A 51,913-nucleotide genomic window follows, 5' to 3' on the forward strand; every position below is an offset into this window, starting at 1 on the left:
GGGCGGCGGGGCGGCGGGGCGGCGGGGCGGCGGGGCGGCGGGGCGGCGGGGCCGAGCCTCGCCCACGGCGACGGGCAGGGGCACTCCGGCACGTCGGATCGTGGTCACGCTGTCATGGATCCCGCCGCCCGGTTCCCGCCCAGGGGACGTGCCGGTCAGGAGCGGTCAAAGGCGTCCACGACGATGTCGGCGAGCAGCGCTCCGGCGGTGCCGTCGGGGTCGAGATCGGGGTCGTAGATGGTGACGTTGAAGCCGGCGCAGAGCGGGGAGGCGAGCAACGGGCGCAGCAGGGCGACCAGTTCGTCCGGGAGCAGTCCGTCGGCGTCGGGGCTGTCGACGGCGGGCATCACGTCCGGGTCCAGGACGTCGGCGTCCAGGTGGACCCAGAACCCGGCCAGGCCGGGGACCTCGAAGGCCTGTGCGGTGGCGCGGGCGAGGGCGTCCGCGCCCCACTCCCGCAGGTCGCCGACGGTCACCACGGGGATCTTCAGCGCGGCGAGTTCGCGGCAGTCCTCGTCGTCGCGGAACGCGTCGCGGATGCCGAAGAACCGTACGTCCTCGTCGCGCAGGTAGGGCTTCAGGCCCTCCAGGTCGGTGAGGTCCTCCTGGCCGCGTCCGGTGGCCAGCGCGACCTCCTCGCCGCCGGCCGCGCCGATCGGGGCGGAGTGGCCGGGGTGGCGGAAGTCGGGCGAGGCGTCGACCGCGACCAGCCCGTACCGGCCCAGGCGGCGCAGTGCGAGGGAGGCGCCGAGCTGGATGGAGCAGTCGCCGCCGAGCACGACGGGGAAGTCCCCGGCGCGGACGTGGTGCTCGATCCGGTGGGCCAGTTTGCGGGTGTACGCGGCGAGGGCGGCGGCGTTGAACACGCCGTCGCCCTCCTGCCAGTCGCCGCGGTCGTAGCGCGGCGGCACCACCACCCCGCCCTCCAGGGCGCCGAGCCGCTGGACGATCCGCTGTTCGCGCAAGGCGCCGGCGAGCTTGTAGCAGCCGGGCACGGTGCCGGGGGCGGGTGGGCGCAGGCCCAGGTTGGAGGGGGCGTCGACCACCACGATGTTCCGCATACGGTCCATCGTCGGTGACGCGGGGCGGGCCCTACAACCGCATTGCCCGAACAGCGCGGGGCGGGAGGAGGGGGCGGTGGCGGACGGTCAGCCGGCGGCCCGCATCTCCACGGTGAGGGCCCAGCGTTCGTGATCGCGCCAGGCGCCGTCGATGAAGAGCATGTCCGGCGAGTAGCCCTCCCGCCGGAAGCCGAGGGCCTTCGCCAACTTGATGGAGGCGGTGTTGCCCGGCTGGACGTTGATCTCCAGCCGGTGCAGCCGCATCGGCCCGAAGGCGTGGCCGACCACCAGGTCCAGGCCCTCCCGCATCAGGCCGCGTCCGGCGGAGTGCGCGAACGCGCCGTAGCCGAGGGCGCCGCACTGGAAGGCGCCGCCGACGATGTTGTTGATGTTGATGAACCCGGCGATCGCCCCCGGCCCGGCCGGTCCGTCCTTCTCGCAGACGAGGAATCCGGCCTTCGCCGGGTCGTCGATCAGCCGGCCCGCGTAGGCGGAGTACGCCTCGATGCTGTCCGGCGGGAAGAGCCACGGGTGGTGCAGGTCCTTGCTCTCCCGGACGCGCGCGACGAACTCGGCGCCGTCCCGGTGCGTGAAGTGACGTATCCCCACTCGGGGGCCTTCGGCGAGGTAGCGGGAGGTTGCGTGCGGCATCGGACCAGCCTACGACGGACCGGCCGGGGCGGTGGGTCAGCCGCCGGTCACCGGCAGGTGCGGCGCCCCGGTGTCGTGCGGCACGCTCACCACGGTCACGGGCTTGACGCCCCGGTTGCCGAAGTACGCGCCGTCGCTCGCCGCGATCACGAACCGCAGCCGGTGCCCCGGCTCCACGCGAGTCGGCCGGCCGAACAGGGCGGGCGCACGTCGGGGCACATGGACCCCCACACTGAGGACAACCCGATACCGACCAGTAGATACTGGCCGGTAGTCATGCCGTGACATGTGTCAGGCGCGGTCAATCACCGCGACGCAGGTTGCGCCGCACGGAGGTTGAGGAACCATCAGCTCAGCGGATCGGTGGCGGTCAGAGCAGCGCGGGTTCGTCCAGCGTCAGCGTCCCGGCGTCCGCGTCGAGTTCCGCGGCCACGCCGAAGGGGATGGTCAACGCCCCCGCGCAGTGCCCGAACCCGAACTCCTCCACCACCGGCACCCCGAGCGGCCCGAGCCGTTCGGCGAACAGGGCACGCACCCGCTCGTAAGGGCCGCACTCCTCCCACGAGCCGAGCAGCGCCCCGCGCACCCCGTCGAGCAGGCCGGACCGCAGCAGCTGGGTGAGGCAGCGGTCCAGGCGGTACGGCTCCTCGCCCACGTCCTCCAGGCACAGCAGTCCGCCGCGCGCGGAGGGCCGGGCGTGCGGCGTGCCGAGTTCGGCGGCGAGCAGGCTCAGACAGCCGCCGAAGACCGTCCCGCGGGCCCGGCCCGGGATCAGGGCGCGGCCCGGGGAGACGATGGTGCGGACCGTCTCCGGCGCGAACAGAGTGGCCTTCAGGTGCTCCTGGGCGCGGGCGTTCTTCAGGAAGTCGATCCCGGCGGCCATCGGCCCGTGCAGCGTGACCAGGCCCAGCCGGACGGCGAACGCCTCGTGCAGGGCGGTGACGTCGCTGAAGCCGACCAGCACCTTGGGCCCGGCGGCGCGCAGCGCCTCCCAGTCGAGCAGGTCGGCCGTCCGCTGGGCGCCGTAGCCGCCGCGGGCGCACAGCACCGCGTCCACGGACGGGTCGCACCAGGCGGCCTGGAAGTCGGCGGCGCGGTCGGCGTCGGTGCCGGCGAGGTAGCGGAACTCGGCGTGCCGGTCGAGGACGTGCGGGGCCACGACCGGGTCGAGGTCCCAGCCGCGCAGCACGTCGAGCCCGGCCTGGAGGCGTTCCTCGGGCACCGGCCCGCTGGGGGCGACGACGGCGACCCGGGCGCCGGGCGCGAGCCGGGCGGGCCGCAGCAGCTCCTTCACTCGGTCAGCTCCAGCCGGGGGACGCCGGGCACCCGCAACCCGAACACCTGGGCGTACAGGGACAGTTCGGCTTCCAGGGCGCGCACCATGGTCTCCGCGCGGCGGAATCCGTGCCCCTCCCCCTCGAAGGTGAGGTACGCGTGCGGCACGCGCCGCCCGTTCAGCCGGGCCAGGAACCGCTCGCACTGCGCGGGCGGGCACACCACGTCGTCCAGCCCCTGCAGCAGCAGGAAGGGCACGGCGATGTCGTCGGCCCGGGTGACCGGGGAGCGCTCGGCGTACCGTGCGGGCACCTCGTCGGCCGGCCCGACCAGGCTGTCCAGATAGCGCGACTCGAAGTCGTGGGTGCCGCCGGAGGCCCAGTCGGTGAGGTCGAGTACGGGATAGATGATGGTGCCGCAGGCGTAGACGTCGGTGGCGGCGAGGGAGGCCGCGGCGGTCCAGCCGCCGGCGCTGCCGCCCCGGATGGCGAGCCGCGCCGGGTCCGCGGTGCCCTCCTCGGCGAGGGCGCGGGCGACGGCCGCGCAGTCCTCGACGTCCACCACGCCCCACTGCTCGCGCAGCCGCTCCCGGTAGGCCCGGCCGTAGCCGCTGGAGCCGCCGTAGTCGACCTCGGCGACCCCGATGCCGCGCGAGGTGAAGTAGGCGATGTCCAGGTCGAGGACGATCGGGGCACGGCTGGTGGGCCCGCCGTGCGCCCACACGACGTACGGCGGCAGTGCGCTGGCGGGGGCGGTGCAGGCCGGGTGGTGCGGCGGGTACACGCGGGCGTGGATCTCGCGGCCGTCGGGGCCGGTGAAGGTGCGGATCTGCGGTTCGGGGTAGTAGGCGGGGTCGACGGCGTCGTCGTGCGCGGCGCCCACGACCCGGGCCCGGCCGGTGCGGGTGTCCAGCTCGACGACCTCGTGGGCGGTGCGCGGGCTGGCGCCGACGGCGACGACCCGCTCGCCGTCGACGGCGAGGGTCGCGGTGAACTCGGTCCACGGGCCGGCCACGTCGACGAGTTCGCCGGACTCGGGATCCAGCACTCCGAGGACGGCGGAGCCCCGGCCGTGCACGACGGCGATCAGCCCGCTGTCCAGCGGCGCGAACCACCGGCGCCCGACCTCCCACAGCGGTCCGCCGAACTCCTCCTCGCGCGGGCACACCGCCTGCCCGTCGCGGTAGAGGTTCCACCAGCCCGTACGGTCACTGGCGTACAGCAGCCGGCCGTCCGCCGACCAGTCGGCCTGGGCGATCGACTCGTCCGGCCCGCCGGCCACCGTCCGCGCTCCCCGCAGGGTGCCGTCCTCCGCGGCCTCGGCGACGACCAGCTCGGTCCCCTCCCACGGCATCCGCGGATGGTCCCAGGCCAGCCAGGCCACCCGCCGCCCGTCGGGCGAGAGCCGCGGCCCGGTGACGAACCGGTGCGCGCCGTCGCTCAGTTCACGCACCGCCGCGCGGTCCTCTGCGGCCGAGCCGTCCAGCGGTACGGCGGCCAGGACCCGGCGGACGTCAGCGGGTCCGTCGCCGGTGAACTCCTCCAGCACGCACCACACTTCGCCGCGCTCCACCCGCAGCAGCGGATCGGCCCAGCGCAGCCCGCCGCCCACCGCGGACAGCGGCGTCAGCGGACGGGGCGCGCCGCGCCCCGGCTCGTACCGGTACAGCCGCTGATCGGCGCCGTGCGCGAACACCACCAGCGGACGGCCGTCCACGACGGCGCCGGTCCAGGGCCGGCCGCCGTACTCGCAGACGCGGCTGCGCACGTTCCACGGCGCGGGCAGCACCTGTTCCTCGGTGCCGTCCGCCCGCCGCCGCACCAGGGCGCGTCTGCCGCCCTCGGCGGGCCGCGGTTCGGTCCACCACACCTCGTCGCCGACGAAGCCGACCCAGTCGGGGCGCCCGTCGTGCGCGGCGGCGAGGGCCGCGTCGATCGGTGACGGCCAGGAGCCGTAGGGCAGGGTGTGCACCTCGTCTCCCATCCGCCTAGGCCGTCCGCAGGAAGCGGTCGAGGACGCGGACGCCGAAGTGCAGCGCCTCGACGGGCACCCGCTCGTCCACGCCGTGGAACATGGCCTGGTAGTCGTAGCCTTCGGGCAGCCTCAGCGGGGTGAAGCCGTAGCCGGTGATGCCGAGCCGGGAGAACTGCTTGGCGTCGGTGCCGCCGGACATGCAGTAGGGCACGACGTGTCCCTCGGGCGCGAACTCCGTGACGGCGGCTCTCAGTTTGCCGTACGTCGGGGAGTCCACGGGTGCCTGGAGGGCGACCTCGCGGTGGTGGAACTCCCAGTCGACGTCGGGTCCGGTGAGCCGGTCGAGGGTGGCGCGGAACTCGTCCTCGCCGCCGGGCAGATACCGCCCGTCGACGTACGCGACGGCCTCGCCCGGGATGACGTTGATCTTGTAACCGGCGTCCAGCATGGTCGGGTTGGCGCTGTTGCGGACGGTCGCCTCGACCAGTTGCGCGGCCGGGCCCAGCTTCTCCAGCAGCCGGTCGACGTCGCGCAGGTCGGTGTCGATGCCGTAGAGCGCGGCGAGTTCGGTGAGCGCGGCCCGCACGGTCGGGGTGAGCCGCAGCGGCCACTCGTGGGCGCCGATGCGGGTGACGGCGGCGGCGAGCCGGGTGACCGCGTTGTCCCGGTTCACCTTGGAGCCGTGCCCGGCGCGGCCGCGCGCGGTGAGCTTCAGCCAGGCGGTGCCGCGTTCCCCGGCGGCGATGGGGTAGATCTGCCGCCCGGCGCCGTCGTGGAAGGTGAACGCCCCGGACTCGCTGATGCCCTCGGTGCAGCCCTCGAACAGGTCCCGGTGGGTGTCGGCGAGGAACCCGGAGCCGTCCTCGGCGCTAGCCTCCTCGTCGGCGGTGAACGCGATCACGATGTCCCGGCGCGGCCGGAAGCCCTCCCTGGCCCAGGACCGGACGACGGCGAGGATCATCGCGTCCATGTTCTTCATGTCGACCGCGCCGCGCCCCCAGACGACCCCGTCGCGCACCTCGCCGGAGAACGGGTGCACGCTCCACTCGGCGGCCTCGGCGGGCACGACGTCCAGATGGCCGTGGAGCAGCAGCGCGCCGGCGGACGGGTCGGTGCCCTCGACGCGGGCGACGACGTTGGTGCGGCCCGGGGTGCGCTCCAGCAGCGTGGGCTCGACGCCCGCCTCGGCCAGCCGTTCCGCCGCGTACTCGGCGGCGGGCCGCTCCCGGCAGTCGCCGCCGCCCCGGTTGCTGGTGTCGACACGGATCAGGCCGGAGGTGAACTCCACGACCTCGTCCAGCGCGCGCCCGTCAGCCATACTGCTCCTCCACCGCGGCCGAGACGATCGTGGTGACCGCCTTGAAGGTGCGGATCCCCTCGTACATGGTCGGACCGGTGTACGCCACCTTGCGTTCCCCGATCCGGTCGACACCCGGCACGACGGTGGCCGCCATCGCCAGGTGCTCGGCGTCGAACTCCACGGCGACCGTGTACGGTCCGCCGGTGACCGGCTCCCGCCGCCCGGCGAGCGTCATCGCCTCCTTCGCCGCCGCCCGGATGTCGGCGGCGGTCCTGGCCGGCGTACGGCACACCGCCGCGTACCGCGACACATGGTCCTTCACGGCGACCTTCGGCGCCTCGGGCGCGTAGCCGAGGGCGTCCTCGCAGGCCACGTCGTCGCCGGTGACCAGGATGACGGGGACGCCGTACTCGGCGACGACGTGGGCGTTGAGCAGGCCCTCGCTGGCGCGGACGTCGTTCAGCCAGACGCCGGTGATCTGGTTGGCGAGGTAGGTGTGGGCGAGGACGCCCTCCATGCCGGCGCCCGCGTGGTAGCCGACGAACGCGATGCCGTCGACGTCGCCGTGCTGCACGCCCTCCACCATGGACAGCGCCTTGTGCCGCCCGGTCAGCATCTCGACCCGGTCGTCGAGCCGCTCCAGGAGCAGGTTGCGCATCGTCCAGTGCGCCTCGTTCACCAGGACCCGGTCGGCGCCGCCGTCGAGGAAGCCGAGGGCGGCGGCCTGCACGTCCGAGGTGAACATCGAGCGGCACCGCTCCCACTGCGGTGTCCCCGGCAGGACGTCGGCCGGCCAGGTGACACCGGTGGCGCCCTCCATGTCGGCGCTGATGAGGATCTTCACCATGCTCCCCACTCCGCTGCCGCGGACCCGCGGATCTTGTCGCCCTCACGTTACGCGTGGCCCGGACGGCAGACCAGAACACGCGCACGGACGCCTCGGTCGTGGCGGGCGCACGCCCGGCGGGTGGGGTGACCCGGCGGTGGCGGGCGGCGGTTCACGGGGAACCGTGCGACACCCCCTGGTCCTCGTGGCCGAGCAGGAGGTCGCGCTCGGTGCGGCCGCCGCCCGCCACCTGGAGCACGGTGGCCACGGGCGGGTAGCCGGCGGCGATGACGGTGTACTCGCCGGAGGACAGGTCGACGAACCGGAAGGTGCCGTCGGGGCCGGTGGTGAGGGTGTCGACGACGTTGCCGGCCGCGTCGAGCAGGGTGACGCGGGCGTCCTCGACCGGCCGTCCGCCGCCCGCCCGGACGGTGCCGCGCAGCACGGCGCCGCCCGCGAGTTCGATGTCCTGGCGGGTCTCGCGGGCGGCCTGGACGGTGACGGGGAGCGCGGCGGGGCGGAACACGGGCGCGCTGGCGGCGAGGGTGTACTCACCGGCGACGAGGTCGGTGATGAGGTAGCCGCCCTCGCGCCCGCTGCGGGTGGCGGCGACGACCTCGCCGTGCACGTTGGTGAGGGTGACGGTGGCGTCGCGGACGGGGGTGCCGTCGGCGGTGACCACGGTGCCGGCGAGGCGCCCCGCGCCGCCGAGGACGACGTCCAGCTCGACGGGGCGCTCACCGACGGTCACGGAGACCGCCTGCGGCTGGTGTCCGCCCGCGGCGGCGATCAGCACGTACGCCCCGGAGCCCGGGGTGGCCAGCGCGTACCGCCCGTCCTCGCCGCTGGCGCCGCGGCCGATCTGCTGTCCGGCCACGTCGATGAGGGTGAGGGCCGCGCGGGGCACGACGGTCCCGTCGGGGTGCTGCACCGTGCCGCAGACCGGGATGCCGCCCGCGTACGCCGGGCGGGCGCGCGGGAACGGCGCGGGCCCCGGGGCGGGCACCGGCGGGGTCTCCGGGGCGGTGGCGGGGGCGTTGTGGGACACCAGTGGTCTCTCCTTGAGGAAGAAGGCGATGAGCAGACCGAGGACGAGCACCGGCACGAGGAGGAGGAAGATCCTCGGCAGGGCGTCGGCGTAGGCCTGGATGTAGCCGTCGCGCAGCGCGGGGGGCAGCGCGTGGACCAGCTCGGGGGTCAGGGACCGCGGGTCCGGCAGCCGGGCGCCGTCCCGCGCGGGGAGGTGGTCGCCGAGGGCGCCGGTGAGCCGGTCGGCGAGGAGGGTGCCGACGACGGCGGCGCCGACGCAGCCGCCGATCTGCCGGAAGTAGTTGCCGGCGCTGGTGGCGGTGCCGAGGTCGGCGGGGCGCACCGCGTTCTGCACGGCGAGGATCAGCACCGGCATGACCAGACCGATCCCGGCGCCGAGTACGGCCATCCAGAGGCCGGCGTGCAGCCGGGGCGTGTCGGTCTCCAGCCGGGACAGCAGCCACATGCCGGTGGCGGCGAGCGCGCTGCCGAGGACGGGGTAGACCTTGTAGCGGCCGGTGTGGCTGATGAGCCGGCCGGCCAGGAGGGAGGCGCCGACGATGCCGCCCGTCAGGGGCAGCATCAGCAGTCCGGACTCGGTGGCGCTCGCCCCGTCCACCATCTGCAGGTAGGCCGGCAGATAGCCGGCCGCGCCGAACAGGGCGACGCCGGTCACCAGGCCGATCAGAGCGGTGACGTTGAAGACGGAGTCCTTGAACAGCCGCAGCGGGATGAGGGGTTCGGCGGCGAAGCGCTCGACGACGAGGAAGAGGACGGTGGCGGCGAGGGCGCCCGCGCCGAGGCCGAGAACGACCCGCGAGTCCCAGGCGTGTGCGGTGCCGCCCCAGCCGGCCAGCAGGACCAGGCAGGTGGAGGCGGCGGCCAGCAGCAGCGCGCCGAGGACGTCGAAGCGGGCTTTCGCGACGGGCTCGGGCAGCTTCAGGGCGACGGCGACGACGGCCATGGTGACCAGGCCGAAGGGCACGTTGACGTAGAAGCACCAGCGCCAGGAGAGGTGGTCGGTGAGGTAGCCGCCGAGCAGCGGTCCGGCCACCGAGGCGAGTCCGAAGGCGGCGCCCATCAGGCCCGTGTACCGGCCGCGCCGCCTCGGCGGCACGATGTCCGCGATGATCGCCTGGACGCCGGTCATGAGGCCGCCCGCGCCGACGCCCTGCACCGCGCGGAAGGCGATCAGCTGGTCCATGGTCTGCGCGCGTCCCGCGAGCGCGGAGCCGGCGACGAAGACGGCGAGCGCGAACTGGAAGACGCCCTTGCGGCCGAGGAGATCGCCGAGCTTGCCGTAGACCGGCAGTCCGACGGTGGCGGTGAGGAGGTAGGCGGTGATCGCCCAGGACATCCTGTCCAGGCCGTGCAGTTCACCGACGATCCTCGGCAGCGCCGTGGCGACGGTCATCTGCTCCAGGGCGGCGAGGAGCAGGGCGAGCACGAGGGCGGAGAAGACCAGCCGGACCCGGCGCGGGCCGAGTCCGGCGTCCTCGCCGTCGGGTGGGGCGGGGTGCCGCGGAGGCGTCGCCGCGGCCGGTTCTTCCTGCACCGGAGTGATCCCGCCCACGTACCGCTCCCCTCGCCGCGCCGCTGCACGTTGCGCACAGAAGTCCTGCGCGAAGCGACAACTACGGGCAAGCGCGACGAGTCACGGCGTGAAGCCGGTCGATACGGAGAACCACTCGATCCGGTGAGAGCGCCAACGCCCCGTAAACGATTGGTTCTTGACTACTTCTCGACTTCGGCGGCGAGCTTGGCGAGGACCGCGTCGTAGATCCGGGCGAGGCCCTTGGGGGCGAAGGTCCTCTCGAAGAAGCCGCCGATGCCGCCGGCGCCGTTCCAGACCGTGGTCACGACGACGCGGGACGCGCCCTCGCCGGCCGGGGTGACCCGCCAGGTGGTGACCATGGACGAGTTGCGGTCCTTCTCGACCAGCTCGCCGTCCGAGGGCTCGGTGACCTCCAGCAGGCAGTCGCGGACGCGCTTGCTGGTGGCCTGGAGCTTCCAGTGGACGAGGGTGCCCTCGCCGTCGCCGCCCTCGCGCACCTCGTACTCGCTGAAGTGCTCCGGCAGCAGCTTCGCGCGCGTGCCGCTGTAGTCGGCGAGGGTGTCGAACACCGTCTCCGGGTCCGCCGCGACGACCCGCTCGGTAGTGGCCTCGACCTGCGCCATTGCGTTCCTCCAGCACCTGGGTTCTCGGGACTGCGACAAAGCCAACCACCCCGGCGCCCGGCCGCCCAAATCGGGGCCCCCCGTCGCCCGCGCGGCTCTTTCGTGAACGCCGGCAGAGCCGCCCGTGCAGCCGCCCGCACAGCCGCCCGCACAGCCGCCCGGACACGGCCCGCACAACGGTTCACACGATCACGGGAACACATGTTCTATTCTGTGGCCGAGCACTACCGAGGAGGCGTCATGCGCTGGGAGAACCTCTCCGTCGAGTCCGACGACCACGCCCGGGCCGACGCCGCGCTGTTCGGCGCGGACGCGGTGACCACCCGCACCTTCGACACCCCGGAGTTGCCACCGAACACACATCACGCGCGGACATGAAGAAGCCCCGCCCACCTCCCAGGGGAGAAGATGAGCGGGGCCGGGGCCTCGTCGGCTTGTGATGAGCGGGGGGCGTGCCGACGAGGCGTCTGGGGCTGTCAGCCGTCGGTGCGCTTGGGCGGCGCCTCGACACCCTCCAGCGGGCACACGTCTGTCATGCCAATCGGGATCATCTGCTGCGTCGGATGCTGAGGGCAGAACCTGCGGCCACGGCGGGTGTCTGCTCCCCAGTCGTCCTCAGCCATGTCCTTCCGAGTGCGGATGCGGTACCGGTTGCGGCGGTCCATGTTGACGCTCAGGAAGTGTGGACGCCGGCCGCTGACTGGCGGGCCGCGCTACGGACGCTGGCGGGGGCGTTACGGCACCTGGCCGACCTCACCGGGGGTGCCTAGCCCCCGCCGCGCCCTCCGCGAGCCGGCGCACGGGCACCGGACCGCGGGTCTATGGGAGCCGCGGAGCGCCGTTAGACGGTGCTCTCGGCGGGCTCTGCGGTGGCCCGCGATTCCGACGCGGGGAGGCTGAACATCGTCACGCGCTCCGTCCGGTAGCGCTTATGGCCGGGCTTGTTCTGCTCGTGACCTTTCGCCCAGCGAAGGGGGTCACCACCTTCGCGAAGTGGCGCGTACTCCAGGCAGTCCGCGCACTCAACAAAGGAGTGGACGGGCAGGGTCTCCGCTTCCTCCGGAGTGCTGACGGTCGGGTATGGCGGACGGCTCATCGCGGCAGCCCCTTCCGGCCGGATTCCAGAAGCCACGGGCGCCGTGACTTGAGGACGACATCCCGTCGGTCCTCCTCCGTCGCCGGGCGGACCCATTTCGGGTCGACGGTCCACTCCCGACCACCCCCCAGAGGGCGCAGACAGTAGCTCTTCCCGTCGACGCCGCGGAATTCGCCGATCAGAGTTCGGGCCGTGTCGACGAAGACGTCCCCCACGGCCGGCAGTTTCCCTGCTTCAGGGCGCGGCATAGCCCCTCCTAATCCCTGCATGCGATCACCCACTGTGCGCGGAATGGCACTGCCAGTGTGACGAAAGCTGGGCCAGTAATGCAACCCGGCTGACCAACTCTGCAAAATTGCATTTCGATCAGAGCGCTGGGGCGTCGGCTATGGGAAGCTATGGCCCCGCAGGTACACGCGGCGGGATGATGGACGAGGAGAGGGGACCGGTGGGCGAGCCAACAGTACGATCGAGGCAGCTCGGCGGAGAGCTTCAACGAGCGCGTGAAGCAGCCGGGCTGAAGGTGGACGACGTCGCGTCACGTCTCGGGTGGCCCGCGTCGAAGGTGAGCCGGATCGAGAAGGGCCGCTTGGGCGTCAAGCCGGCGGACCTCGACGCGCTCTTCGACGTGTGCGGCATCGAGGACCCTGAGAAGCGGGACGTCCTTCGTCGCATCGCCCGCCACGGTCGTCAGCGCGGATGGTGGCAGACGTACCGAGACATCATCTCCCCCGCCTACGCCGACTTGATCAGTCTGGAGGATGGCGCGACGTCGATGCGCTCCTACCAGACGACGCTCATCCCGGGTCTGCTCCAGACCGCCGCCTACGCACGCGCAACGATCGACGCTCTGAGTATGACGTCGACACCCGAAGAGGTGAACGCGCTGACAAACGTCCGCATGGCGCGCCAGTCTGTTCTCTCCCGTCCGGAGCCGCTGGAGCTGTGGGCCGTCATCCACGAGGCCGCGCTCCGCCCGCGGGTCAAGAGCGATCCGAAGATGATGAAGGAGCAGCTACAGAAGCTGCTTGATCACGCAGTTCTTCCGCATGTCTCGATTCAAGTGCTGCCGCTCGATGCGCCCCCGCACGCTGGGATGCTCGGCAGCTTCGCAGTCATAGGCTTTCCGGAGACGGCAGACCTCGACGTCGCGTACCTGGAGAACCTGACCAGCGCCTTGTACGTCGAGGAACCTGCGGAAGTCAGTCGGTACGGGAGTGCCTTCGAGCGGCTACGCGCGGCAGCTCTCCCGTTCGACGAATCGGCCGACCTCATTGAACGATTGAAGGACACGATCTAATGACCACCATCTCCAACGCGTCCGCAGCGGGCTTCACGTGGACGAAGTCGACGTTCAGCGGGAACCAGGGCGACTGCGTCGAGGTCGCTCACGGCGCCATCCCCGCAGCTCTCCCCGTCCGCGACTCCAAGCGACCCGCCGGGCCGGCGGTCGTCTTCGCTGACGCCACCTGGGGCGCGTTCGTCGACGCCCTGAAGCGCGGCGACGTCGCCTGACCTAGCTCAGCGTCACGGCCCCCGTCCTCCAGGCGGGGGCTTCGTCATGCCCCGCTGTCGATCCCCAGCTCCGCATCCGGCCGGCAGAACCCACACGGGTCGAGCTGCCCGTCAACGAGGGCGGTGCGGGCCTCCTGCGCTGTCGCTCCGCGGGCCAGGGGCTCGACGAGGTGGCAGTCCCCGAGATGCACAGCGCGGGCAACGGGGCCGTCCGGGCTGCGCACGCGCCCGATCTTGAACGGCGCCTCCGGCGCACCTCCCCGCGGATCCGTCGTCGGCTGCTGCGGAGGGACGCCGACGTCCGCACCCTCCGCCTCCCGCAGGGCCGCGAGCACCCGCCTCCGCTGCACTTCGAGATACGTGCGCACGATGTCGCTCTCCGCTAGTGCTGCGTCGAGGTGGCGCAGGATGGCGTGCAGGCGGGGAGCATCCGGCGGCAGGTCGTTCATGCGTTCGATTATGGCACTCCGGAAACGCAAAAAGCCCCCGCCGGGTGATCCGACGGGGGCTCTGCGGTGCTACTTCTTACCCTGCTTCGCGCGCACCTGCTCCAGGCACTCCGGGCACAGGGGGTTACCTCCGTGGCCGTAGCGGGTAGTGGGCTGCTGGCACCCTGCGCAGGGGCCGATCTGGGAACTCATACGGTCAGGGTACGTCGCTCTCCCAGACCTGCGTTCGAGCCCATTCCGCCACGTTCCGCGCCGCCCTGCGCCGCTCCGAGGGGCGCAGGTCCGGCCTCAGCGTGGTTGACGGTCGGGAGGGCCGGATGACGTGCCCGGTCCATGTGGTGATCTCGTAGTCGTCCTCACACTTCATACGGCGACGGGAGCGGCGTACGTCGGAAGCCCGCATACGAAGGCACCGCACGTCACAGCCGTCTACGGGGCCGTCGTGGATGCCACACCACTCCCCGGGGTGCAGCGCCCGGTAGTCGGGATCCCACCGGAGGCGCCACTCGTGGTGCCAGCGCTCCAGATCCTCGATGCTGCGCTTCAGCTCGACGAGCCGGGCCTCTCGTGACACGTGTGCCTCGTGCTGCTTGCGCTCGCGGCGGGGGTGGAGGAGGGAGCCGAGGAGTCCGCGGCCGTTGCGGTGGGTGGCGAAGTGGGTCATTGTGCCTCCGCCTCCGCCTTCAGCAGCGCGCTGGCTTCCTCGGTCGCGGAGATTTTGGCGGCCCGGCGGACGAGTTCGGCTACCTGCTGGGACAGTCGGGAGAGATCGCTCCCGATACCCGAGCGCCCCGGGTTGTCCGCGATGTGGGTAAGCAACTCCGCAGCGGCTCTTGCGTCACGGGCGAACTCCTCCCGGTCCCGCGCTGCAATCCATGCCAGAGCGTCTTCGGCAGTGGCCTTGGTCGACATGGTCCCTCCTCCTCACACGCCCACAGGGCGCTTGCCGTAGACCTTACGGACCTCGTCGAGGTCGACGCGCGGTCCCTGATTCGTCTCGTACTTCGTCAGCCTGGCGCGCGGCCCGTTAGCCGCACCACGGATGGTCACCGGGTCGACGCCGGCCACGGCCGCCGCCTCCGCATAGGTGACGAGCTTCAGCTCCTGCGGCTCGTCCACGGGTTCCGGGACCTCTTCCACCTCCGGCTCCTCCGCGGGCTCTTCAGCGGGCTCGTGGGGCTGCTGCGGCTGCTCCTCGACCTCCGCGGATGCCTTACGGGAGTGGACCAGGAGTGAGCCGCCGAAGAACGCGAGCACGGGCCAGGCGGCGACGAGCACGCGGAGCATCGTCGGCGGGTCGTTCAAGTCCACAACGCCGGCCGTGGCGACGTTGGCGCTCATGGACGCCGCGAGGGAGAGCCAGAACCACAGTCGGGGAGCTGCAACCGACTCACCCGCCCCCGCCTCCCGCAGGCGCTTCCACGCCATGACCAACAGGACGTCGACGGACACCGGGTACGCCCACGCCTTCCAGCCGGTCTGGCCGGCAGCCTCCGCGACGTCGTGGATGTGGGCGAAGGAGATCGCGGCAGCGATGACGGCTTGAATCAGGAGGGGGTCCAGCCGGCGGAGTGCTCTCATGGCTCCTCGTTCGTGTGCGTGTTGCGTGAGTTGCTGTCGTACCGGAGCCCCTGTCACCGGAATTGACGGGGGCTCGCGTTGGGCTCCGGTCAGTATTTCGACGGAACGACCTTGACCTTTGCCGCCGGGTACTCTCGGCGGAGGGCATCGGCGAAGAGCTGGGAGTCAGCCCACGTCGCCTTACCCCAGTCGGAGACCGTTAGCCCGTCGACGGTAGCTACCGCCTGCCAGGTGCGGGCGTTCACCTCGTCATGAACGTCGACGGCGATACGAACCGCGTCCTCACCGGCCTCGTCCGGAGCGGGCACCCCGATCCGGCTCGCGGCGGCGTATATGTCGGCCGTCGTGATGGCGTCGGAGTCGGCCCGCCCCTCGTCGACGAGGAACTGAGCAACACGGACGGCGTCGAGCGCGGAGAAGATGGTCACTGCCCCACCTCGTCCCGCAGTTCCGTCAGGGCGTCACCGACGGCGGCCCATCCGTCATCGTCTGACATGCGGCCGGCGATGACCTCCGACCAGATTCCGCTGATGGTGACGCGGAAGGCGTCGTGCGCCTCTAGGGCCGCCGAATTGCTGTCCATGGTCTTTCCTTTCACGCAGCCAAGGGAAGGCGGGCTGCCGGGGCGCAGGTGGGGCAGAAGGGTGGGTAGTTCGGGTTTGCCAGGACTTGCGCGCTCGGCAGGCTGTGCCGACCGTCCTCGACGAAGGACCGGGGCCACACCATCCCGCAGTGCCGGTAGAGATCGCCCTTCCACCACGTCCACACTCGCCCGTGGTGGTCGGTGATGTTCGGGTGTTCGTCCCGTCCAGCAGCCCCCAGCTCCTCGCGGATGATGGCCCACTGGACTATCAGGGCTGTGATGCTGTCCACGTCGGCTCCGTAAGTGATTGGTGAAGCCCCCGCCGGAGCGGGGGCCGTGGTCTCAGAAACCGGCTTCGAGGAGCCAGTCCGGCTTGTCGTTGGCCTCGAACAGTGCCGTGTCGTCCTCCGGCTCCGGCTCCCCGTCCACCGGGGCGAAGATGCCGGCACCCAGCTCACCGGCGACGATGGGGCGCTCGTCGTAGCCGAAGCCGAGGTCAGCGCGGGCAACGAGGAAATCGATCTCGGTGCACGTGATGTCATCCAGAGCCTTCATTGTCTTCCCCTCCCTGGCCGAAGGTCCGTGTGTCCTTCGCGTTACTAAGACTATGACACAGTTGTGTCGGCCGACACAACACTCTCGACTCAACTTCCGTAAGTCGTTTCACGGAGCCTGTGCGATCAGCGCCACCATCCGCCCGCCCGGCAGCGTCACCACATGCCCGCCGCGGACCCGCGTCCGCTCCCACCCGCGAGCCTCCGCCTGGCGCAGGAGCCGGCGACGGGACAGCTCGTCGACGACGCCGGCGGCGCCGCACTGGAGGGTGATGCGGTACGTCATGCCGCGTCCGATTCCGTACACCTGCGGACGGTGACGGGCTTGTCCGCGGGGAGGACGGCGTCTCCGCCACCGACGAACTGGAGATGCACGTGACCGGATTGAGCGGGCCAGGCGCCGCCGTGCGACGTCCGCACATGGCCGTGAAGGAGAAAGATGTCGCCGTGTCGGATCTCGCGGGCGGTGATGTGGAGTTCGGTCGCCTTCGTCGTCGGCGGCCGTCCTCCGTACTGCTCGGCGAACCGGATGGCGTCGAGAACGTACAGCTCGGCGATGCGCTTCTCCGCCTCGTCACCGGCCAGCCGCTCGACGCTCAGCGTCTCCTTCTCCGGCGTGAATCGGTAGGTCTCGAACTCGACGACGTCTCCGTCCCGAGTGGTGCGGACGCGCGTTCCGTCGGGAAGCTTGTAGATCATGGCTGCTCCGTCAGTTACTCGTGTTGGGCCGGGCGCAAAGCTCCTCAATGAGCTGCGAGTTGGCGATTTCGTGGGCGTGTGTTGTAACGTCTTTCCGCGACAAGGAAGGCGCCGCCGCCAAGGCGTTGTCCTGGCATAGGTGTCACGGTTTCCGGGCTAGTTACCCCGGAGACTGAGGGGCTTCTGAAGGCCCCGCGAGGTGGGAAACGGCACTCGGTGTCGGCCCACCGCCCGCTAGCAGTACCTGAAGGTCGAGCGTTATACCCGACCTCAGCGAACATCCGCTTCGGCGGAGCACGGTTCAGCGGGCGCCGTGTTCAGGCAGAGACGTGCCTGTCTTCGCTGAGGTTGTGCATCGCCGACGGGGCGGTGCCCTCTCGGAGGCAGCAACTTCGAGAGGAGCGCTATGTCCGTCGACACCGTCCCCGTCTGGGTCATCGCCGTTTTCGTGCTGCTGCTGATCGTCTTCGTCGTCGTGGCCGGCGCCGTCGTCGCCCTCCGCATCACCGTGCGAGGAACGTCGGAGGTCGCGCGACCTGACATCATCCGCGCCGTCGGGGCGATGTTCCGCGACCTCTTCGACGCACTGTTCAGGTGGCGCCGTAAGTGACGGGCGCTACTCGTCCTCCGGATCCCGCACCTCGCCGGCTGCGAACCGTGCGTAGGCGAACTGCGCCGGGATGTCGACGCCGTAGGGGTGCGGGGAGTCGGGGAAGAGCTGGGTGACGACGCCGACTGTGTCCCAGCGTGGCCGGCGACGTCGTCGCGGACGTGGACGACGTCGTCGATGGCAAAGCGGAGGGCGGCGTCGTTGGGGGTGCGGTGCATGGTGCCTCCTCGTCACCGGCAAACGGCAGGGTTCAAGTGCGCTTCGCGCACCGATATGGTCGGGCTCTCCGGGAAGCCCAGCCGCCGGAGGGTGAACTCCCCGTTGTCGACCGAGAGGACGACGTAGCGGCTCCGTGGCTGACTCAGCAACTCGACCACGCTGTTCACCTTCGGCGCGAACCGCTCGACGTTGGCGGCGTGGCACTTCCGGCAGAAGTAGGACTCGGAAGCTCCGTCGCCCGTCGCGAAGGAGCTTCCGCACCCGGCACAGCTCCTCAGGTATGAGGTCATTTCGCTCCCCTGGTAGGTGTCGGTCAGACGTGCCCCGCCGCGGATTCGAACCGCGCGCCCGCCGGCGCTGGGGGTGCCGGGTGAGTGGGCGATGCCTAGACGGGGCGTGTCCAGATCAGCACTGAGTCTTGATGCATCGCTTGCACAGCGGACGTCCCTCAGCGGGGATTACTGGCGTGACGTAGACGCTCGGCATGTTTGCGCCGCATTCGGCTACGGTGTTAGACCTTCCGTCCTCTTCGACTACGCCGAAGGCTGCACGGATGTGCAGCAGGCCAGTGCGCGACACCATGTACAGATTCGGCCGTGCAGGGTTAGCGAGTCCTTCGCGGTGCCAGTCCATGTCTCTCCTCCTACGGCCTGCCTCCTCAGCGCGGGTAGGCCACCTCCCGCGGACGCCCCGGAGGGCGTTTCGGCTACGCGTGATGCTTGCGATAGACCATGTTCGACGCGAGCAGCTCCCGGCCCTGCGGGCTGCGGACGTTGCGCTCCGCACCGAACCTGCGCTTCATGTCCGCCTGGAGCACCGCGCCGTACCGGTGCGTGCGAAGGAGCGTCCGCTTCATCGTCGTCAGGCTCATCTCGTCCCCTCCCCTGGGGCGCCCCGTGAGAGGCGCCCCGCTTCGCTAGTGCCTTGCGATACGACGACTATGACACAGTTGTGTCGGCCGACACAACACCCTTTGGAGAGGTTCCGTAAGTCGTCTTACGGAACTACTGCTGTGCCAGGATCTCGGCGAGCCGGATCACGTCGGCACCCGTGTGGTCGGTGCCGGCCAGGAGCCGCTTCGCCTCGGTGACGTGAGCGGCGAAGATGGAGCGGGTCGCAGTCTGTACCGGCTCGTCGAGCTTGACGGACGCGGGGGCCGGCGCACCATCGAGGGATTCGACGACCGGCTCTAGGCCGTTGCCGATGTGCACCGGACGGAAGTACCACGTCGTCCCGTTGTGCTTGGCTCCGAAGTAGTTGGTGTGGTGTGACGACACCTCCACCTCGTCGCCCGCACTGACGGCAGCGCCGTTCAGCTGGTGCTTCGTCACCAGGAAGCGGCTACCGATCTCCGGGAGTGCCGCGGGTTCGTCGGCGCTGTGAAGGCACTGCGCGATGTACTCGGTCATGTCTCTCCTCGCGTGACTTCTGGTTCCGTGAGTCGTTTTACGGAGGTGGGGTCAAAGCTCTTCGACAATGAATCCGTTGAAGGTCGGTGCGTCGCTGCGGCCCTCGACCGCGTACAGCACGTCGTCGCCCCAGAGGGCGGCCTCGTCGGGGCGCACGCCCTGGACGTCGTAGTCGTCGAGAGAAGGAAGTCGGTTCATGGTCGGTGCTCCAGATCGATGGGAAGCGAATGTCTTACGCAGCCAGACCGTGGGTACTGGCCACGGTGCGAGCGCTCACGACTCCGCGGGAGCGGAGCCGGCGCAGGGCGACGCCGTTGATGCCCAGGTCGGCGCAGACGGCCGCGTCCTCCTGGCGCATCATGCCGACGCCGTAGAAGGAGCGGAGCGCGAGGGATTGGCGCTGCGGGATCTGTGTCATGAGCCAGCGGGCCAGGTCGCGGCGCTCGATGGGGTCGGTGATCTCGGTGGAGGGGTCGGCGATGACGTCGGCGAGGGTGACCTCCTCGTCCTTCGTCGACGAGCCCTTGCCGGGGATCGGTCGGTCGAAGCTATCCGCTCCCGCCAGCGCCTCGACCATCGCGAGGAACAGCTCCCGGCTCATGCGCTTGGTCGGCTCCGCGTCCCGGAACGTCTCCCATGCCCTGTCGATGCTGCCGCCCGCCTCCCAGAGCGCGCGCTTCACGCGGATCGCGGCCGTCGGGTCGATGGTGAGCGGGGATCGGTTCGTCACGTCGGCCTCCGCTATCGCACGGCGGGCGGCGCGGTAGACGTAGGACGACAGCTTGGCCGACGACGAGTCGGAGTTGTAGTCGCGGACGTGCTGAATGAGTACCGCGCGGGCCTCCTGGAGGTAGTCCTCCGCGTCGTCCGCACTGGCGCCCGGCGCGACGCTGCGGATCATCCCGCGGAACATGCCGTCGAAGGACTGCACGATGGCCCACATGGCGTCGCTGTCCCCCGCCTGCGCGGCCTTGATCTGCCCGTCGTTGACCTCGACCTGGTTCATGGACCGCTCCTTCGTGAGTGTCTGGCGTACTTAGGTGATGGGGGAATCGGAGGATGTTGTGACGCGGGGATTTGAGTGACCTGGGTCACACACTGTTTTGGGGAAACAAAAGCCCCCGTCCCTCGCAGGAACGGGGGCATCGGTCCGTGAGTCGTTTTGCGGAGGTCAGACAGACACGGGGCAGATCACCAGGTCCATCGTCTCGGCAATGATCATGTCCGCCACGGCAGTTGGGCACTTCTCCCAGCCCGCCAGGTAGTACAGCGCGGTCGCCGTAGCCCACTGAATGGTGGCGCTGTAGGCAGGGACCCCGTCGAGGAGGCCGGCTATCTCGGCGATGAGGCCGACTTCTTCGTCATTACGCTGCGGCCCCGTTACGATGATCAACATGACCCCCGGATGGGTGGAGGATCGCGTCTTCGCCCTCCCAGCGGGCTAGGGCGCGGTCCATGGATGCGGCGACGCCCTGAACCGCCGCTACTGCGTACGGAAGCCATCGGGCGCCGGTTTTCAGTTCTGCTTGGAGGGCTGCACGACGCTCGTCGAGCGCGCACACTTCCGTTGGGCGGTTCGGTCCGTGCGTCGCTTGCCGGCCCCCGTCCGCATCCACCCCTGACTGTCGGCGGCCAGGCGCGGTTACTGCGTCGCTGTAGGCGGTCACGTATTGCCGAACTTCCGATGCAGCCTGATCAAGGATGTCCAGAAGGTCGATCATCCGCTGTCCGTCAGCGACATGGTCAGGACTGTAAGTCACGTAATCTCCACAGGGCAATGAACATGCGGCCGGAATGCACCTGACTGAGCGGGTGTTTGGTGGCGATGTGTCCGTGTTTCACAAACAGAGCGCGCAACCTGTTTGTGTCGGTCGACCCACTTCACCTGCGGTTGTGTCGGTCGACACACAACAGAGTTCAACAGAATGCCGTTATGAACTCGTTATGTTGTGGATGTCGCGTGAAGGACCGGAGGGGACCCCTCCGTCTCGCTACGTAGCGGCCTGCGTCCCGTCGGTCAGGCTCTCACCAGTGGTTTTTGACAGCCAGTCAGCGACGGAGAGATCGGACTTCATGCCGTTGCAGAGCCCGCACGCGAGCACCAGGTTGAACCACTCGTGAACGCCGCCCCCCGCAAGCGGACGAACGTGGTCCACCTCCGCTACAACCGTTTGGCCAAACGCAGCGTCACAGTAAGCGCAGGACCACTCATCCAGCTCCTCCCACCGTCGCAGAACGTCACGACGGGACGGGTGAAGGGGTGGTTCCGGCGATCGTAGAGAGGGCGTGGTGCGCATGGGTCGAGGTACGGACCGCACGGCAGAGGGGCGGGATCCCGCCACCGTGCGGTCAACTGCGGTCGTGCGCCTGTTTGTCGGGGGCGCGAGCCGGGCGGGGGTCATGCTGCCGCCAGTTCCGTGGCGTACCACTCGTCGTGCGCTGCGCGCTGTTCTTCGGGGAGGTACAGGCTCCCCCAGCTCCGACCCCCGACTTCGGGGTCGGACTCGATGGGGACGCCGAACAGGTCGAACGTCATGCACTTACCGATCTCTCGTGCGATGTCCTCCGCCTCGGCGGCCGGCGCGGAGGCGATGACCTCGTCATGGATCGGAAGCCGGAGATACGGCAGGAGCCCCGCGGTGTCCATGTTGACGAGCGCCTGGCCCAGGCAGTCGCGGGCCGCGGACTGGACCTGGTAGTTCGTCACGGCGTAGGTCCGGTCACGGTCCAGGGGGAGCCGACGCCCGGTGACCGACGTCGTCACCATGCCGTTCGCAAACGCCTCGCGCTGCCAGCGGTTCGCTGCCCGTCGTACCTCCGGATAGGTCCGGTGGTAGGCAGCGACGGCGCGCTTGACCTCCTCCATCGGGGCGCCTGTCTGGCGCTGAATCGTCGTGGCCCCGCCGCCGTACACCACGCCGAAGCCGATCGCCTTACTGATCTTGCGATGCTTCGGGGTGAAGTCGGGGCCGAAGACGAGTTCGGCCGTGAAGCTGTGGAGATCGCGGCCGGCGTTGATGGCCTCCTTCATCCTCACCACGCCGGCCAAGGCCGCCAGAACGCGCAGCTCCACGGCCTGGAAGTCGACGCTGATGATCCGGTGCCCCGGCTCCGCGAGGAACGCCCTGCGGATCTTCCAGTCTCCCGACGGGAGCGTCTGCACCGCGGGGTTCGTGACGGACATGCGTCCCGTGCGCGCCTGCATGGTCCGGATGCCCGGATGGATGCGTCCGTTGCGGTCAACCGTCGCAAGGAAGTTGTCCGCGTAGGCGCTCCTCCACTTCGCCGCCCGCTTCGCCTTGATGACGGCCACGGCAAGCGGGTTGGGCGTGCGGACGTGCAGACGGTTGCCGTAGAGGTCCGTGTCTGCAAGTGCACACAGAACGGCCTTGTCCGCTTTGATGGCGCCGCCGGCCGTGCGCTCCGTCAAGGACTCGCCCATGCCGGTCAAGGCTTCTGCGATCTGCGTCGGGCTGCCCAACTTCTCGACACCGTAGGACCGGACGATCCGCGTGTTCTCCTCTTCCTCCTCCCTCAGCTCGTCGGCCAGGCGCCGCGTGTAGTCCTGATCGAGCAGGAGGCCGCGGATCTGCATGTGCCCGCAGATGCGGGCAACTTCGTGTTCGTAGTCGACGAGCCGCTGAGGGACGCCGAAGCGGCGAAGTTCGGCTTCCAGCTTGGGGCGGAGGCGGGCCGTCAGGATGACGTCGCCTCCGGCATACGACTGATAGATCGGGTGCCAGAGATCGATGCGGCTGAAGCCGACGGCCTTCGTCAGCCCCAGGGATCGGAACACGGCCGTCAAGTCGCCCTGTGTGTCCGCGGCCGTCGGGTCGATGTAGTGGTCGGACAAGGGCTTCAGGCTGGAGCCAATACCGCCTTCGTGCACGGACCGCGGGTCGACGAGCTTCGACAGGAGCATGGTGTCGACGGCATTGCGGCACAGCTCGTCGTACGTCAGCCCCAGGTGGGCATGCAGCGCCGGGGCATCGAAGCCACAGTAGTTGTGGCCCGTCACGCCGGGGCCGGCAATGAGCACCCGCAGCGCTTGCCGGGCGGCCTCCTTGAACGGCTCCCCCAGCTCCGTCGGGATGTTCCATGCCTCATGCTCGGTACCGAACTGGACCAGGCGGACGTACTCCGGATCGCCGGACAGGATCTCCAGCCCGTGCGTCTCGGTGTCGACGGCGACGGGCTGTGTCTGCCGCGCGGCCCACGCGATGAACTCGGACAGCTCGTCGGGGCGCTCCGGGACGGAGACGGGGAACTCGCGGCCCAGGAGCGGGAAGGTGTAGTGCTTCAAAGCCCCATCACCTCCGCGCGCTTCTTCGCGACCCGCTCCGCATGTGCCTTGCGGGCTCGCTCCTCCTGTGTGACGTCGGCTGTCGTGTGGACGGTGTAGTGGAGCGCGGTGCCCAGCGTCATACCGGTCGTGTAGACGTTCGTCGAGCACTGCCCGTCGTGACTCGTCGCATCCCGGTCAGATATGGACGACCACTCGCGCTTTACGTCGCCCGTCTGTGCGTCGATGTGGGTCCACAAGGAGATGTCCCTCCCAGGGACGAACTCCGGGCCGCGGGCCGGGTACTCCTCAACCTCGATGTCGCTGTCCCGGAGGCTGTCGGCGTAGCGACGGGCGGACGGTTCGTCGAAGAAGACACCCCGGATCCGGTAGTCGCTGTACTCGCCCGACGTCACGACGTAGGCGTTCCGCATGTCAGTCACGCTGCCTCCTTCTGCTGTCCGAAGATGTCTGCACCGTCCGCCGGCTCGTCGGCCGGCTCCTGCTCTGCGGCGTTCGTCGCCTGAATCTCCTCGTCGGTCTTCAGCCGCAGGCCTTCAAAGCCCCAGCGACCGCCCCGCTTGCTCTTGGTGAAGTCGCGGCTCTCCAGCTCCACGCCCAGCGCCCAGCCGGACAGGATCTCCTTCCGGCTCAGCCCCGCGTCCTCCGCCCACTCCGCGTAGGCACGACGGATGGCCATGGGAGCGACGCGAGCGCCCCGCTCCTGGACGCAGCGCGCCGTAAGGAACTCCTGGAGCCGGTCCTCCGACTCGCGGTAGTCCTGCGTCGCCGCCTGGACGGACGCCGGCTCCTGGAGTCCGTGCTCGTACCACTCCTGTGCGCCGCGAACGGCCCACGCGAGGATGCCCTCCGCCTCGTCTCGGAGCTTCGCCGGGAGGGACGTGTCCGCCTTAGCACCGCGGAACGTCGCTTCGAACGGGACGAGCTTCACCCGTCGCCAGACGCCGAGATCCTGCGAGAGGATCGCGGGCTTGTAGTTGCCAGCAACCATGAGCAGGAACGACGGGACGTAGGTGAACGGATTTTGATTCAAAAACCTGCACGTCACCGGGTCGCCTCCCGTGAGCTGCTTGACCAGCGCCTCCGCAAGACGGGAGTACTTCTCCGTCTCGCTCGCCGTCACCAGCCGCGCCCCGCGGAGCGAGGCAAGTTCGGGCGATGCCTGGCCGACGGCCGTGCGCTGCTCGAACGTCGAGAACTCCGTCGACTTCGTGATCCCGCGGAACACGTACAGGATCGCGTCGAGGAAGGCACTCTTCCCGTTCGCCCCGCCCCCGTGGAGGAAGGCGAAGCACTGCTCGCCCGTACTGCCCGTGATCCCGTAGCCGACGAGCCGACGCATGTACTCCGGCAGCTCCGGATGGTTCGGGAAGATCTCCGTGAGGAACTGTTCCCACCGGTCGGCCCGCGCCGTCGGGTCGTAGACGACGTCCAGCCGCTTCGTGATCATGTCCGCAGGAGTGTGCGGATGCATGGCTCCGGTACGGAGGTTGATCGTCCCGTTGGCGACCGACAGGAGTTCCGGGTGCGCGTCGAACGCGTCGGCCTTCGCTGGCACTCCGGGCACCGACGGCAGCTCCTTCAGGATCCCGTCGATGTGCTTGTTCGTCAGTGCCTTAAGAGCGAGCTTCCTCTCCCAGTCACTCCCCTCCGCGATCATCTCGGCACCCATACGGTGCAGCGCCTCGCGGACAGCATCCGGGTTCGGAGTCCAGATGGTTCCGTCCCAGACGAGGAAGCCCAGCCCGCGGGCGTATCGCACTCCCCCGCCGCTCTGCCGCATGTAGTCGCGCAGTCGCACGGCCAGGCCCACGTCAGTGGAGTCGAACATCTCGCGGGCGGAGGCAGACATCGACTGAAGGGCGGCGTCCGTGTCCTGGACGTCGACCTCCGTCGAAGGCGCAGGAGCCGGGGCCGGAGCCTCCAGCTCGACGACGGCCGCAGAGCGCACAGCCGCGTGGAGCTGCCCCGGGAAGGACTCTGGGTCCCGCTCGCGCCAGTCCGTCAGGTCGTCCCCGTCGTGCGGGATCTCCAGACGGCGCACCATGACGCCCGCACGAACCAGGGCGACGGCCAGGGAGTCGGTGAAGCCCGCTCCCGCCCGGTCACGGTCGCCGGCTATAACGACGTCCAGGTCCCGGAGGCCGTCGGCGAGTTCGGCGACGAGAGCGGCGTTACGGGCGAGCCCCGCCCCGCGGATGGCCACGGCGTCGTAGCCCGCACCGACGGCTGTCAGAGCGTCGCCCGGACCCTCGCAGATGAGGACGGTGTCGTAGCCGGCACCGGAGCGGAGAAGTCCCCACTTCGCCCACGTTCTCCCGTCGAGGTTGGTCAGAGAGACCCAACGGGCTGGGCACTTCTTCGATATGTCGCGGCCCTGGAGCCCGCGGGCCACACCGTCAAAGCCGTACAACGGGACCGTGACCCGCGGGTACCGGGTGAAGCCGCGAGAGAGCCACGGCTGAGGACGACGCCCGGAAGACACGTACCCGACACCCAGATCCTCCGCCAACTCGGGTGTGACGCCGAACCGGTCGACGAGGTAGTTGCGGGCCGCCTCCGCGTCATCCCCTGAAAGCGCGGCCGACGTCTCGTCGACGAACACCTTCAGGCCGGCGATCTCACCCGGGCCGATGGCCTCCGGCGCCTTCGCGCTGATCGTCGACGCGCCCAAGTCGTTCACGACGTCGAAGAGGTCGGCCTCCCGCATGCGGAGCTTCTCCAGGACGTCAGCCTTCGGGCAACCGGTGCGGCAGACGAGGAGGAGCTTCCCGTCGTCCTTCAGCGTCAGCTTCAGCGACGGGTGGTTCCGGTCGTTGTGCGCGGGGCAGAGCGCAAGGTGTCCGTCGTGGTCCTCCTCCACGCCGTCCAGCCGCCCCAGGATGTCGGACAGTCGCAAGGTCTCTCCCCTCTTCATGCATGCGGAAGGGGCGTCCCGAAGGACGCCCCTTGTTGGTCCGTGAGACGACTCGCGGAGGTGTTACTCCTCCTCGTCGCACTCCTCGTAGCTGACCGACGTGACGCCGCCAGACGTCAGGTACTGCCATGCGTGCTTGTCGCCCCGCGACAGGGCGGTAGACAGCCACCCGCGCGCGTCGTCGAGGGACATCTCTCCGCCTTCGTAGTCCTCTCCGGGGTAGACGGTGACTGTCCCTGAGAACTCGATGACTGCCTGCTTCACGCTGCCGCCCTCCTGTGTTCCTCGTCGATGTCGAACCAGCGGTCGAAGTCCGCGTCCTGGAGCGCCGCCTCCATGTCCCGGAGTCGGTTCATGAGGCGGCAGTCCGTCTCGACGTCGCGCACGACGTAGCCGTCCTTGACGCCCTTCATCCGCCGCTTGATCACCGCGCACGCGAACGGCTCGCCGGCGTGAACCCGCTCCCGGTTCGCCTGTGCGATGTAGTCGGCGAGAGTGATCGCCTTCTCCGCCTTCAGCTCCGCGGCGTGGAGGTAGTAGCCGCTGACGTCACCTATGTCGCGGGCGCCCATCTGCACGTTGCGATGGGCGCCCGGATTGTGGTGCTCTCGTATGTAGGTCACCCACGCGGTTTCCCACGCGGTGCCCTTGGCCTTAGCTGGATTCGCCGCCGTCCTCTCCCTCCTCCGTGACCCACACCTCTACGAGGCGCAGGCCCTTCTCAACTTCCACGACCTCCGGCTCCGACTCGACCACCCAGGACTGATTGCCGTACGTCAGGCGGCCCTTCGGCGCCGTCGTCCCGCCGCGCTGCATCGGCTTCCGGTCCCCGTTGCTCATGTCGCTGCCCTTCGTGCGCACCGTGTGGGAGGTGGCATATGCATTAGACAACGACTGAACAGGTTTTCGGGTTACGCCGTGTGGCGGATCCTTCGCCTTATGGCCAGAGGTTCGTTCGCTGGCCTACTCGCCACCCCGGCTGAGGCCCCACCACACAAGGCCAAAGATCATGGAGCCGAGTGCGACGAGGGCAGGGATGAGCGTGAGCGCCGTTACGACTTCCACGGCAACTCCTCCGCCGGCGTTCCGGCCTCGACGCGGTACAGCAGCGACCACCCGTCGGCGGTGCGCTCGTAGATCTCGCCCCCGCGGGCTCCGCGCCGCGTCTCGTAGGCGACGGCCAACTTCGCTAGGCCGATCCCAGCGTGACACTTAACCGGTGGCCGGCGGTCCGGGATGATCGTCGCGAAGGGCTCAGCCTCCAGCCTCTCGACGTGCGGCGCGCACTGCACCTCCATGTTGCTCATCCGTCCTCCGTCTCTCGCATCAGTTCCGGCGTGATCCATGAGGCATAGACGCACGGTGACCAGTCGAACTCCACGGGCTCCGCGTCGGGGAGGGCGTGGACGACGACGGTGTTGGGCTCGCGGATCACTGAACGTCGCTCCAGACCGTATGCGCGCTCTGGATTTGCGCCGACTTGACCCATACCGCCTTCTGGTACACCGTTCGGCGAGCACGGGCCGCGCCGATACTGTTGAACGGGCCGAAGAAGTGAACGGTCTCCCCCTTGTAATCGGGGCTGCGCAGCTCCACGCGGAGCCGGTAGACGTCATCGCCGTCCCCGACCATCTGGCGGGCCATTAGTCCTCGTCCTCCAGCTCGCCGAAGTTCATGTCCGTATCGACGATCACGTACTTCAGCAGATGGACGCGCGCGGCTGACGGAGCCATCCCCGCACGCTCCAGACCATCGAAGTACGCCCGCGGGTTGTCGGTGTGGACAGTGACGACGCCCATGGCCGGGTCGTCGTCGAAGCGGGCACGGATGCGGTAGACGGAGCCGTCGAAGACGCTCATCAGTTCTCCTCTCGTCGCATCACAACCACCTGCGCGCCCTTCGCCAGCGCCACTCCCGCGGCCTCCCAGTACTTCGGGAAGTCCTTCCGCGTCGTCGCTGCGGGGCGAATGTAGATCAGGTCGCCGTCGCCGGCCGCGCGGATGTCGCCCAGTGCGGGAGCGTTGGCGTCGTCGATGACGTGGAGGGCGCCGGTCAATTCGTGCCCTGCGCGAGCACGCGCTCCAGTGCGTTCGCCTCCGAGTCGTCGTAGCTGTCCCATGGTCCGTAGCTGTCCACGGCAAACCGGAGCGCCTGGCGGACGAGGTCCACCTCCCGCGCGCTCAGCTCTACCGTGAGCCCGCTACTGCTGATCACCTTCGCCATGCTCTTTTTCTCCTTCACTCGGGGTGTGCTCCTACGCCCAAAGCCCCCGGGCCACGTGGGCGCCGGGGGCTGAGGGGGTGCGTCAGATCTTGGTCAGAGGGCCGTACTCAGCGACCACGAAGCTCAGCTCGTCGTCGTACTGGCTGACGTCCCGGCTGAAGTAGGTGCCGCGGATCTTGCCGTTGCTCTGACGCTCGAAGCGCCACACGTCGCCATCCTGATCCCGGTACTTCGCCGCCAGGTCGTAGATCACGCCGCCGTACTCGTAGACGTCCTCGTCGGTGACGCGCTCGACGACCTTGCTCAGGACACCCTCCGACGGGGTCGTGTGCCCGCCGTTGCTGTGCTCGACCACCCAGAACGCCACGTCGTCGAAGTGCCCCGTGTAAGGGCCGGCGACGAGGGTTCCCTCCGGGCGACCGTGGACGGCCACCTTGTCACCGACGGAGAACTTCGGTGCCTCGGGGATGGCGGTGAGGTCGCCCTCGCGCGCCAGGCGCTCCATCTCGCCAATGCGGACGACATAGCCCGTGTAGGTGCCGTAGGTGCTGCGGAAGGGGCCGTAGGTGACCTCTGCCTCCACGTCACCATGGATGCGGACCTTCTGCCCGACCTCGAACGTCTCCGTCACTTGCCCTCCCCCTTGGTGTCCGCGATAACGACGACGTGCTCCGCGCTGACCTTCTGGACCGCGAGTGTCTTACGCGCGATGAACCCCGAGTCGCGGCCCGTCGGGCGAACCTTCAGCATCGGGACGACGCGGCCCGTGGAGCGGTCGGACATCGTCTCCAGGACGACGGCCTCCGAGTTGCGGACCCGGTTCCCCTGGCGGCTGGGGTAGGCGATCACGACCCCGGGGCGGATTTCGGCGCCTGTGAAGTCGGTCAGTTTTGCCTTAGCCATGTCTCTCCTCCGTGAATGATTCGTGTGCTGTCAGCCACTTGAAGGCTGCGTAGGCCTGCTGAGGGACGACGCCCCCACCCAGTCGCTCCAGTTGCTGGGATTCCGTCAGTCCGGGCACATCCGTGACCCACCCGTCAGGAAGGCCCATCAGCCATTCCGAATAGCGGGGGGAGGCTCTCCACTCCGTCCCCCTCTTCCGGGGTGACGTGGGGTACGGCGCGGGACGCCCTAGGATCCGCTCCCAACGCCGGATTCCGGGGCCGTAGTCAGTCCCGTCCTCGCTGACCCACCATGCAGCCGGACTGTGAGCGACGGGATCATCAGATCTCCGCTCGAACCGCGCTGGTTCGGACCGCCTTTGGGACCATCCGTAGCCCGCGGCGTCGGCACGCAGGGCGACGAGGAACCACCTGTCGCGATGGTGTGGCGCGCCGACGTTGGATGCTCGAAGAGTCGTCCATCGAAGGCGGTACCCGAGGCGGGCAAGGTCCGCAACGACTCGCGGGCCGCCTCGCCGGAGCACCGATCGGACGTTCTCCAGGAAGATGACTCGCGGTCGTAGTACGCCAATAGCTTCCGCGACGTTGTGCCAGATCCCGGAACGCTCATCGTCCAGCCCCCTCCTGTGCCCGGCTTCACTGATTCCCTGACATGGCCAGCCGGCGGTTATGGTGTCGACCAGACCGACGAGTTTCGACCAGTCGTAGGCGGTGATATCGCCGATGTTCGGCGCATCGGGGTACCTGATTGCGAGCACCTTCGACGCTGACGGGTCGACCTCCGCAACGTGAGTCACGCGGTCGCCCGTCAACGCCTCCACCGCCATTCCGATCCCGCCATAGCCCGCGCAAAGCTCAAGAATCGGCAACGTCCGCACCCTTCGTGGCTGCCTCCTGCAACTGCTCCTGGAGGAAGCGGAAGGCCTCGAACGCTTGCTGAGGGCAGACGCCGTTACCGATACGGCCGATCTGCTCCTCACGTGTGAGCCCAGGAACGTCGGTGACCCACCCGTCCGGGAGGCCCATCATCCATTCCGCGAACTTCGGGGCGAGCTTCAGCCCGCCCCGCGGCCCGCGCATGAGCGGTACGGGTGCCTGGCGTCCCATGAAGACTTCCCACCGGTACACGCACTTGGCGAACTCACCCCACCACTCAGCGGGAGTGTGCGGGCCGTCATCCGCCACGTCGTCGGGGTCGACGTTAAGGAGGAACACAACCTCGTCCTCCAGCGTCGGACCGTGACCGCCGGCCTTGCGTTTGTCCGGGTGCTGCGCGCTGCCGTTCGATGCCAGGTTCGCCGTCGGCGTCTTGAACAGCTTCTCCGCCTTCTCCCGCGGGAAGAGGCGGGCCAGAGCCGTGACGAGGTCGTCACCGCCGGATCCGTCTCGATCCTTCTTCGCGAAGTCGGGGCCGCGTCGCGCGTCCGCCTCAGTTACCGTCGGAAGGTGTCGCGACGCAGAACCAGCGGTCGCGATGGTGCGGAGCCCCGATGTCGGAAGCTCTGATAGACGTCCACGCCGCGTCATACCCGATCTCGTGAAGCGATGTGAGGACCGCGTCGAGCCCCCGATTTCGGAGTGCTCCCACGTTCTCCAGGTAGACGTGTCGCGGTCGAAGAACCCGTATGCCTTCGGCGATGTTGAACCAGATGCCGGAGCGCTCACCCTTGATTCCCTCCCGTCGACCGGCGTTGGAAATGTCCTGGCAGGGGAAGCCCGCCGTGATCGTGTCGATGTCCTCGTCGAGCAGCGCGCCCCAGTTCTGGTAACGCACGTCGCCGATGTTCGGGGCGTCGGGGAATCGGTGCGCCATGACCTTGCAGGCGGCGCCGTGGACTTCCGCAACGACTGTGACCTTGTCGCCCGTCAGGGCTTCAACCGCGATTCCGAGTCCGCCGTAACCGGCGCAGAGTTCCAGAATCGGCATGGGGCATCTCTCTCCTCAGTGTGCGTAGAATCGTGAGAGACGCCCGCTCCCAGTGCCGGAATCATTGGGAGCGGGCGTATTGCGGTGTGTGTCGCGTGGGTGCCTTACGCAGCGTCGGCCAGGTCCGCGGCTTCCGCGTAGGCCCCGAGGATCTTGATCACCGGCTTGTTGTAGCTGACCGTCTGACCGGCGCGCGGCCCCTTCTTCGGGACGTAGGTCACGTTCTCGATGGTCAGCGAGGCACGGACCGGAACGCCATCGACGCCGTTCTCCTCGTCGCCGGCGTTGCCGTACTTGTCCAGGTCGGCGAACAGCGGGCCGAGTGCTTCGACGAGCTTCCACGAGCCGCTGTTGAAGCGGAACTTGCCCAGGTCGGGGGCGTCGGCGAGCCGGAACGTGACGTCGACGCTGGGCTTCGGGCCGCGCATCTGCGTCGCCCTCAGCTTGCGCTCCGCCACCAGCGACGGGCAGCCGCAGGTCTGGCCCTTGTCCTCGTCCGGGGAGAGGTAGGTGAAGCCGTCGCAGTGGTGCGTCAGGCCGGCGCCGGGAACGAACTGCTTGAACGAGGCGTCGACACCGTCCGGCTCGATGATGATGTGCGCGGTCTTGGCGGAGGTGAGGATCTGGAGGTTGTCCTCCTTGTCCGTCTCCCACTCCTCGACCTCACCGCCGAACAGTTCCGCGATCTTCGCGGCAACGGTGGGGTCACCGGTCGTGACGCGCCACTCATTCAGCGACTCCGGCGTCTCCGTGCGGCCGGACTTGACGAGGCGCCCGGAGCGGAAGCGGCCGACGATGTCGTCGGAGAAGGACGGGCGCTCCTTCGGAGCGGCGTCGGGGTCGGCGTCCCAGATGTTGCGGAGGTTGTTAGCCATGTGTGAGTGCCTTTCGCGGAGGGCGTGTACGTGTCGGTGTGCGGCCGGTGCGCCCGGCCTTACACCTTGGTTATGGGGGAACGGCGGCCGGATGTGACGCTGGAGTTCGAGGTCCGTGAGTCGTCTTACGGAGCCTCGCCCAGCTTCGCGCGCAGACGGCGGATTTCTGAGTCGCGCAGTGCCAGCGCCTCCATGCCGAAGTTGGCTTCGTCCGCGGCACGCCGGCGGGCGGAGAGCCAGGCCAGGCGGTAGCGGTTCAGGTGGGAGCTTCGCTCAGCGACGCCTACGACGAGTTCGCGGATTACGGCCTCGTCCTTGCGACGCCAAGTCTTCAGAGACTCGATCGTCCGCTGCTGGAAACGCCACGCGCCCATGGCACGGGAGGCTCGACGTCGGGCGGACTGCCATGCCGCCTTATACCGGTCCCTGTCGGCCACAACTACGCACGAAGCCTCGGTGTGGTCGACGAGCCTGGAAAGCTCCTCTTGAAGCTCCTCCACAGCCTTCTCCGCCGTCTCCTCGCGGTCGATGGCGGAGTTCGCGCGGTTGTGCTCGTAACGCAGGCGGTCCTTCAGCCGCTCCACCTCCGCCTGAGCCTCCGCCACGTCGGCATGCATACCGGTGCACACACCGTCGACGTCCGCGCCGATCTCGTCCTCCAGCTCGACGATGCGCTCCGCCATCTCGCGCGCACCCCAGCCTTGGCAGTACGTCTCGATGCGGTCGTCCCTCAGCCGTCCCGGGTCGCAGTAGTCGCAGTGACACGGACCCTCGTCGTAGTCGGGTGTCAAGCACTGCTCAGCCACGCGCCAACCTCCACAGGTCTCGGTCCGTCGATGACACACGCTTCATGTTCAACAGCCACCACAGATCTCCCGGCGTCACATCCCCCGGAATGCGGCCATCGGGGAACAGGTCGACACCCGACCGCCGGTACACCTCGTCGACGAGCTGAGAACAGATCATGTGCCCTGTCGACGCCACGTAGTTCCGCACCCAACGCGGGCGGATCTTGTAGTGCGCGAGCGCGATGGAGGCGTAGTCGAGGAAGCTGTACGGCGTCCCGACGAGTTCCCGCGCCTCGTAGCAGATCTGCATTCGCTGCTCGTCGGTTACCGGGATCTTCCCCGTCGACCAGATGACCGGCTCTGCCGCGTCCTCCAGGGGAATCAGCTCCGCCCCTCCGGGCATGGCCTGAACAACGTAGCCGCCCCCTGCGTACACGTAGGCGTGCTGGACGGGAGCGCCGTCTCCTATGAGGCGCTGGCCGGCGCGGATGAAGGCGCCCGTGAGTCCGTGGACGCGGGTCAGGGCGAAGTCGCCGGGCAGGGGCGTCACCATGAGTCACCATCCTTTGCACTGGGATCCCACAGTCGACAGCCGTCCTCCTGCACGACTTCGGCCAGACAGAGGGCAAGAGTCGTCACGTCTGTGGCGTCAACGCGGGTCGACAGTTGGACGCGCCCCAGGGCAGTCGTCAGGTGCTCGGCGGCGCACTCCTCCGCCCGGTCGTGGTAGCGCGTCCCGGGTCGGTACGAGACGAGGGGGACGCGGCTCGACCCCAGCCCGTTCACGCCGGCATACGACAGCTCCGTCCCGATGGTGGCGCCGATGTCCTTCGTCGTGATGTCCACGCGGTGCATGAACGGTCCGACTGCGAACACCAGGTACGTCGCCGGGCGAATGAGTTGGGCAGTCACAGCGCCTCCACCTTGACAGTCACGCGGTACTCCCGCGGATTGGTCGGGAACGGGTCGCACTCCTCGACGCGCACGTGCACGTGATCGTCGTCAGCGGTGACGAGGCGGAAGCGGAGTTGGGGCCCCTCGTCGGGCACGCTGTAGCCGTTGATCCACGCGGCGAGTGTCCCGACAGCCTCCGCCCTCACTGCTTCGGTTCGTGCGTCGCGCACTTCGCCTCCTCCTGTGCCAGCCACTTGCGGTAGTGCTTCAGTGCGTCCTCCGGCGACTCCCAGCCGCGGGCCTCCCCGCCGGCCTCCAGCTCCGCTATGCGCTGCCGATAGGTGGCGATACGCTCCCGGCGTCGCTGTACCTGCCTCTCCGCATCCGTCGGGTGGCTGCTCTCCGGTAGGGCGTCCACGATGACGAGCCGGTCCGCCCCGACGTGGACGCGCTCCTTCGAATCGCTCCAGCCGCCTCCGTATGCACGCCGGACAATGCGCACCCACACCCGCCCCGAAGGAGTGAAGCCGTCGATGACGCCCTCCACGAGCGCGATGGAGCGGCCCACTGGGGCGCCGTAGACGCACGACGCCCCTTCCACGATCTCGACGCCGCGCGCGTCGGTCTTCACGTCGCTCACTTCCGCCCACCCTTCGGATCGTGGTCTCCGATGTACGCCGTGGTGGCCAGGTACGCCGCACGCCGTGCGTCGGCCTCCTGCCACCCCTTGAACGCCCGAGCGCACGCCGCGACGATGGACTCCTCCGCCGACTCCTCCGGCCTTTCGAACACCCACGTGTCGGCCACGAGCCGCGAGCGGAAGCGCCGCTGTTCGCGGATCTCCACCTTCAAAGCGCGGATGTTCGTCGAGCGCACCCGGTAGAACCACCCCTCCGGCAGCTCCGGGGCGCCAGCGGCTACGAGTTGGGCCATGCTCATTGGGTACCTCCGTGGCAGATGGGGCACCGCACGGCGTACGCCCCACAGTCGCACTCTCCGGTGTTCACGCGTCTCCCTCCAGCCACTTCGCGACCTGAAGCACGTCGTAGACGGACGGCTTCTCCTCGCCCCACTCCAGGCCCGCCACGAGGGCGTGAGCGGACTGGAAGACGGTCGCCCGGTCCATAACGTCAGTGACTCGCGGAAGCTCGTCACAGGCATCGTCCTGTGGCTCTCCGGCGGTGACGGGCCGGAAGGGACCCCACTTCTCTTCCGCGATCTCACGGGGCCAGGACTCCGCCTGTGTGACGGGGTTCCCGCCCATGACGACGATTCGGACCGTGCCGCTCGTCGAGTCTTCCCAGGTGTCGCCGGATCGATCGATGTACTTCACTGGCTCTCCTCCGTCTTGATCCGTGCCGCGCGGTAGGCGTCGGCCTCGTCGGGCTTGTTGGCGAGCAGCCAGCGGTAAGTGCGGAGCCCTAGCGCCGTCCATCCGGCGCGCGCTTCGCTCAGGGTGATTCCGCCAGCGGAGCACCGACGACGGAACGGCTCCGGTGTCCGGTGCTGATACATCTTCGGGTCGTCACCACCGCGCACGCTGAGGCCCGTGTAGCCCTTGCAGCGCGGGCACGTTCCTCCTCGGGAATGCATCAGGGCACCTCCGGGTCAATCTCGTCGGCCGCCATGTTGCAGTCGCCCATGTGATCGTCGGTGTAGTCGCGGAGCCGGTCGGAGTTGCGGATCTTCTCCGCCAGGACGTGTGCGTGGCGGTCGAGGAAGTTGCGGGCATACGCCTTCGCCTTCGACTGATCGCCGCAAATGCGGTACTCCATCGACCACAGCTCCTCGAAGAGTTCGGCCTCCTCGTCGACCGGCTCCATGCAGTCGCCGGGGCAGAAGTCGAACATGTTGTGGACTCCGGGCGGGCATTCAGGCATGGGGCACCTCCGGGTCGATGAGGTCAGCAACCTCGTAGGGGTGCCGGTCGAAGTAGCGGACCACCTCCGCCAACTCGTGCGCATGCTCCTTCAGAGCCTCGTCGACGAGCCGTTCCGCCTCCGCACGGTGCGCGTCCATGCGGCCGTTGCGGGTGCGGGCGAGGAGGTTGGTCAGGGTGGTGGTGAGGGTTTCGCGGGCACTGGCCGGCGTCGTCGCCCCTCTCGGCTCGTTCACGAAGACGCCTCCGGCTCGATGAGGGACGCCCCGAACCTGAGACAGGCACGCCAGGCCATGACTCGGGACGTGTCGGCTTCCGTGCGGAGCTGGCGCGCATTCCGGCGCGACGTCTCCCGCTGCACTTCCTCCAGCGCGCGGCTGCACAGCTCCAGCCACTCGTCAGACCCGTTGGCGTTGACGATCTCTGCCCAGGCGCTCATGCTGCCTCCCACTCAACCGTCGTGTGCGCGTCCAGCTCCTCGTACAGCGCGTCAAGGTCGTCCTGGTTCATGACGACCGTGGCGACCGTCTCCCCCTTCGCGTTGCGGACGTGGAGGTCGTACTCCAGGCCCCGCGGGGTGACGTTGACCGACGAGCCGTCGGCCGTGTGGATGGTGGTTCCGCCGTTGATCATGTGGCTCTCCTCTCGTGTGCTCCTACGCCGAAAGCCCCCGGCGCCGAAGCAACCGGGGGCGGGGGTGTTGCGTGTGTGACTTGTGCTACTCGGTGAGCGGGTTGTAGGGGAGTTCGATCCCCTCCCACGCCATCGGCGTGTTGTCGGCATGGAGTTGGTTCAAATCCAGAGCAGGAAGGGCGCACCCGTCGCCCACGTCCAAGTAGAACCCGTCGTCCGCAGCCGCCTTGATGGCTGCCTCAATCGCGCGGGCGTGCTCTTCGAGGGTCACGCCTCGTCCTCCTTCAGGCGGTTCAGGAACGCAGCCGCCAGTTCGGCCGTCTCGCGCTTGACGTACCGGGTCACGCCCCACGCCTGGCGGGCACCGTTGCGGCGCATGAGGTGGTACTCGCCGTGCTCATCGCGGACGACGTACTCAGCCCGCTCATTCCGCTCACGCCGCTCGCGCTCCAGGGCTGCGGCGTACTCCTCGTCCGTCATCTCTCCTCCTAGTGCGGGCCGGGGCACTGGGACCGGTGGCATCCGTGGGTCCAGCACCAATCGGGGCTGCGCATGTCGTCTTCGGTGGCACGCAGAGAGCGGACCTCCGTGAGTCGTCTCACGCAGCCGCCTCCCACTTGCCGGCGTCGTTGTTGTCCAGCGTGACCTTGTAGACGTTGCGAGTCTGCGAGTGGAAGACGCAGATGCCTTCGGGGTTCATGAAGCCGGGAGCTGCCTTGCTGCCGAAGTGCTTCAGTGCCTCCAGCTCGTGGCAGATCGCGGTCTCAGAAAACGTCCCGGAGTACAGCACCGGCACGGGACCGACGGTCACGGGAACGCCGTTGAACTCGCCCACGTGCTCGTGGATGTCGACGTATCGCTCCGTGTTGAAAAGCGAGAACGACCGTCCCGGCACCTCGTACCCGCGCTGGATACCACTCCCCCACCACTCGCCGAAGTGCAGCCCCTCACCGAGGATCCGGACGAGGTCCGCGGCGTTGTCGTACACCCAGCCGGCGAAGCCGTAGTTGTCGGTCGTCTTGCCGGGGGTGATGATGCGGCGCCGGGACTGGGCGGTGACCACGTAGCGGGTACCGTCGACCACGGGCGATGTCCAGTGTCCGTCCCAGACCCTGATCTCTCCGGGCTCGTCGTGTGGGACGGCCGTGATGTGAATCGCGCTGTTCGTACCGTCGATCTTCTCCGTCACGACGATGTCCCGGAAGAGACGCTTCGTCTTCGGCCACTCGGTGAACTCGTGCACGTTCTCTCCTCCATGCATGCGAAGCGGGGCGCCCGATGTGGACGCCCCGCGTGCGTGGCTTGCGCTACCTGCGGAACTTCTTCGACGTCACGGCGACGAGGTCGACCCCCAGCACGAACAGGAGCGCCGTTCCGTACCCGACGGCCGCAACGGGGGCGATGACGCTGTGAACGGCGCCCAGGACTAGCATCAGAATCCACGCGTGGAGCGGCAGGAGAGCGAGGTTCGCCATCAGCGCCGTCACGGAGTCGACGAACTTCTCCTTACGCTCCTCCTCGCGTCGCTCCTGCTGGAGCTGTGCCGGCGTCTTCGGGATCTCGACCTTGATCATTAGCTCTCCTCACCCATCAGGAAGCGCGCGAAGCGCTCCGCCGCCTGAACCTTGTCCGCCAACTTCACGCCGTCCTGGTAGCCGCGCCCGTTCGTGGCCATGGCCTCGACGTGCTCCCGGGCGAGCTTCAGGGCGTCAGCGCGGGACATGCCACCGGAGTCCGCCAGTACGGCCGATTCGGGTCCCAGAAGGCCCATCACCTCGTCCTTCAAACTGTCGATCAACCGTGTGACATAAATGGTGTCCATCAGGTCGCGGTACTTGTCGACCTCGTCCAGCCCGCGCAGAAAGGCGCGATGGATTTCGGACCGGCTCACTCGCTCTCCCCCTTCAGTCGTGCGATCTCGCGCGCCTGGCTGACGATGACGGCCTTCAGCTCCGCCACCCGCTTGACGTTCAGCGGATCGTCGTCGTCGAGCTTCCACGTGTGCTCTTCGGCCGTCGTGGTGTGCCAGATGACCGGCCTCAGCCGAGCTTTTCGACGCTCGTCCTCCTGCGCCTTCAGCCGCTCCGCCTCGCGCTGCCAGCGGTCCCGGTCGCTCTTCACCTGCTCCGCAGCGGCAACCACCCGCACCATGTTCTCCGGGTCCCAGATGAACCGCCCGGGGCCGACGTCGTTCAGGACGACGCCCAGTACCGTCGCGACGTCAGCAACGACCTGGCGGGCATGGCCTCCGGACTCGTTCTCTGCGTACAGAGCCGTTTCCGCGGCCCGCTCCAGACGGTCGATGATGTCCCGTATATCGGGAGCGCGGTACTTCGCACGCTCTGCGCTGAACTCGCGGAACAGCGTCGCAAGTACGTCGATCCTTGACCCGCTCACGCCGCCCTCCGCTGCGTACCCGTGACCAGCTCCCCGCCGCTCGCAATCGGCCGGCCGACGACCTTCTTCTTCACCGCCGACTCCCACTCAAAGGTGTGCCGGAGGCTCAGGAAGTGCGCGAAGATCTCCTCGTCGCACTTCACCGGGACGAGCTGCCAGCCCTCCGGGCGGACATGGAGAACTGCGCCTCCCTGCATCTCCGGGACGTCGACCGACTCTCCGGTGTCCGCGAGGATGATGCGGTTCGCGTAGCGGTAGGCGGAGAGCTGGAGGGCCACGGAGTCGTAGACCCGCGCGCTCGTCTTCCAGTCGAGGAGGACGATCTCTCCCTCCACCTCCGCGATGGCGTCGAAGGAGCCCGCGTAGCGGTGCTCGTCGCTCCAGACCGTCTCCTCCAGGTAGAGGAAGCGCGGCTTGATCTCGGCAAGGAACTCGCGGAACCACCTGACGTGCGGCTTCACGTCCATGTGGACGTGGCGGTCGTGAACGACCTCCCCGCGCGCCAGACGCTCGAAGTAGTCGTGAGCGGCCGACCCGAGATCGCTCGCAGCCTTCGACTTCCGTCGATGCGCGTTCTTCAGGTAGTCGACGGCGCCGGCGGGGTCGCGCTTGACGAGTTCGCTGACGACGTCCCAGTTGTTGACGGCCGCCTCCGCGGACTCCTTCGCTGCCCAGAACGTCAGGAAGTCCTTCGGCAACATGCTGCCGACGCTCGTGACGCCAGGGACCTTGATGTCCCCGTCATCCGGATCGATGTAGAAGCGGGATTGCCCGCGCTTGATCGTGCTCACTCCGGCCACGTGGCCCCCAGTGTCGTCGTTCTGTGCTGACACCTTGGTTATGGGGGAACGGCGGCCGGATGTGACGCGAGCCGTCGAAGAATCTCCGCGTCCTCCTCGTCCGGCCAGACTGCGCCAAAACGCCAAACTAACCCCTGTTTTCAGTTCCCTCTAACACGTGTTAAGGGGAGTTAGAAAATAGGGGTTAGTTTGACCAGTTGGGCCAGGTTGAGGACGAGGCGGCAGGCGACGTAGAGGCGCCGCTATGCCTCTGAGCTGGCGTTTTCCATGTGCGCACGGATTTCCCGCGCCCGCTCCTCGATGGCCGCCAGGTGGGCCGCCAGTTTGGCACGCTGGCCGTCGGTCATGTCGCGGTCGATCGTGCTGAGGTTGAGCTGGCCCAGCAGGTTGACCGCGACCTCCGCGAGCCGGATCTGATCGGCGGTGGCCTTGATCTCGCTGCCCACGGCTGACCGCTGCACGACCTCCGCCTTGACGACGCCCTTGACCGCCTTCTTGGCAGAGGACTTCTTGACGGCCTTCTGCGCCGGTACCCTCTCCGCATCGGCGAGCGTCGTCGTCGCCTTCACGATCGCGGCACGCGTGGCCCTTACGTCCTGCTGCCGCTCCAGCGGTGACTCAGGGAGGAGTCCAGTGCGCTTCAGCTCTCGCGGCGTCAGGTACCGGCGCAACTCGTTGCCGACGTGGTACCGCACGCTGGCTTGGATCGTTCCCTGGCTGTCCGGCGGCAGGTTGGCCGCGCGGTACATGTCGGCAACGATCTGTCGGTACTCGTGGGTCTGCCCCTTCCAGTCCCCGAGTTGCTTCCTCAAGGCGACGATGACGACCGCGATGTTGCGCAGCATGATCGTCGACGCGTCCTGAATGCGGTTGTACTCACGGGCGTACGCAGCCCCGCGAGCCGTCAAGGATGCCTGGTCCTCGTTCTCCAGGTCATCGACTTCGAGACGCGGTAGGTCGCCGACGCTGTTCCACGTCAGACCACTCCCCGCCGCTTTGGACGTCCGTCGCGCGACTTCCTTGGATCCCATATCGCCCTTTCGAAAAGCACACGCGGCTGGTAAGGGGAGGCTACCGTAAGGCACTCGCCTTTGACAGACCTTACCCCACGGTAGCCACGGTCGATCAACCCTCTGTGAAGACATGGCCGCACACGTCGCACCGGATGGGGCCTTGTGCCGCGACGGTACGGGAGATCCGGAAACTCCTCGGCGGCGCGCACATGCACCGCAGCGTCAGCCGGTCTACGCGGCCGGCTGAGGGCGTGGGTAGCTCCAGGTGAGGTAGCAGTAAAGGGATGGCGTTCCCGAGCGCCGTGATGCTCTCTGCATGGCGCTGTCGAGCCTGGTTGCTGAGACTCGGGTCGACGTATCCGCGTACCTGGTCCCGGCCTCTGTCAGCGGGCCACTCCAGGCCCACCTCCTCCGCGGCCGTGAGGAACGCTCCGTTGTGGTAGACACCGCGCCTGGTGACGTCCTTTACGCCTCGTCGCCAGTTCAGCAGATGCGCTGCGTCGTGCAGCACCATCTCCACGACTGACTCCGGGCCGCTCTGGAGGACGTCGGCAGTCACGACGAGTCCAGAGACTGAGTCGTCCCCTCCTGTCTGCGTCCATCGATCGGGGCCATGGTCCGCGCGCCTGGACGTCGGCGACACGGCGGGAGTGATAGGTGGTAGGTCCGGTACATCGTCACGTAGCCGAGTCCATAGATCGTCCAGTGATTGCAGTAGCGGGCCGGGTGAGGTCGGCATGCGCGGAGTATAGAGGTTAGGTGTACCTCAGTAGGGTCATCCGTGAGTCGTTTTACGGAGTCATGAAACGAAAAAAGCCCCGCCCTCCCTGATGGGAAGACGGGGCTGAGGTCTAGACCTAGTTTCGAGCTTCACGCTATGCAGGCGTCACCTTGCGCCGAGTGCTCTCGCCGACGAGGACCGGCAGCACGACGGCCGCCACTCCGCCGATCATCTGCGCCGTGTGCTCCTGCGCCAGACCAGGCGCGTAGACAGCGAAGAGCATGACGACGGACGTGAGTGCCGCTCGTAGCCGTACGGGCTCCTGAGCGGCGAACGCCTGAAGCTGCGCCTTGGCCCGCAGGGCGACGATCTGGAGGTACGTGAGGAGTGGGTTCATGAGTGCCTTTCGTCGTTAGAACTTCATGGCCATCCGGGCGGACTCCAGGGCGTGAATCTCCGTCCAGACGACTTCGATCCGCGCGTATAGGTCGTAGAGGCTGCCGTCGTTCTGCACGAGGTAGTGAGCCGCCTCCGGCCCCAGCCGCTCCGACTCGTGGTCGAGCTGCGGGACGCCGGGGCGGTCGATGTGGATCAGGCGGAAGCCAGCGCGCTTCAGGGCGTCGACCTCGTTGGGGTAGCGGACGTCAGTGACGACGACCGGCGTCCCGGCGTCGTTGGCCTGGATTGCCTGCGCCAGAACGGGGCGAATCCAGATGTCCGGGTCGACGGCGCGCATGGCGGCGCCGAGTTCCTGGAGGATGCGGCGGACCTCCGGGTAGTCGTCCTTCGCCCGCTCCCAACTATTCGGCCCTGCCACCTTGTCCGCCAGCCGCCGCGGGAAGGTCGGCCAGGCGTCGACACTGATCCACGGGTTGACCTTCCACGCCGCTTCCTTCAGCGCGTCCGCGAAAGCCACGCGCCGATAGCCCCGCTCGTCGACGAACCACTTCCCTGCTGTGTCCTTGCCGACCCGCGCGCGGCCGATGATGCCGATGTTCATTCGTCCCTCTCCCTCCGTGTGCTGACACGTAGGTAGTGGGGGAATCGAGGGACGTTGTGACGCGGGGGCTACGCAGTTGTTCCGTCGGTGATCAGGCCCAGCGTCGCCAGCTTGGTCAGGAGGTCGGCCAGCGCCGCCCCACCGGCACGCGACCCCGTCACGGTCTGCTTCGCTACCGGCGTCGCTCCGTGGAAACCCAGCTGGTTCGCGGCACCGTCAAGGACGTGCACCGCCGCGGAATCCGCCGTTGCGGAGAACTGCCACTTCCCGATGGCGTGGGCAAGCTGGACACCAGCCTCCAGCCGGAGGTACGAGCGCTGTGTGCCGTCGAACGCGGGACCCGAGAAGACATTCACCATGAGATCCGAACCGGTGGCCTCCAGGTCCAGCCGGGACCCCAGAGGGCGGAAACGGTAACCCTTGCTGGTGCCCATGACAGCGAAGTTGGCGCCGCTCACCGTGACCACTCCGGTGAACGTGGCGCCGGCCAGCGACGCGAGCCCTGCCACGGCGCTGGCGAGTTCCGCCTCCGTGACCTCTCCCGGCGGTCCCTGTGGCCCTTCCGGTCCCGGTGGGCCTGCGGGTCCAGGAGGCCCCTGCACAACGGTGTAGTCGCCAAGTGCCGGGTCCGTCGGCGCGATGTCCGCCAGGTCGACGACCGGGGAGGCAGAAGGAAGGCTCAGGTGGAACGTCCGGCCGTTCGTGTTCCGTAGCCTCTCGACGACGGTGTACGTCCAGGATGACGGATCCCCGCCGACTGCATCCGTCGCGATCAGGTTGACGGCGAACGCCCCGGTGGCGTCCAGTTCCACCGTTGCGGCCCCGGCGCTGATGATGTCGGCGTCAGGGAACGTCAGGTGGGCCGGGGGCTCGAATGTCAGGGTGCCCGATAGCGGGCTGCCGTCAGGCCGGATGTATCGCCCGGAGAGCGTCACGGACGCAACGTTGATCGGTAGCTCTGGCATCTACGCTTCTCCTCGGGGAGTCTGGCGGCCGATGAGCAGGTGCTCCGCATCGTGGCCGGCCTGCCACTCACGGATGCGCGTGACGTCCTCCCGGACGTCGTCGATGTCGTCTCGTACGTCGTTGATGCGGGCGTCGAGCCGGGACCCGAGAGCCGTGACGGCTTCCGTCATGGCCTCTCGGGTGGCCGCTCCGTCCGCCTCCACCGCGCCACGCGTGCGGCGCAGGAGGAGGGGGCCGACGACGGCCGTCAGTGTCGACGCCATGACGACGCCCAGGGCGCCGATAATGGCGATCAGAAGTTCCACGGGCTCACGCCTTGACCTTGAAGCCGCGCTTGGCGCCCAGCTTCTCCAGGGACGCCTTGCCGGGGATGCCGTCGGCCGCGGAACCTGTGTAGCCGCATCGCTGCTGCCACTTGCGGTAGGCCGCGACCGTCGACGAGCCGAAGGAGCCGTCAGAGGCGTAGGCCGCAGGGAGCAGGCCCTCCGCCTTCAGCGCCCCTTCCACGATCCGCACGTCCGCGGGGTGCGTGGTTCCGCCCTGCTTCAGGCCCGGGTCGCGTCGAGCAGCGGCGATCAGGTTAGAGAGGTCGACGGTGGGGACCACAGGCTTTGCCGGCGTCGACGGCTTAGGAGTCGGCGCGGGAGCTGCCTCCTTCGGAGCCGCCGCGAAGATCGCCGGCTTCGAGATCGCTCCCGGGTCCCAGTGATCGTTACCGGGAACCTGGCTGTGGCCGTAGTGCCCGCCTCGCGTCGCCCACACGGTGCGCGAGCGGCTGACGTCAGGGTCGGCGTACCGATCTGCGAGCGCTCCCGCGGGCCAGACGTCGGGGACACCCCACGAGCGGATGGCGCGCATGAGGGCCTTGAAGTTCGGCCCTGGCTTCCAGTACTCCGTGAACGGGCGCGCTGCCTTCGCCAGGACTTCGATCTGTATGCAGACCTTGCCCGTCCTGTTCGTCCTCGTCAGCCCGTCGTTCCGCAGGGCGCGGGCGCTCTGGCTGAGTGGCCCGTACTGCCCCAGCCGGTCAGTGCTCGGGTCGTAGAGGATGTGTGGCTCCGCGCCGACACGAATGAGGTAGTCGCCGACGTTCTTGAAGAAGGTGTCGCCGTGCCCGCTCTCCGTCGTGTGCCAGACGACCCGCGGCGGAGCCCCAGGCGTGTCCATCGCACCGCCGATCGAGCCGTCGCCCAGCCGCTCCGCTTCCTTGATCCAAATCTCACCCATGCGATCCCCTCCAGGGCATCAAAAAAGCCCCGGCGCTGCGGGGCGTGAATGTCGTGCGGTGTGCGTCAGTCGCCGGCGGGGCTGAACATGATCCCGTCGAGCGCGAGCCATCCGGGGTCGGACGAGGTGCCGACTCCTCCGCCGTTCTCGACGGTGTACTGAAGTACTCCGGTGGGCGTCACTTCAACGCGAGCCGAGTAACGCGTAACTCCGTTGACGGTGATCCGCTTCGCTGGCACCTGGAAATACCGGAACGCTGCGGGGGCCTTCGCCTCCGGAATCGTCGCGAATTCGATGAGATCCCCGTTGTCTTCAAGCGGGCCGCCGTTGGTCCGTCGGATTCGGCCTCGCAGCTCGATTCCTCCGCCCGCCTTTTCCCGCCACCCAGGCGATCCTGAGTGCGCCGTGTAGCCGGTCTTGAACGTCAACGGCTTCCACGGTCCGTCGGACAACAGAAGCCAACTGCCGTCAGCCTGTCGCCCTTCCCACCGATCTTCGGCTATCAGATAGGTGATCATTCCCGGAACGGCCTTTGTCGAACCGAACAACGCCCCGGCGCGCTGGTGCGCGTTGGCGAAACGCATGACGGTCAGCGGAACAACGCCGTTTACGAGAGTGGAAGTGGCCGTCTCGATATCGGGCGCGTCACCCAGTACCGGGTACTGCACTCCCTGGTTGTAGGCATCACTTCTTGGCATTCTTCGGGCCTCTCCTGCTGAATACAGCTACGGGTTTATGCAAGGGCGCCATCGACAACCCAATTTCCGTCGGGGTTTCTCGACACCTTCACGACGTCGTTGACGGCGGGTGCGGAATAGGACTTCAGCCGGCGGACCTGAGTCATAGGTCCGCGAGGCGTCGAGATGTTGAGCGTCCCGTCGCCGTTCACGGCCGTCACGGTGGCCAGCCCCCAGGAGGCCGACCGCTGAGCCACGGTCTCGACGACAAGGCGCTGAACTGCGTCAACGAGCTGTCTGGACAGCCTCACTCCGCCTCCTCCTTCCCGCCCCGCAGGGTCAAGGAGAAGTCGCCGTCTGCCGTCAGTGGGATCGACAGGGATTGCACGATGTGCCGTTCCTTTCGGCCCGGATGAGTCAGACGGATGATGTCGTTACCTTCCAGCGCGGGATTCGGAAGGGTGTCGATAGCGACTTGCACACTGGGAGCCGTGGCGTCGAATAATGCGTAATCGGCGGCGGATTGGCAGGCACCGACCGTCGCCCATAGAGCGGACGAAATGAATTTGGTGACCTTACCGAATGGGCCGCCCCACCTCGTCGGACTGGACGGGTTTTCGTCGCGCGCCACGGCACTAACCGGTGCCGCACCGGATGAAGTGTTTTCTCCCGACGCCACAACAGCGTTGTAAACGCCCGTTCGTGGCAGAGAACGCGACGAGGAGACGAGCGTTCCCCCCTCACCGTCGGAAACTTCCCATGCAACAGCACCGTTTACGAGGTCGGGCAGATCGGTAATGACGAAGCGATTCTGAGCGTCGACATAGATATCGGCGTTCATCGCTCTGGCGATCTGGACAACGGCGTCCCATCGGTCCGCGCCGGCGTCCCACGTGGCAACGGCGCAGGCTGGGTTACGGCTATTCGCGGTCAGGTTCACAATCACCGCGTTAGGCAGCGTCTGGCGGATGAGCAGTTCGATAGCGTCGACGCATCCGCCGTATCCGCGGGTGCTCGTCGGCACCTGGAATTTGTCGTCGATGATCGCCGATTCCATCGTCGTCCCCGTGACGGTGACCGGGCCTAGATGGACGTCGCCGTTTGTCTGGTCAATGCGGAAGGTGCCGAGAGGAACCCATTCCTCCGTGCCGTTCGAGTAGCGAATTCCCCGCTGGGCCACGAGCTGTTGTCCGTAGGGGGCGAGGAGCGCCGACTCCGACCAAGGAATGTGTTTCGGGTCGGGGATCGTCAGCGAGATCGATCGCCGCGTCTTGCTCCCGCGGTCGACAGTGACGGATCCGTCCGAGAAGGGGACGCCGCTCATCACGAGCTGCCCGCCGTAGTAGGCGTCGACCCTGGCCACCATCGTGTGGGAGGTGGTCAGGGTCTGCCGGAACGTCCAGCTGATGGGGTACACCAGTGCCTCACGCTCCCGTGTAGATGTCGAGCCAGGTCGAGGCGTCGGACAGGACGTCGGCCCACGTGTCTCCCGCATCCCTGACCGTCTGCCAGGTGCGGTCAGCGCTGCCGGTGACGCCGCCGATCGGACGGTCGACCTCCGTCAGAGGCAAGGTCCACGTGCGGTCGTGGAACTCCGCGTACTCGACAACGGGCGCGCTGCTGACGTCGCCGACCTGGACGTACATGTCCTCCTCGCCCCACCCGGGGGGCCATTGGAGGAGGAGCGTGCTGCCTGCGTCGAGCACCCACCACAGCGCTCGCCGGTCCGCGTCCGTCTCCGTGACGATGGTGAGGTCTCCGGTTCGTCCTCCGCGCACGTCGGAGATGACGACGGGGAGGCGTCGGCCCCGAACCTGCGTCACGCCCTGGCGGGCCGCGCGCTGCCATGTCGGCATGGGGGTGGCCACGGTGACCTTGACGGATCGCTGCGGGAGCCCCGGGTCCTTCAGCCAGACGGACGTTTCCTCGGCTTCGAGCGTGACAGGGTCTGACGTGTAGCTGAGCTTCAGCACGCCTGCCGTGTCGTAGAGAGCCGCCCGCCACTGCACCGGAGTTCCTAGCGGCGCCTCGTAATCCGCCGCTACCGCGACGTCACTACCGATGGGCTGGCCGATCAGGTCGCCGGCGTAGCCGCGAACCGGAGCCGTCGCCCTGCCCGCGATGATGCGGAGCAGCGACCACTTATACGTGGGTCCGCCCGTCGTCAGTCCGCGGACGGTGAGCGCGACCCCTCCGCCGCCTGCGGGGTCCGCCTTGACCGTGAGGCCGCCCTCAGCGAACTCGACACGGTCGAGGTACCACACCTCACCGGCTGGAGCGTCGGGGACGATGACACTGACCCGTGCGGTTACGGCACCGTCGGGCGCTAGGTCGCCCATGCGTCCGACGAGCCAGGAGCCGGGGTTCCCGCCCCACGATTGCCACCGTGTGCGGATCGCTTCGCCGGCGGCGTTCAGCCACTCAATGCGGGTCTGATAGATGCGACTGGCGGGCTTGTAGACGCACGGGCCGAACTGGTAGCCGAGACTCGCGGTCACCTTGCCTGTCGGCACTGTCGCCGTGGCGACAAGGTCCCCGCCGGAGGCCACCAGCTTCAAGGCGTATGCGCCGCCTAGGACTTGCTCCGTGGTCTGCGTCCCCGTCCCGCCCGTCACTGTCCAGCCTGACGCATCCTGCTCGATGTCGCTGGTGTTGTACGGCAGGAGGTTGCCCGGCACCATGAGGGCGCTCGTCGGCATCAGGACCGCGCGGTCGTAGGCCCACCCCTGGCTGGCGGCCGTGGCCGTCGGAGCAAGGACCACACGTGCCGTCGCTGCGCCGGGAGGTGCCACTCCAGCAACGACGCACCGTGTCCACTGACCCGTAGGGAGCGTGCGGCTCGCGGAGGCAGCGCTGATCGTCGTCCCGGCCCCGTCGAGCCACACGAGCCGGATCTCCTGCGCCAGGCCGGCGGTTCCCGGGGTGACCTGTGCGTAGGCGGTGTACTCGGTGCCCGGCGTCACGGGCGTCGCCTGGACCGTCTGTACCTGCCCCTGCCCCGCGGCGCTGGAGGTGTAGAGGAGGGACTGATACCACCCGGAGGCGCTGGTGGAGATCCCGAGCGTGCCGCCAGTGGCGGACCACCCGGAGGTGTCGATCTCCATCGATTCGGTGTTGAAGGGCAGCAGGTTGGCGACGACGCGGGACGCCGACGTCAGCCCTAGGAAGTGCCGGTCAGAGAACCAAGTCTGATTGCTCGCGGTTGGCGTCACCCGCATGACGATGGACGCTGTCGCCGCATTCGCCGGCGCCGTACCGATCGCTGCTACCTGCCGCCACGTCACCGTTGCAGGCGTGACCACCGGACCCGTCGACGAGCTGATCAGCGTCCCGCCAGACGTGTACCACCGGATTTCCATCCGAGTCTGCACCCCGGCTGCCGCCGGCCACAGACTGGCACACGCCCAGTATTCCGCGTTGGGAGTCACGGCTACTCGGGTAGCGAGCCCGATGTGTGTCTCCTGCCCTGCCGTCGGGGAGACGAATTGCAGGCAGTGAGTTCCCAGAGTCCCGCCGCCCGCACGCGTCAGGCCGGAGGAGTTCTGGAGACCCGTCCACGCGGAGGCGTCAGTCTCGACGCTCTCCGCGTTCTCGGGCAGCAGGTTTCCTGCGATGGCCACCGTCTATCACCCTCCGCCCGGGGCGGGATAGGTGGGTCCGTCGATGATCGGGCTACCGTCCTCCGACGGGGGCGTTGTTGGCGGGGGCTCCGGTGTCGGGACAACGATCTCCGGTTCGTAGTCGGTGATCGGAGGAACAATCTCCGGCTCGTCAGGCATTAAGGCCACCTTCCGTTGTTGAGTGCGGTAGCGGCGTCGGAGTCGTAGACGTCGATCTCCGTACGCACGATGTCGGTCAGCTCCCGGTCGCCGACGAAGACCCGGACGTCCGCCTGAAGCGTGGCCGCCCCGCCGCTCTTCGCGGCGCGGATGTCGGACCACTGGCCGTCAGTGAAGACGGGCTCCGGGCGCCCCGTGCCGTTCGCTACGAGGTTCAGACCGGGCTCCAGGTAGCCGCCGTCGTCGTACCAATGCGGGCTGCGGCTGAGCCACTTCTGATACGCAGCGGCCGGCGACCCGTAGTCGGGGCGGTTCTTGATGTACGACAGGCCCCATCGGATCTGCGTGGCCGGGTTCGTCCGCCAGTCGGGGCCCGCGGACGCCATCTTCGACGCCGGGAGTGACTGCGGGATGCCGTAGGCGCCGGACGACGGGTTCTCCGCGTTCCAGCGCCATCCGCTCTCGCCCTCCCACAGCTTTTCGAGCGGCGGGAACTGACTCGGCCCCCAGCCGAACTGACCCAAGATCGACTTCGCGTAGGCCTTCGCGGACGCCGGACTCTTCGCCCCCAGCGGCCCCCCACCCATCATGTACGGCATGGGGTCCACGGCACGGCCGTTGACCCGCGCCTCCAGGTGGAGGTGTGGTCCGGTGACGTTGCCCGTCGCGCCCACACGGCCGATCGTCTGCCCGCGGGCCACGTGCTGGCCTGCGTCGACGAGGATCTTCGACAGGTGGGCGTAGAGGGAGGCGAGGCCGCCCCCGTGGCCGATTAGGACGTGATTACCGTATGGCCCCGTCGTCCCCGTCCTCGTCACGGATCCGTCCGCCACAGCGTGCACCGGAGTGCCCGCGGGTGCGGGGAAGTCCAGGCCCGTGTGGTGCCCGGAGGCCCACATCGAGCCGGCCACGCCGAAGCGAGTGCCGAACGGCGCGTCGACGGGCTTCTGCCAGAGGCCGAAGTCACCGCCGGCGAACATGGAGGAGGCCGCATTGACGATCTTGTCCTTCAGACCCGTCGCCATCTTCCCGGGGAAGCGGCCGATGACCCTGCCCCACTCCGCCGCGCTTCGAACTCCGTCAGAGACTCGGCCAAGGATTGGCCGCATAAGGCCGTCCCAGACCTTCGACGGATTCGTCAGAATGTCGGCGCCGGTCTTCACCCAGTCGATGCCCTTACCGACGACGTCAGAGACCGTGTCCTTCGTCCAGTCCCACGCATCCGTGATGCCGCCGAGAATGCCGCCGGATTCGAGGAGCTGAGTTCCGGCCTGGCGGTGCAGGGAGAGTGCTCGGCTCCTGTACTTGGGATCCGTCGGAATGACGTACTCGGGATAGCGCGGATTGCCCTCACCGACGATCGCCGTCGGCTTGTTGGTCTTCATGGGCTTGGCGACAGACCAGCCGTCGCCGACGGTACCGCCCTGCGCGAGGAGCTTAGGAGCGTCGGGCAGCTTACCCAGTCCGACGAAACTTGCTACGCGATCCCAGACGGCCTTGATCCCGTTGGTGTAGACCCACTTGATTACGAAGTTAACGGGACCCTTTGTGATCTTTTTTATCTGGTCCCAGGCTTCGCCGATGGCGTCCTTCGCGTCCTCAAATGCGTCGCCGACGAGGCCCACAGCCTCCTTGATCGCCTTGAAGGCTGGCTTCAGACCCTTGTCGTAGAGCCAATCCGTCTTATCGGAAATCCAGTTGAATGCAGGCTTTACACCCTTGTCGTAGAGCCAGACGAACTTGTCGCCGACCCACTTCACTCCGTCCCAGATGAATCCGAGCGTCGGCGCAAGGGCTACGTTCCAAAGCCAGCCAGCCTTTTTGGCTATCCAGTCGGCAGACGGTTTGATGGCGTGGTCGTAGAGCCAGACGAACTTGTCGCCGACCCATTTGATGGCGTCCCAGACAGTCCGGAAGAACGGCGCAAGGATGTAGTCCCAGGCCCACGTGACCAACCCGGTAATGAGATCCCACGTCGGCTTGAAGCAGTCCTCCCACAGCCACATCACGATAAGTCCGACGCCCTGTATGGCCAGCCACAATGGGGTGATGACTACCGTCAGAATGATCGCGACGGCGTACCTCATGGCTAGCTCGATGCCCTTCCAGGCAGGCACTATTGCTTCCTGCCAGAGCCACGTGAACTTGTCGCCCGTCCAGCGAATAGCGTCGCGTATACCGTCGAACGCGGGCTTGATGACCTTCTGCCAGGCCCACTCCGAGGCCCCCTGGATTCCCTCCCAGGTCCCAATGACGATCTCGCGGAACCAGTCGTAGTGGTCCCACGCGTATTTGACCGCTAGAGCGAGTCCGATGAGAGCCATGACGATACGGCCGATAGGGCTCAGCGCCATCGCAAGATTCCAGAGCCGCGTAGCGATCCACAGGCCGTATATGAGCTGGATAGCTCCGGGTGCGTGCTCCGCTACATAGCTGATGGCATCCGCAACATACCCGACGAGTTCTAGGATTACCGTGGAAAACGGCTCCAGCGCTACAGCAAGGTCGTAGATCGCCTGACCGATATCCGAGAATGCCTCTGACACAACCGGCGTTCGCTCAGTCACGTAGTCGAGGAAGTTCTCGAACTCGGGGGATCCGCGAAGCCCGGTTCCCCAGTCGGCGAACCGACCGGTGATCTTCTGCATTCGCCCGGATATGGAATCCATGTGAGGGAAGAAGGCGTCCAGGACGCCTGCCATGCCCTTGAAGACGTTGCCGAAAGCCACGCCCATTCCGACAATGGCCGGCTTCGCGCTCTCCGCAATGCCCTTCTTGAAGCGCTGCCAGAACGGCCGCTTCATGTCCGCGCTCGCACGATCCATGAGTTCGCCGACGGCGTCCGCAGAGTTCTGCACCAGCGGCGTAAGGCCCGGAAGCGAGTTCTTCGCGCCGTCCACTGCTCGCGTGAAGAGCGGGAGGACGTCAGGCTGAAGTTCCTTCGACCACTCCTTGAAGGCGGCCGTCAGCCCCTTCGGGCCTG

The 51,913-nt window shown here is 68.2% G+C and carries 77 protein-coding genes, 1 other RNA gene and 1 pseudogene (1 of these 79 cut by a window edge); 4 read left to right on the top strand and 75 right to left on the bottom strand.

Annotation, left to right across the window (positions count from 1 at the left end):
- Window positions 1-155: 155 nt before the first annotated feature.
- The 9 genes from AB0K92_RS15765 to AB0K92_RS15805 all read right to left on the bottom strand — a co-directional run bounded on the left by AB0K92_RS15765 (window position 156) and on the right by AB0K92_RS15805 (window position 10,294).
- Window positions 156-1,061: an arginase family protein gene (locus AB0K92_RS15765; RefSeq protein WP_365923123.1), complete on the bottom strand. Its 906-nt coding sequence runs from the start codon at window positions 1,059-1,061 to the stop codon at window positions 156-158.
- An 87-nt stretch (window positions 1,062-1,148) separates the two neighbouring features.
- Window positions 1,149-1,712 (bottom strand): GNAT family protein, encoded by a 564-nt coding sequence (locus AB0K92_RS15770; protein WP_365923125.1) that lies wholly within the window; start codon window positions 1,710-1,712, stop codon window positions 1,149-1,151.
- 36 nt (window positions 1,713-1,748) lie between these two features.
- Window positions 1,749-1,931 carry a hypothetical protein gene (locus AB0K92_RS15775; protein ID WP_365923397.1) on the bottom strand — a complete coding sequence of 61 codons (183 nt, stop codon included), beginning with the start codon at window positions 1,929-1,931 and terminating at the stop codon, window positions 1,749-1,751.
- A gap of 151 nt (window positions 1,932-2,082) precedes the next feature.
- On the bottom strand, window positions 2,083-3,006 hold the full coding sequence (locus AB0K92_RS15780) for an LD-carboxypeptidase (RefSeq protein WP_365923127.1): 924 nt from the start codon (window positions 3,004-3,006) through the stop codon (window positions 2,083-2,085).
- A complete protein-coding gene (locus tag AB0K92_RS15785; RefSeq protein ID WP_365923129.1) occupies window positions 3,003-4,970 on the bottom strand; it encodes a prolyl oligopeptidase family serine peptidase in 1,968 nt (655 codons plus the stop codon). The genes AB0K92_RS15780 and AB0K92_RS15785 overlap by 4 nt, the downstream gene beginning before the upstream one ends.
- 4 nt (window positions 4,971-4,974) lie before the next feature.
- Window positions 4,975-6,279, bottom strand: a complete 1,305-nt coding sequence (locus AB0K92_RS15790; RefSeq protein WP_365923131.1) for a M20/M25/M40 family metallo-hydrolase — start codon at window positions 6,277-6,279, stop codon at window positions 4,975-4,977.
- Window positions 6,272-7,105: a M55 family metallopeptidase gene (locus AB0K92_RS15795; RefSeq protein ID WP_365923387.1), complete on the bottom strand. Its 834-nt coding sequence runs from the start codon at window positions 7,103-7,105 to the stop codon at window positions 6,272-6,274. The genes AB0K92_RS15790 and AB0K92_RS15795 overlap by 8 nt, the downstream gene beginning before the upstream one ends.
- A 154-nt stretch (window positions 7,106-7,259) precedes the next feature.
- Complete coding sequence (locus AB0K92_RS15800; protein ID WP_365923133.1) at window positions 7,260-9,689, bottom strand: MFS transporter; 2,430 nt, start codon at window positions 9,687-9,689, stop codon at window positions 7,260-7,262.
- 161 nt (window positions 9,690-9,850) lie between these two features.
- Complete coding sequence (locus AB0K92_RS15805; protein WP_365923135.1) at window positions 9,851-10,294, bottom strand: SRPBCC family protein; 444 nt, start codon at window positions 10,292-10,294, stop codon at window positions 9,851-9,853.
- A gap of 240 nt (window positions 10,295-10,534) precedes the next feature.
- Here AB0K92_RS15805 and AB0K92_RS15810 point away from each other — a divergent pair.
- Window positions 10,535-10,639: pseudogene (locus tag AB0K92_RS15810) on the top strand (radical SAM protein); the annotation flags it as partial.
- A 131-nt stretch (window positions 10,640-10,770) separates the two neighbouring features.
- Here AB0K92_RS15810 and AB0K92_RS15815 read toward each other — a convergent pair.
- Window positions 10,771-10,917 (bottom strand): hypothetical protein, encoded by a 147-nt coding sequence (locus tag AB0K92_RS15815; protein WP_365923137.1) that lies wholly within the window; start codon window positions 10,915-10,917, stop codon window positions 10,771-10,773.
- Window positions 10,918-11,814: 897 nt separating this feature from the next.
- Here AB0K92_RS15815 and AB0K92_RS15820 point away from each other — a divergent pair.
- A complete protein-coding gene (locus tag AB0K92_RS15820; RefSeq protein WP_365923139.1) occupies window positions 11,815-12,690 on the top strand; it encodes a helix-turn-helix transcriptional regulator in 876 nt (291 codons plus the stop codon).
- On the top strand, window positions 12,690-12,905 hold the full coding sequence (locus AB0K92_RS15825; RefSeq protein WP_365923141.1) for a DUF397 domain-containing protein: 216 nt from the start codon (window positions 12,690-12,692) through the stop codon (window positions 12,903-12,905). Before AB0K92_RS15820 ends, AB0K92_RS15825 begins: the two co-directional genes overlap by 1 nt.
- 44 nt (window positions 12,906-12,949) lie before the next feature.
- Here AB0K92_RS15825 and AB0K92_RS15830 read toward each other — a convergent pair whose 3' ends face one another.
- The 10 genes from AB0K92_RS15830 to AB0K92_RS15875 all read right to left on the bottom strand — a co-directional run bounded on the left by AB0K92_RS15830 (window position 12,950) and on the right by AB0K92_RS15875 (window position 16,771).
- Complete coding sequence (locus AB0K92_RS15830; protein ID WP_365923143.1) at window positions 12,950-13,354, bottom strand: DUF6233 domain-containing protein; 405 nt, start codon at window positions 13,352-13,354, stop codon at window positions 12,950-12,952.
- Between the two features lie 196 nt (window positions 13,355-13,550).
- The gene (locus AB0K92_RS15835; protein ID WP_365923145.1) at window positions 13,551-14,018 is read right to left on the bottom strand and encodes a hypothetical protein; all 468 of its coding nucleotides are present in this window, start codon (window positions 14,016-14,018) and stop codon (window positions 13,551-13,553) included.
- On the bottom strand, window positions 14,015-14,266 hold the full coding sequence (locus AB0K92_RS15840) for a hypothetical protein (protein WP_365923147.1): 252 nt from the start codon (window positions 14,264-14,266) through the stop codon (window positions 14,015-14,017). Before AB0K92_RS15840 ends, AB0K92_RS15835 begins: the two co-directional genes overlap by 4 nt.
- Window positions 14,267-14,278: 12 nt before the next feature.
- The gene (locus tag AB0K92_RS15845; protein WP_365923149.1) at window positions 14,279-14,935 is read right to left on the bottom strand and encodes a DUF2637 domain-containing protein; all 657 of its coding nucleotides are present in this window, start codon (window positions 14,933-14,935) and stop codon (window positions 14,279-14,281) included.
- An 89-nt stretch (window positions 14,936-15,024) separates the two neighbouring features.
- Window positions 15,025-15,363 (bottom strand): hypothetical protein, encoded by a 339-nt coding sequence (locus AB0K92_RS15850; protein WP_365923151.1) that lies wholly within the window; start codon window positions 15,361-15,363, stop codon window positions 15,025-15,027.
- Window positions 15,360-15,518, bottom strand: coding sequence for a hypothetical protein (locus tag AB0K92_RS15855; RefSeq protein ID WP_365923153.1), 159 nt, complete (start codon window positions 15,516-15,518; stop codon window positions 15,360-15,362). The genes AB0K92_RS15850 and AB0K92_RS15855 overlap by 4 nt, the downstream gene beginning before the upstream one ends.
- An 11-nt stretch (window positions 15,519-15,529) precedes the next feature.
- Complete coding sequence (locus AB0K92_RS15860; protein ID WP_365923155.1) at window positions 15,530-15,808, bottom strand: hypothetical protein; 279 nt, start codon at window positions 15,806-15,808, stop codon at window positions 15,530-15,532.
- Between the two features lie 52 nt (window positions 15,809-15,860).
- The gene (locus AB0K92_RS15865) at window positions 15,861-16,073 is read right to left on the bottom strand and encodes a hypothetical protein (RefSeq protein WP_365923157.1); all 213 of its coding nucleotides are present in this window, start codon (window positions 16,071-16,073) and stop codon (window positions 15,861-15,863) included.
- Window positions 16,074-16,181: 108 nt separating this feature from the next.
- Window positions 16,182-16,358, bottom strand: coding sequence for a hypothetical protein (locus tag AB0K92_RS15870; RefSeq protein WP_365923159.1), 177 nt, complete (start codon window positions 16,356-16,358; stop codon window positions 16,182-16,184).
- Window positions 16,355-16,771, bottom strand: coding sequence for a hypothetical protein (locus AB0K92_RS15875; protein ID WP_365923161.1), 417 nt, complete (start codon window positions 16,769-16,771; stop codon window positions 16,355-16,357). Before AB0K92_RS15875 ends, AB0K92_RS15870 begins: the two co-directional genes overlap by 4 nt.
- Before the next feature lie 406 nt (window positions 16,772-17,177).
- Between AB0K92_RS15875 and AB0K92_RS15880 the strand changes: the two genes are divergently transcribed.
- The gene (locus tag AB0K92_RS15880; RefSeq protein WP_365923163.1) at window positions 17,178-17,381 is read left to right on the top strand and encodes a hypothetical protein; all 204 of its coding nucleotides are present in this window, start codon (window positions 17,178-17,180) and stop codon (window positions 17,379-17,381) included.
- A 230-nt stretch (window positions 17,382-17,611) separates the two neighbouring features.
- Here the strand turns inward: AB0K92_RS15880 and AB0K92_RS15885 are convergent, their stop codons facing one another.
- The 55 genes from AB0K92_RS15885 to AB0K92_RS16155 form a co-directional block, all read right to left on the bottom strand.
- Window positions 17,612-17,890 carry a hypothetical protein gene (locus tag AB0K92_RS15885; protein ID WP_365923165.1) on the bottom strand — a complete coding sequence of 93 codons (279 nt, stop codon included), beginning with the start codon at window positions 17,888-17,890 and terminating at the stop codon, window positions 17,612-17,614.
- A gap of 354 nt (window positions 17,891-18,244) precedes the next feature.
- Window positions 18,245-18,308, bottom strand: an RNA gene (locus AB0K92_RS15890) — hammerhead ribozyme type II.
- Window positions 18,307-18,471, bottom strand: a complete 165-nt coding sequence (locus tag AB0K92_RS15895) for a hypothetical protein (RefSeq protein WP_365923167.1) — start codon at window positions 18,469-18,471, stop codon at window positions 18,307-18,309. Before AB0K92_RS15895 ends, AB0K92_RS15890 begins: the two co-directional genes overlap by 2 nt.
- Window positions 18,472-18,604: 133 nt before the next feature.
- A complete protein-coding gene (locus AB0K92_RS15900) occupies window positions 18,605-19,009 on the bottom strand; it encodes a hypothetical protein (RefSeq protein WP_365923169.1) in 405 nt (134 codons plus the stop codon).
- Window positions 19,010-19,060: 51 nt separating this feature from the next.
- Complete coding sequence (locus AB0K92_RS15905; protein WP_365923171.1) at window positions 19,061-19,207, bottom strand: hypothetical protein; 147 nt, start codon at window positions 19,205-19,207, stop codon at window positions 19,061-19,063.
- Between the two features lie 34 nt (window positions 19,208-19,241).
- On the bottom strand, window positions 19,242-20,015 hold the full coding sequence (locus tag AB0K92_RS15910) for a hypothetical protein (protein ID WP_365923173.1): 774 nt from the start codon (window positions 20,013-20,015) through the stop codon (window positions 19,242-19,244).
- A 165-nt stretch (window positions 20,016-20,180) separates the two neighbouring features.
- Entirely contained in the window at window positions 20,181-20,405 is a 225-nt protein-coding gene (locus tag AB0K92_RS15915; RefSeq protein ID WP_365923175.1) for a hypothetical protein, read from the bottom strand.
- A 595-nt stretch (window positions 20,406-21,000) separates the two neighbouring features.
- Complete coding sequence (locus AB0K92_RS15920; RefSeq protein ID WP_365923177.1) at window positions 21,001-21,411, bottom strand: HNH endonuclease signature motif containing protein; 411 nt, start codon at window positions 21,409-21,411, stop codon at window positions 21,001-21,003.
- Complete coding sequence (locus AB0K92_RS15925; RefSeq protein WP_365923179.1) at window positions 21,408-23,312, bottom strand: DNA polymerase; 1,905 nt, start codon at window positions 23,310-23,312, stop codon at window positions 21,408-21,410. The genes AB0K92_RS15920 and AB0K92_RS15925 overlap by 4 nt, the downstream gene beginning before the upstream one ends.
- Window positions 23,309-23,734: a hypothetical protein gene (locus AB0K92_RS15930; protein ID WP_365923181.1), complete on the bottom strand. Its 426-nt coding sequence runs from the start codon at window positions 23,732-23,734 to the stop codon at window positions 23,309-23,311. Before AB0K92_RS15930 ends, AB0K92_RS15925 begins: the two co-directional genes overlap by 4 nt.
- Window positions 23,731-26,211, bottom strand: coding sequence for a phage/plasmid primase, P4 family (locus AB0K92_RS15935; RefSeq protein WP_365923183.1), 2,481 nt, complete (start codon window positions 26,209-26,211; stop codon window positions 23,731-23,733). The genes AB0K92_RS15930 and AB0K92_RS15935 overlap by 4 nt, the downstream gene beginning before the upstream one ends.
- A gap of 81 nt (window positions 26,212-26,292) precedes the next feature.
- Entirely contained in the window at window positions 26,293-26,493 is a 201-nt protein-coding gene (locus AB0K92_RS15940; protein WP_365923185.1) for a hypothetical protein, read from the bottom strand.
- On the bottom strand, window positions 26,490-26,852 hold the full coding sequence (locus AB0K92_RS15945; protein WP_365923187.1) for a hypothetical protein: 363 nt from the start codon (window positions 26,850-26,852) through the stop codon (window positions 26,490-26,492). Before AB0K92_RS15945 ends, AB0K92_RS15940 begins: the two co-directional genes overlap by 4 nt.
- 31 nt (window positions 26,853-26,883) lie before the next feature.
- A complete protein-coding gene (locus tag AB0K92_RS15950; protein WP_365923189.1) occupies window positions 26,884-27,069 on the bottom strand; it encodes a hypothetical protein in 186 nt (61 codons plus the stop codon).
- 212 nt (window positions 27,070-27,281) lie between these two features.
- Window positions 27,282-27,536, bottom strand: coding sequence for a hypothetical protein (locus AB0K92_RS15955; RefSeq protein WP_365923191.1), 255 nt, complete (start codon window positions 27,534-27,536; stop codon window positions 27,282-27,284).
- Complete coding sequence (locus AB0K92_RS15960; RefSeq protein ID WP_365923193.1) at window positions 27,533-27,664, bottom strand: hypothetical protein; 132 nt, start codon at window positions 27,662-27,664, stop codon at window positions 27,533-27,535. The genes AB0K92_RS15955 and AB0K92_RS15960 overlap by 4 nt, the downstream gene beginning before the upstream one ends.
- Window positions 27,661-27,873: a hypothetical protein gene (locus tag AB0K92_RS15965; RefSeq protein WP_365923195.1), complete on the bottom strand. Its 213-nt coding sequence runs from the start codon at window positions 27,871-27,873 to the stop codon at window positions 27,661-27,663. Before AB0K92_RS15965 ends, AB0K92_RS15960 begins: the two co-directional genes overlap by 4 nt.
- On the bottom strand, window positions 27,873-28,088 hold the full coding sequence (locus AB0K92_RS15970; RefSeq protein ID WP_365923197.1) for a hypothetical protein: 216 nt from the start codon (window positions 28,086-28,088) through the stop codon (window positions 27,873-27,875). The genes AB0K92_RS15965 and AB0K92_RS15970 overlap by 1 nt, the downstream gene beginning before the upstream one ends.
- On the bottom strand, window positions 28,088-28,285 hold the full coding sequence (locus AB0K92_RS15975; RefSeq protein ID WP_365923199.1) for a hypothetical protein: 198 nt from the start codon (window positions 28,283-28,285) through the stop codon (window positions 28,088-28,090). Before AB0K92_RS15975 ends, AB0K92_RS15970 begins: the two co-directional genes overlap by 1 nt.
- Window positions 28,282-28,452: a hypothetical protein gene (locus AB0K92_RS15980; protein WP_365923201.1), complete on the bottom strand. Its 171-nt coding sequence runs from the start codon at window positions 28,450-28,452 to the stop codon at window positions 28,282-28,284. Before AB0K92_RS15980 ends, AB0K92_RS15975 begins: the two co-directional genes overlap by 4 nt.
- Window positions 28,453-28,534: 82 nt before the next feature.
- A complete protein-coding gene (locus AB0K92_RS15985) occupies window positions 28,535-29,083 on the bottom strand; it encodes a phiSA1p31-related protein (protein ID WP_365923203.1) in 549 nt (182 codons plus the stop codon).
- Window positions 29,080-29,355, bottom strand: a complete 276-nt coding sequence (locus tag AB0K92_RS15990; RefSeq protein WP_365923205.1) for a hypothetical protein — start codon at window positions 29,353-29,355, stop codon at window positions 29,080-29,082. Before AB0K92_RS15990 ends, AB0K92_RS15985 begins: the two co-directional genes overlap by 4 nt.
- Window positions 29,348-30,232, bottom strand: coding sequence for a DNA cytosine methyltransferase (locus tag AB0K92_RS15995; RefSeq protein ID WP_365923207.1), 885 nt, complete (start codon window positions 30,230-30,232; stop codon window positions 29,348-29,350). The genes AB0K92_RS15990 and AB0K92_RS15995 overlap by 8 nt, the downstream gene beginning before the upstream one ends.
- A complete protein-coding gene (locus AB0K92_RS16000) occupies window positions 30,210-30,881 on the bottom strand; it encodes a hypothetical protein (RefSeq protein WP_365923209.1) in 672 nt (223 codons plus the stop codon). The genes AB0K92_RS15995 and AB0K92_RS16000 overlap by 23 nt, the downstream gene beginning before the upstream one ends.
- Window positions 30,784-31,281 carry a DNA cytosine methyltransferase gene (locus AB0K92_RS16005; RefSeq protein ID WP_365923211.1) on the bottom strand — a complete coding sequence of 166 codons (498 nt, stop codon included), beginning with the start codon at window positions 31,279-31,281 and terminating at the stop codon, window positions 30,784-30,786. Before AB0K92_RS16005 ends, AB0K92_RS16000 begins: the two co-directional genes overlap by 98 nt.
- Before the next feature lie 104 nt (window positions 31,282-31,385).
- Window positions 31,386-32,156, bottom strand: a complete 771-nt coding sequence (locus AB0K92_RS16010) for a hypothetical protein (protein WP_365923213.1) — start codon at window positions 32,154-32,156, stop codon at window positions 31,386-31,388.
- A gap of 125 nt (window positions 32,157-32,281) precedes the next feature.
- Entirely contained in the window at window positions 32,282-32,962 is a 681-nt protein-coding gene (locus AB0K92_RS16015) for a hypothetical protein (RefSeq protein ID WP_365923215.1), read from the bottom strand.
- The gene (locus tag AB0K92_RS16020) at window positions 32,955-33,497 is read right to left on the bottom strand and encodes a hypothetical protein (protein ID WP_365923217.1); all 543 of its coding nucleotides are present in this window, start codon (window positions 33,495-33,497) and stop codon (window positions 32,955-32,957) included. The genes AB0K92_RS16015 and AB0K92_RS16020 overlap by 8 nt, the downstream gene beginning before the upstream one ends.
- Window positions 33,491-33,856: a hypothetical protein gene (locus AB0K92_RS16025; RefSeq protein ID WP_365923219.1), complete on the bottom strand. Its 366-nt coding sequence runs from the start codon at window positions 33,854-33,856 to the stop codon at window positions 33,491-33,493. The genes AB0K92_RS16020 and AB0K92_RS16025 overlap by 7 nt, the downstream gene beginning before the upstream one ends.
- Entirely contained in the window at window positions 33,853-34,068 is a 216-nt protein-coding gene (locus AB0K92_RS16030) for a hypothetical protein (RefSeq protein ID WP_365923221.1), read from the bottom strand. Before AB0K92_RS16030 ends, AB0K92_RS16025 begins: the two co-directional genes overlap by 4 nt.
- Window positions 34,041-34,478 (bottom strand): hypothetical protein, encoded by a 438-nt coding sequence (locus AB0K92_RS16035; protein WP_365923223.1) that lies wholly within the window; start codon window positions 34,476-34,478, stop codon window positions 34,041-34,043. Before AB0K92_RS16035 ends, AB0K92_RS16030 begins: the two co-directional genes overlap by 28 nt.
- Window positions 34,475-34,771: a hypothetical protein gene (locus AB0K92_RS16040; RefSeq protein WP_365923225.1), complete on the bottom strand. Its 297-nt coding sequence runs from the start codon at window positions 34,769-34,771 to the stop codon at window positions 34,475-34,477. The genes AB0K92_RS16035 and AB0K92_RS16040 overlap by 4 nt, the downstream gene beginning before the upstream one ends.
- A 70-nt stretch (window positions 34,772-34,841) precedes the next feature.
- Window positions 34,842-35,171, bottom strand: coding sequence for a hypothetical protein (locus AB0K92_RS16045; protein WP_365923227.1), 330 nt, complete (start codon window positions 35,169-35,171; stop codon window positions 34,842-34,844).
- Window positions 35,168-35,431 carry a hypothetical protein gene (locus tag AB0K92_RS16050; RefSeq protein WP_365923229.1) on the bottom strand — a complete coding sequence of 88 codons (264 nt, stop codon included), beginning with the start codon at window positions 35,429-35,431 and terminating at the stop codon, window positions 35,168-35,170. Before AB0K92_RS16050 ends, AB0K92_RS16045 begins: the two co-directional genes overlap by 4 nt.
- Window positions 35,431-35,688 carry a hypothetical protein gene (locus tag AB0K92_RS16055; RefSeq protein WP_365923231.1) on the bottom strand — a complete coding sequence of 86 codons (258 nt, stop codon included), beginning with the start codon at window positions 35,686-35,688 and terminating at the stop codon, window positions 35,431-35,433. Before AB0K92_RS16055 ends, AB0K92_RS16050 begins: the two co-directional genes overlap by 1 nt.
- Before the next feature lie 22 nt (window positions 35,689-35,710).
- On the bottom strand, window positions 35,711-35,953 hold the full coding sequence (locus AB0K92_RS16060) for a hypothetical protein (RefSeq protein ID WP_365923233.1): 243 nt from the start codon (window positions 35,951-35,953) through the stop codon (window positions 35,711-35,713).
- The gene (locus AB0K92_RS16065) at window positions 35,950-36,156 is read right to left on the bottom strand and encodes a hypothetical protein (RefSeq protein WP_365923235.1); all 207 of its coding nucleotides are present in this window, start codon (window positions 36,154-36,156) and stop codon (window positions 35,950-35,952) included. The genes AB0K92_RS16060 and AB0K92_RS16065 overlap by 4 nt, the downstream gene beginning before the upstream one ends.
- On the bottom strand, window positions 36,153-36,350 hold the full coding sequence (locus AB0K92_RS16070; RefSeq protein WP_365923237.1) for a hypothetical protein: 198 nt from the start codon (window positions 36,348-36,350) through the stop codon (window positions 36,153-36,155). The genes AB0K92_RS16065 and AB0K92_RS16070 overlap by 4 nt, the downstream gene beginning before the upstream one ends.
- A gap of 85 nt (window positions 36,351-36,435) precedes the next feature.
- Window positions 36,436-36,621: a hypothetical protein gene (locus AB0K92_RS16075; protein WP_365923239.1), complete on the bottom strand. Its 186-nt coding sequence runs from the start codon at window positions 36,619-36,621 to the stop codon at window positions 36,436-36,438.
- On the bottom strand, window positions 36,618-36,830 hold the full coding sequence (locus AB0K92_RS16080; protein ID WP_365923241.1) for a hypothetical protein: 213 nt from the start codon (window positions 36,828-36,830) through the stop codon (window positions 36,618-36,620). Before AB0K92_RS16080 ends, AB0K92_RS16075 begins: the two co-directional genes overlap by 4 nt.
- A 118-nt stretch (window positions 36,831-36,948) precedes the next feature.
- A complete protein-coding gene (locus tag AB0K92_RS16085; RefSeq protein ID WP_365923243.1) occupies window positions 36,949-37,593 on the bottom strand; it encodes an RNA ligase family protein in 645 nt (214 codons plus the stop codon).
- A 64-nt stretch (window positions 37,594-37,657) separates the two neighbouring features.
- Window positions 37,658-37,924 carry a hypothetical protein gene (locus tag AB0K92_RS16090; RefSeq protein ID WP_365923245.1) on the bottom strand — a complete coding sequence of 89 codons (267 nt, stop codon included), beginning with the start codon at window positions 37,922-37,924 and terminating at the stop codon, window positions 37,658-37,660.
- Window positions 37,924-38,241 carry a hypothetical protein gene (locus AB0K92_RS16095; RefSeq protein ID WP_365923247.1) on the bottom strand — a complete coding sequence of 106 codons (318 nt, stop codon included), beginning with the start codon at window positions 38,239-38,241 and terminating at the stop codon, window positions 37,924-37,926. Before AB0K92_RS16095 ends, AB0K92_RS16090 begins: the two co-directional genes overlap by 1 nt.
- Window positions 38,238-38,747: a hypothetical protein gene (locus AB0K92_RS16100; RefSeq protein ID WP_365923249.1), complete on the bottom strand. Its 510-nt coding sequence runs from the start codon at window positions 38,745-38,747 to the stop codon at window positions 38,238-38,240. The genes AB0K92_RS16095 and AB0K92_RS16100 overlap by 4 nt, the downstream gene beginning before the upstream one ends.
- A complete protein-coding gene (locus AB0K92_RS16105; RefSeq protein WP_365923250.1) occupies window positions 38,744-39,538 on the bottom strand; it encodes a hypothetical protein in 795 nt (264 codons plus the stop codon). Before AB0K92_RS16105 ends, AB0K92_RS16100 begins: the two co-directional genes overlap by 4 nt.
- 251 nt (window positions 39,539-39,789) lie before the next feature.
- On the bottom strand, window positions 39,790-40,578 hold the full coding sequence (locus tag AB0K92_RS16110) for a hypothetical protein (protein ID WP_365923252.1): 789 nt from the start codon (window positions 40,576-40,578) through the stop codon (window positions 39,790-39,792).
- An 857-nt stretch (window positions 40,579-41,435) separates the two neighbouring features.
- On the bottom strand, window positions 41,436-41,678 hold the full coding sequence (locus AB0K92_RS16115) for a hypothetical protein (protein WP_365923254.1): 243 nt from the start codon (window positions 41,676-41,678) through the stop codon (window positions 41,436-41,438).
- A 15-nt stretch (window positions 41,679-41,693) separates the two neighbouring features.
- Window positions 41,694-42,281, bottom strand: coding sequence for a hypothetical protein (locus tag AB0K92_RS16120; RefSeq protein WP_365923256.1), 588 nt, complete (start codon window positions 42,279-42,281; stop codon window positions 41,694-41,696).
- 68 nt (window positions 42,282-42,349) lie between these two features.
- Window positions 42,350-43,246, bottom strand: a complete 897-nt coding sequence (locus AB0K92_RS16125; RefSeq protein ID WP_365923258.1) for a hypothetical protein — start codon at window positions 43,244-43,246, stop codon at window positions 42,350-42,352.
- The gene (locus tag AB0K92_RS16130) at window positions 43,247-43,552 is read right to left on the bottom strand and encodes a hypothetical protein (RefSeq protein ID WP_365923260.1); all 306 of its coding nucleotides are present in this window, start codon (window positions 43,550-43,552) and stop codon (window positions 43,247-43,249) included. It abuts the gene before it with no gap.
- 4 nt (window positions 43,553-43,556) lie between these two features.
- On the bottom strand, window positions 43,557-44,474 hold the full coding sequence (locus tag AB0K92_RS16135) for a peptidoglycan-binding domain-containing protein (protein WP_365923262.1): 918 nt from the start codon (window positions 44,472-44,474) through the stop codon (window positions 43,557-43,559).
- A gap of 65 nt (window positions 44,475-44,539) precedes the next feature.
- Window positions 44,540-45,142: a hypothetical protein gene (locus tag AB0K92_RS16140; protein ID WP_365923264.1), complete on the bottom strand. Its 603-nt coding sequence runs from the start codon at window positions 45,140-45,142 to the stop codon at window positions 44,540-44,542.
- A gap of 316 nt (window positions 45,143-45,458) precedes the next feature.
- Entirely contained in the window at window positions 45,459-46,568 is a 1,110-nt protein-coding gene (locus AB0K92_RS16145; protein ID WP_365923266.1) for a DUF5047 domain-containing protein, read from the bottom strand.
- Between the two features lie 7 nt (window positions 46,569-46,575).
- The gene (locus AB0K92_RS16150; protein WP_365923268.1) at window positions 46,576-48,771 is read right to left on the bottom strand and encodes a hypothetical protein; all 2,196 of its coding nucleotides are present in this window, start codon (window positions 48,769-48,771) and stop codon (window positions 46,576-46,578) included.
- Between the two features lie 158 nt (window positions 48,772-48,929).
- Window positions 48,930-51,913, bottom strand: partial view of a peptidoglycan DD-metalloendopeptidase family protein gene (locus tag AB0K92_RS16155; protein ID WP_365923270.1) — the 3' portion only. Its footprint extends 2,119 nt past the window's final position; 2,984 of the gene's 5,103 nt are visible here — the last part of the coding sequence; its start codon lies off the right edge, out of view — the gene reads right to left on this strand; the stop codon is at window positions 48,930-48,932.

This window comes from Streptomyces sp. NPDC052687 (genome assembly GCF_040678395.1).
Lineage (GTDB): Bacteria > Actinomycetota > Actinomycetes > Streptomycetales > Streptomycetaceae > Streptomyces.

Excerpts from the sequence above, each read along its gene's own strand:
- AB0K92_RS15970 (WP_365923197.1), bottom strand. The coding sequence starts at position 28,088 with ATGAGCGTCTTCGACGGCTCCGTCTACCGCATCCGTGCCCGCTTCGAC.
- AB0K92_RS15830 (WP_365923143.1), bottom strand. The coding sequence starts at position 13,354 with ATGAACGACCTGCCGCCGGATGCTCCCCGCCTGCACGCCATCCTGCGC.
- AB0K92_RS15770 (WP_365923125.1), bottom strand. The coding sequence starts at position 1,712 with ATGCCGCACGCAACCTCCCGCTACCTCGCCGAAGGCCCCCGAGTGGGG.
- AB0K92_RS15790 (WP_365923131.1), bottom strand. The coding sequence starts at position 6,279 with ATGGCTGACGGGCGCGCGCTGGACGAGGTCGTGGAGTTCACCTCCGGC.
- AB0K92_RS16135 (WP_365923262.1), bottom strand. The coding sequence starts at position 44,474 with ATGGGTGAGATTTGGATCAAGGAAGCGGAGCGGCTGGGCGACGGCTCG.
- AB0K92_RS16110 (WP_365923252.1), bottom strand. The coding sequence starts at position 40,578 with ATGGGATCCAAGGAAGTCGCGCGACGGACGTCCAAAGCGGCGGGGAGT.
- AB0K92_RS15990 (WP_365923205.1), bottom strand. The coding sequence starts at position 29,355 with ATGGCTAAGGCAAAACTGACCGACTTCACAGGCGCCGAAATCCGCCCC.
- AB0K92_RS16010 (WP_365923213.1), bottom strand. The coding sequence starts at position 32,156 with ATGGCTAACAACCTCCGCAACATCTGGGACGCCGACCCCGACGCCGCT.
- AB0K92_RS16070 (WP_365923237.1), bottom strand. The coding sequence starts at position 36,350 with ATGATCAACGGCGGAACCACCATCCACACGGCCGACGGCTCGTCGGTC.
- AB0K92_RS15895 (WP_365923167.1), bottom strand. The coding sequence starts at position 18,471 with ATGAGCCTGACGACGATGAAGCGGACGCTCCTTCGCACGCACCGGTAC.
- AB0K92_RS16065 (WP_365923235.1), bottom strand. The coding sequence starts at position 36,156 with ATGAGCGCCTGGGCAGAGATCGTCAACGCCAACGGGTCTGACGAGTGG.
- AB0K92_RS15965 (WP_365923195.1), bottom strand. The coding sequence starts at position 27,873 with ATGGCCCGCCAGATGGTCGGGGACGGCGATGACGTCTACCGGCTCCGC.
- AB0K92_RS16080 (WP_365923241.1), bottom strand. The coding sequence starts at position 36,830 with ATGACGGACGAGGAGTACGCCGCAGCCCTGGAGCGCGAGCGGCGTGAG.
- AB0K92_RS15885 (WP_365923165.1), bottom strand. The coding sequence starts at position 17,890 with ATGACCTCATACCTGAGGAGCTGTGCCGGGTGCGGAAGCTCCTTCGCG.
- AB0K92_RS15805 (WP_365923135.1), bottom strand. The coding sequence starts at position 10,294 with ATGGCGCAGGTCGAGGCCACTACCGAGCGGGTCGTCGCGGCGGACCCG.
- AB0K92_RS16115 (WP_365923254.1), bottom strand. The coding sequence starts at position 41,678 with ATGAACCCACTCCTCACGTACCTCCAGATCGTCGCCCTGCGGGCCAAG.
- AB0K92_RS16040 (WP_365923225.1), bottom strand. The coding sequence starts at position 34,771 with ATGGCCCAACTCGTAGCCGCTGGCGCCCCGGAGCTGCCGGAGGGGTGG.
- AB0K92_RS15865 (WP_365923157.1), bottom strand. The coding sequence starts at position 16,073 with ATGAAGGCTCTGGATGACATCACGTGCACCGAGATCGATTTCCTCGTT.
- AB0K92_RS15910 (WP_365923173.1), bottom strand. The coding sequence starts at position 20,015 with ATGAACCAGGTCGAGGTCAACGACGGGCAGATCAAGGCCGCGCAGGCG.
- AB0K92_RS15980 (WP_365923201.1), bottom strand. The coding sequence starts at position 28,452 with ATGGCGAAGGTGATCAGCAGTAGCGGGCTCACGGTAGAGCTGAGCGCG.
- AB0K92_RS16055 (WP_365923231.1), bottom strand. The coding sequence starts at position 35,688 with ATGTTCGACTTCTGCCCCGGCGACTGCATGGAGCCGGTCGACGAGGAG.
- AB0K92_RS15905 (WP_365923171.1), bottom strand. The coding sequence starts at position 19,207 with ATGAACCGACTTCCTTCTCTCGACGACTACGACGTCCAGGGCGTGCGC.
- AB0K92_RS15855 (WP_365923153.1), bottom strand. The coding sequence starts at position 15,518 with ATGGACAGCAATTCGGCGGCCCTAGAGGCGCACGACGCCTTCCGCGTC.
- AB0K92_RS16020 (WP_365923217.1), bottom strand. The coding sequence starts at position 33,497 with ATGGTGACGCCCCTGCCCGGCGACTTCGCCCTGACCCGCGTCCACGGA.
- AB0K92_RS15920 (WP_365923177.1), bottom strand. The coding sequence starts at position 21,411 with ATGACCCCCGCCCGGCTCGCGCCCCCGACAAACAGGCGCACGACCGCA.
- AB0K92_RS16050 (WP_365923229.1), bottom strand. The coding sequence starts at position 35,431 with ATGCATTCCCGAGGAGGAACGTGCCCGCGCTGCAAGGGCTACACGGGC.
- AB0K92_RS15845 (WP_365923149.1), bottom strand. The coding sequence starts at position 14,935 with ATGAGAGCACTCCGCCGGCTGGACCCCCTCCTGATTCAAGCCGTCATC.
- AB0K92_RS15955 (WP_365923191.1), bottom strand. The coding sequence starts at position 27,536 with ATGAGCAACATGGAGGTGCAGTGCGCGCCGCACGTCGAGAGGCTGGAG.
- AB0K92_RS15880 (WP_365923163.1), top strand. The coding sequence starts at position 17,178 with ATGTCCGTCGACACCGTCCCCGTCTGGGTCATCGCCGTTTTCGTGCTG.
- AB0K92_RS15785 (WP_365923129.1), bottom strand. The coding sequence starts at position 4,970 with ATGGGAGACGAGGTGCACACCCTGCCCTACGGCTCCTGGCCGTCACCG.
- AB0K92_RS15815 (WP_365923137.1), bottom strand. The coding sequence starts at position 10,917 with ATGGCTGAGGACGACTGGGGAGCAGACACCCGCCGTGGCCGCAGGTTC.
- AB0K92_RS15835 (WP_365923145.1), bottom strand. The coding sequence starts at position 14,018 with ATGACCCACTTCGCCACCCACCGCAACGGCCGCGGACTCCTCGGCTCC.
- AB0K92_RS15825 (WP_365923141.1), top strand. The coding sequence starts at position 12,690 with ATGACCACCATCTCCAACGCGTCCGCAGCGGGCTTCACGTGGACGAAG.
- AB0K92_RS15765 (WP_365923123.1), bottom strand. The coding sequence starts at position 1,061 with ATGCGGAACATCGTGGTGGTCGACGCCCCCTCCAACCTGGGCCTGCGC.
- AB0K92_RS15840 (WP_365923147.1), bottom strand. The coding sequence starts at position 14,266 with ATGTCGACCAAGGCCACTGCCGAAGACGCTCTGGCATGGATTGCAGCG.
- AB0K92_RS15875 (WP_365923161.1), bottom strand. The coding sequence starts at position 16,771 with ATGATCTACAAGCTTCCCGACGGAACGCGCGTCCGCACCACTCGGGAC.
- AB0K92_RS15900 (WP_365923169.1), bottom strand. The coding sequence starts at position 19,009 with ATGACCGAGTACATCGCGCAGTGCCTTCACAGCGCCGACGAACCCGCG.
- AB0K92_RS16005 (WP_365923211.1), bottom strand. The coding sequence starts at position 31,281 with ATGCCGATTCTGGAACTCTGCGCCGGTTACGGCGGACTCGGAATCGCG.
- AB0K92_RS15950 (WP_365923189.1), bottom strand. The coding sequence starts at position 27,069 with ATGAGCAACGGGGACCGGAAGCCGATGCAGCGCGGCGGGACGACGGCG.
- AB0K92_RS16090 (WP_365923245.1), bottom strand. The coding sequence starts at position 37,924 with ATGATCAAGGTCGAGATCCCGAAGACGCCGGCACAGCTCCAGCAGGAG.
- AB0K92_RS16000 (WP_365923209.1), bottom strand. The coding sequence starts at position 30,881 with ATGACGCGGCGTGGACGTCTATCAGAGCTTCCGACATCGGGGCTCCGC.
- AB0K92_RS15915 (WP_365923175.1), bottom strand. The coding sequence starts at position 20,405 with ATGTTGATCATCGTAACGGGGCCGCAGCGTAATGACGAAGAAGTCGGC.
- AB0K92_RS15820 (WP_365923139.1), top strand. The coding sequence starts at position 11,815 with ATGATGGACGAGGAGAGGGGACCGGTGGGCGAGCCAACAGTACGATCG.
- AB0K92_RS15870 (WP_365923159.1), bottom strand. The coding sequence starts at position 16,358 with ATGACGTACCGCATCACCCTCCAGTGCGGCGCCGCCGGCGTCGTCGAC.
- AB0K92_RS16120 (WP_365923256.1), bottom strand. The coding sequence starts at position 42,281 with ATGAACATCGGCATCATCGGCCGCGCGCGGGTCGGCAAGGACACAGCA.
- AB0K92_RS16125 (WP_365923258.1), bottom strand. The coding sequence starts at position 43,246 with ATGCCAGAGCTACCGATCAACGTTGCGTCCGTGACGCTCTCCGGGCGA.